The following is a 56590-nucleotide window of genomic DNA, read 5'->3' on the forward strand; positions in this document are numbered from 1 at the left end:
TAAAACCGGGATTAGCTGCGCTGATCCCTGGTTCCCGTACAGGGGGCCGGACAAGCATGGGAATCCCCAGATCGGCCTTCGCCGATCTGGCTTCCTTCACCCCTCGCCTGCTTTCAAAAGCAAGCTTTTGACGTAGTCTCGGGGCGAAGGAACCCGCGCATGCTGCGCGGGATTCCCTTTTGAGCAGAGAGGAAGGGATTCGAACCCTCGATGCACTTTTGGTGCATACACACTTTCCAGGCGTGCGCCTTCGACCACTCGGCCACCTCTCTAAATATCCCGAAAAACAGGGTGGCCAAGAAACGAAAAAAATAGGATTATAGAAAATTTTAGGGGAAGAATTTAGGACATTTCCCCCCGGAGGGAGGTTTCAAAAATAGTTTTGAACGACCTGGGGGAAACCCCGCTTCCCAAAAGATACATCAGTTTGGTAAGGGCCGCCTCGGTGGTAATGTCCCTGCCGTCAATCAGGCCCATTTCCACAAGGGCGGCACTGGTCTCGTACTGGCCCATAAGCACGCTGCCCCCCGGGCACTGGGTTACATTGACGATCGGCAGCCCACGTTCAGCGGCTTCCCTGAGGGCACTGATAAACCAGGGGTCCGTAGGGGCGTTTCCGGCCCCATACGTTTCCAGGACCAGGGCTTTGAGGTTGGGGCTTTGGAGGAGGTTACCGACCCAGTCCGGGTGCATGCCCGGGAAGAGCCGAAGCAGGCCGATACGGTTATCGAGTTGCGTATGCACCTGCATAGGGGTCCGCTTTCCATGCTTCCAAAGATATTCCTCATGGATGCGCAAATGCACCCCTGAGCTGGCCAGGACGGGGTAATTGGGGGAGCCAAAAGCCTCGAATTGTTCGGCACTCATTTTGGTCGTCCGGTTTCCCCGGTAGAGCTTGCTTTCAAAAAAGAGGCAAACCTCCTGCACCACGGGCCGTCCTCCTTCCTGCAAGGCAGCAATCTGAATGGACGTGATCAGGTTTTCCTTGGCATCGGTGCGCAGGTCGCCAATAGGCAATTGGGAGCCCGTAAAAATGACGGGCTTGGCCAGGTTTTCCAGCATGAAGCTCAGGGCGGAGGCGGAATAGCTCATGGTATCGCTCCCATGGAGCACGACGAAGCCGTCATATTCCCCGTAATGCGTCCCGATGAGGCCCGCCAGGACCCTCCAGTGGGAGAGGTTCATGTCAGACGAATCGATAGGCTTCTGGAACGATACCGAATGGATGGTACAACCCAGGTGGTAGAGTTCAGGGATCTTTTCGACCAGCTTCTCGAAGTCGAAGGCTTTCAGGTGTCCGGAAACATAGTCCCGCTCCATCCCAATCGTTCCCCCGGTGTAGATCAGCAGGATTTGTGGTGTCTTTTTTTTCAAGGTCTTGTCGTTTTAACATCCAACGGGGCCATGCCTAGCACCCAAAAACCTGCCTGGAATTCCCGGTGGTGATCCTGGCGATCTCCGCTTCGGGAAGCCCGTAGAGTTCCGCCACTTTATGCAGTACTTCCTTAAGGTAGGCACTTTCATTCCGCTTGCCGCGAAAAGGTACCGGGGCCAGGTACGGGGCATCCGTTTCCAGGACAATATGTTCGAGGGGGATCTGGTGGAGGAACCGGTCGATTTTTCCGTTCTTGTATGTGACCACCCCGCCGATGCCCAGTTTCATATTGAAGGAGATGGCCCTGTGCGCCTGCTCCAGGGTACCTGTAAAACAATGGAAAATCCCCCGCAGGCCGGGGTGGGATTCCGCTTCGAGCACCCCAAATATTTCGTCAAAGGCCTCCCGACAATGGATCACTATGGGCAGGTCGTGTGCCCCCGCCATCCGGATTTGCCGGGCAAAGGCGTCCTCCTGTTCCTGCAGGCGGGAGGTGTCCCAGTACAGGTCGATCCCAATTTCCCCGACGGCCACGTAGCCCCCTGCGGCCAACTCGGCCTCCACTACCGACAGTTCGGCCTCATACCCGTCCCCTACATGGGTGGGGTGCAGCCCGCACATCAGGAAGGCCTCCCCCGGGAACTCCTCCCTGAATCGTTTCATGGCGGGCAGATAGGTGGAATCGATGGCAGGAAGGAAAAAACGGCCTACCCCCGAATCCCGGGCCCGCTGCATCATTTCGTGGCGGTCTTCCGCGAAAGACTCAAGGTACAAATGGGCATGGGTGTCCGTTAACAGCATGGCGCAAAAATAGGATTATCTTTACCAAAAAACGGCAATGGCCTCCCTTAAAAAGTTCCTGAAGGAAAGCGGGTTTGTTTCGGTGAAAATGAAGCGGACCCCCACAGGCCATCTGGAGATCAGCGCAACCCTGAACGGTGTTAAAGGCCGTTTTATTCTGGATACCGGGGCCTCCAATACCTGTGTGAGCCTCGATCGGGCGGAAAAATTCGGCCTGGTCTCAGAGGCTTCAGAAGTAAAGGCAGCCGGGGCCGGGGCGGTGGATATGGAGGCGCGCGTTTCCGGGCATAACTCGCTTCAACTGGGGCGGTGGAAAAAATCGCGCCTGCAGGTGGTGCTCTTCGATATGAGCCATGTAAACCACGCCCTGACCTCCCAGGAATCGGGGGAAGTGGATGGCATTATTGGCGCAGACATCCTGAAAAAGGGAAAAGCCGTGATCGACTACCGGAAATACCGGCTCTACCTCAAATAAGAAACCCCCTCCCGGCTTGCCAGAAGGCGGGCCGGGAGGGGGCAAAAATGCCCCAGTCCAACCTCAGAGTTCCAGGGCCCTTTTCAGGTCCCCCCCCATCAGGTGCTCTACCGGGTTTTCGATCCCTTCCTTCACCGCGACCAGGAAGCCCACGGATTCCCTGCCGTCAATGATGCGGTGGTCGTAGGATAGGGCCACGTACATAATCGGCGCAATGGCTATGGTTCCGTCCTTCACCACCGGACGGTCCACAATGTTGTGCATCCCCAGGATCCCGCTTTGGGGCGGGTTGATGATGGGGGTCGACAGCATGGAGCCAAAAACCCCCCCATTGGAAATGGTAAAAGTGCCGCCTGTCATTTCGTCCACGGTAATCTGGCCGTCCCTGGCGCGGATAGCCAGGCGCTTTACCTCGGCTTCGATGCCGCGGAAACTCAGGCCCTCTGCATTGCGGATCACGGGGACCATCAGTCCTTTGGGACCGGAAACGGCTATGCTGATATCGCAGAAATCATAGGAAATCATCTCCTTCCCGTCGATCATGGAATTGACGGCCGGATACGCCTGCAGGGCGCGGATGACCGCCTTGGTGAAGAATGACATAAACCCGAGGCTTACCCCGTGCTTGTCCTTGAAGGCATCTTTGTACTGGGCGCGGATTTCGTAAACGGCCGACATGTCCACTTCATTGAACGTGGTGAGCATCGCAGTTTCGTTTTTGGCGGAAACCAGCCTTTCGGCCACCTTGCGGCGAAGCATGGAAAGCTTGGTTCGCGTCTCGCCCCTGGAGCCACCTCCCGGGGTACCCATAGAGTGGGTTGCATTGGCGGCATCTTCCCGGGTAATCCTGCCGCCCCTACCACTACCGCTGATTTCGGCAGGGGAAATCCCCTTTTCGTCGAGGATTTTCCGGGCAGCCGGGGAAGGGGTCCCGCTGGCGTACGTTTCCCTGGCCTGGGCGGGCTTTGTTTCCTTCGCTTCAGGCTCAGGCTCCGATGCCGGAGGCGGGGCCGCCTTGCTCCCCGATGCGGGTTCCTCCTTGCCGGCCTCTTCCGGTTTCGAGGCCCCGGTATCGATGAGGCAGACCACCTGGCCCACGGCAACGGCGTCGCCTTCTGCCGCTTTCAGGGTGATGACGCCACTGGCTTCCGCCGGCAGCTCCAGGGTAGCCTTGTCCGAATCTACTTCGGCAATGGCCTGGTCCTTCTCCACATAATCGCCGTCGCTAACCAGCCACTGGGCGATCTCAACCTCTGTTATGGATTCCCCGGGAGAGGGAACTTTCATTTCTAAAATCATGCAATGCAGTATTTAGTGGTTCATTCGATATGCTCAATAAAATCCTCTTTTACCGGGAGGTACGATTCCCTGGGTTCCCCATTGGCCAGCAAGCGGTGGAAATACAACCTGGCACCTGTGGCCTTATGGAAATCCCGGGTATTTTGTAGCTGCAGGTGCAAATGGGGCTCAGTACTGTTGCCGGAATTCCCGCACCGGGCCAAAACCTCGCCCCGGGAAACCCGCGCCCCCTTGCCGACCTTTAGGGAACCTTCTTGCAGGTGGGCCATCAGGATATATTCCCCTGAGGGGGTTTCCAGCACCAGGGTATTCCCGGTGAGGTGTATGGGGTTTGTTTCACCCGGGACATTGTCCGGGACCCCGTCAATGGCCAAAACGACCGTGGCATCACAAGGGGCGAGGATGGGCTCCCCAAAGGCAAAATAGCTTTCATTTTTCAGGGGGTCCCCGGTATGCGAAGCCCCGTTGGCCACCTTTATAAGGTCATAGGCGTACTGCTGGTTCTTGTTGGCCATATGGTAATTCCGGGCCTCGGTTTCCCCTCCCCAGAATACAAACCATTCCCCGTCGAAGGGAAGGCGCATGGGGGTGGTATTGCGTTCCAGCACCTGCGCGGCTTGCTCCTGCCTTTCCTGATGCGGGGTAAAATAGAGCCCGTTGATGCGATCCGTCCCATCGAGGGAAATCAAAATATCCAGGACACCACTGGCAAATGTGGTCTTATAGACATGGGCCGGGCCCTGCCGCCTGTAGAATTCCATGGTCAGGATATCGCCCATTGTCCCCCGGATCTGCTGCCCCAAAACAGCCCGCGTCTGTTCCAGGGGAAGGCTTTCCCTCATCACCTGGTCGTAGCGATCGAATACCGCCTGGTAGTCTTCATTATTGAATGCCGTCATGAATTCCACGGCCACAGCGCTGTACCGGGGTTCCTCTTCCTGTCCGATAACCGGATGGATGAACAGTAGCAGGAAAAGGATCACTAACGGTTTCATGGGACGTGTTATGACCGGATTCTAAGGTTCTGGTTGTCCTTTGTTTTATCAAAGACGTAGTCGATTACCTGCTGGTGCCGCATCCTCGACCTGACGGCGCTACCGGCTGCCGGGGAGGCGTAAAACCGCCGGGAGGCCACCCGGAATCGGCGGGCTTCGGGGTAATGCATCAGCAAATGGCTCCAGGCGCCCATGTTCCTGGGCTCCTCCTGTGCCCAAACCAGGTCGTCCGCCTTTTTGTACTTCCCGAGGATGGCGTCCATCTGGTCGGTGGGAAGGGGAAAAAGCTGTTCGACCCGTACCAGGGCCACATCCATACGCTGTTGCTCCTCGCGGGCCTGCAGCAGGTCATAGTAAAACTTGCCGGTACAGAATACCAGGGTACGGACCGAGGCAGGTTTTACCATGTCGTCATCAATGACTTCCCGGAAACTGCCGTCGGCGAGGTCCTCCACCGTGGAGACGCATTTCGGGTGGCGCAACAGGCTTTTCGGGGTGAACACCACCAGGGGCTTCCGGAAATTTACCAGCATCTGCCGCCGGAGCAAATGAAACAGGTTGGCCGGGGTGGTCACATCGGCCACGAACATATTGTCCGTGGCACAGAGTTGCAGGAACCGCTCCATCCTCGCCGAGGAGTGCTCTGCTCCCTGGCCCTCGTATCCGTGGGGGAGGAACAGCACCAGGCCGTTCTGCAGCTTCCATTTATCCTCGGCCGCCGAGAGGTACTGGTCGATCATGATCTGGGCCCCGTTGCAGAAATCCCCAAACTGGGCCTCCCAGATGGTCAGGGTATTCGGGCTGGCCATGGCATAGCCGTAATCAAACCCCATCACCCCGTATTCCGATAGCAGGGAGTTGTAGATCTGGAAGCGTCCCTGGGTTTCAGAAATATGGTTGAGCAGCATGACTTCCTCTTCGCTTTCCTCCACTTTCATCACGGCGTGGCGGTGGGAAAAGGTCCCCCGCTCCACATCCTGCCCCGACATGCGGACCCCGAAGCCGGCTTCCAGCAAAGTCCCGTAGGCCAGGAGCTCGCCCATGGCCCAGTCCAGGCTGTTGGTCTCAAAAAACATTTTGTTGCGGTCCGCCACAAGACGCTCCACCTTCCGAAGGAATTTCTTCCCTTTGGGCAGCTGGGTGATCACCCGGGCAATTTGCTCCAGTTTTTCACGGGGCACCCGGGTATCCACGCGGGCCATCATTTCCTTTTCCTGGGCATGCCGGAACCCGCTCCACTCATCTTCCATAAAAGGTTTTATGACGGTCTTTTCTTCCTTCCGGCTTACCTCCAGTTCTTCTTCAAGGCTCGATTTGTACTTCGCTTCCAGGGCATCCACATACTCCTGGTCGATGATCCCCTCCGCCATGAGTTTTTCGGCATAGATGTCGCGCGGGTTCTTATGGCTGGCGATAATCTTGTAGAGCTTGGGCTGGGTAAACCGCGGTTCATCCCCCTCGTTGTGCCCGTATTTTCTGTAGCCCAGAAGGTCAAGGAATACATCGCTCTGATAGCGCATCCGGTACTCCAGGGCAAAAAGGGCTGCGTGTACCACGGCCTCTGCATCGTCGGCATTTACGTGGAGGACCGGGCTCAGGGTCACCTTTCCCACGTCGGTGCAATAGGTGGACGTCCGGCCGTCGAGGTAATTCGTGGTAAAGCCGATCTGGTTATTGACCACCATGTGGATGGTCCCGCCGGTGCGATACCCGTCCAGGTTGGCCATCTGCACGACTTCATAGACCACCCCCTGGCCGGCAATTGCGGCATCCCCATGCACCAGGATGGGCAGCACCCTGGAGAAATCATCGGGGAAGTGCATGTCCTGTTTGGCCCGGGTAATTCCCTGTACCACCGGGTCCACCGCCTCCAGGTGGGAGGGGTTGGGGGCAATATTCATGTTGATCAACTTTCCGGAAGCCGTCTGGCGGTCAGAGGTCCAACCCAGGTGGTACTTTACGTCCCCGTCAAAGACTTCCTGCTCGTAGTCCTTCCCGTCGAATTCGCTGAAAATATCGCGGGCCGATTTCCCAAAGATGTTGGTCAGCACGTTGAGGCGGCCGCGGTGGGCCATCCCCATCACAAACTGGCGCACCCCCAGCTCCGCTGCGCGCTCCAGGAGGATTTCCAGGGCCGGGATCAGGGATTCGTTCCCTTCCAGGGAGAACCGCTTCTGCCCGACGTATTTAGTGTGGAGGAACGCCTCAAAAGAGACGGCCTCATTGAGTTTATGCAGGATGAGTTTCTTGCGCTCCGGGCTGAAATCGGGATGGTTATCGTTGACATTGAGCCACTGCTGGATCCATTCCACCCGTTCAGGGTTCCGGATATACATATATTCCACCCCTATGGCATCGCAATAAATATGCTGGAGGTGGTTCACGATTTTCCTTAAGGTGGAAGGACCGATCCCAAGGATCTGGCCAGCGCTGAAGACGGAATCCATGTCGGACGCGTCCAGGCCGAAATTTTCGATATCCAGGGTAGGCGAGTACTGCCGGCGCTCCCGCACCGGGTTGGTGCGCGTAAACAGGTGCCCGCGACTGCGATAGCCATCGATAAGCCGGATCACCTGGAATTCCTTCTGCATGGATTCCGGCATCGCCGCCGGGGCTCCCCCTAAAGGTTTAACCACCCCCTGCTCCACATCGATGTCCAACTCCCCCAGGGCGCTTTCCATCCCGAAATCAAAACCCTGAAAAAAGGCCCTCCAGCTCGGTTCCACACTATCGGGGTGCGCCAGGTACTGGTCGTATAGATCTGAAAAAAAAGCGGTGTGAGCCGCGTTTAAAAAGGAATACTTTTCCATTAAATGTCGTACTTTGGCACTACAAGTTAAACGGATCAAAAATACAACATTTAAGCTGTATTCCGGTGTATTGGATGGAAATCATGTAAATAGGCTTCATAACTTCAAAGTTACATGAAACGGGGCTCTGGTGAGTGGTCTTAGGTTGAACTTTAAGAATGAATCGAAATGAAAAATAAACTCTACTTGCTCGTTTTCCTTATAAGTGTTGGAGCTTTGCACGCCCAAACCGACGGTGATAAGAATCCTGTCCTAACGGAAAGGTTTTCGGCGAGAGCGGCTTTCTTTGTTCCCGACAGAACCGTAAGGGTGGGTGCAGAAGGCGAAATAACGCCTGAAAATTCCGAACAAATAGACTTTGGTCAAACCTTTGACCTGGGAGGAACCGAAAATACGCTCAACCTGGATTTTACCTGGAGGTTTTCAAAATCCGGGTTATGGTCGGTACGGGGGCAGTATTTCAGGGTCAATGCATCCAAAGAAGCCACTTTGGAACGGGAAATTGAATGGGAGGATGTCACCTATCAGGCGGGTGCTTCGGTCAAAGCAGGGTACGGGCTTTCCCTGTACAGGGTCTTCTTCGGGAGGGCGATAAGTACGGGCCCCAGGCATGAATTGGGAGGAGGCCTGGGCATTCACGGACTTAATACGAGTGCCTTTATAGAAGGTGAGGCCTTTATTGGTGATGCTTCAGCCGGATTCAGGAGGGAAAGCGTGAGCGTATTCCTTCCCCTCCCGAATATTGGGGTTTGGTACCTCTGGGCGCCCACCACGAAATGGTCGTTTTCAGCGACAATTGACTGGTTTGGCATAAAGGTAGGCGACTATTCCGGAGGGTTGTGGAACCTCAGTCCCGGGGTTAATTTCCAGGCTTTTAAGAACATAGGCTTTAGCGTGAACTATCATTATTTGAATTACTACGCCAATGTCACCCAGGAGAAATGGAATGGTAGTTTCGATATGACCTTCCAGGGTCCTTCATTTGGGGTAACGGCCAACTTCTAGGGCATGGGCAATTCTCTGTCGAAACCTGGAACCGGGATCACGTCTGATTTGAAGCTCAAATTTTTTCAGGTTCGGCTTAAATGGGTGTGGATCCTCCTTTTTGGCTGCTGTTGTTCGGCAGCCATGGCCCAATCCCCCAACTTCTGGTCCCATGTGCGCTACGGAGGGGGCTTAGGGCTTTCTTTTGGCAGAGAGTCTGTGCAAATTGGCGTGGCCCCGACCGCCATTTACCAGGCCAACGAATACGTGGCCTTCGGCCTTGGCCTGAATTATACCTATTCCAAGTTTTTCGACACCCGGCTAAACGCTTTCGGGGGCAGTGCGATCGGACTGGTAAACCCCATACCCGCCCTGCAGGTCTCTGGCGAATTTGAACAGCTCCGCGTGAACCAGGACTTCGGCTTTGCCAGTGAATCCTACTGGCTGCCCGCCCTGTACTTCGGCCTGGGGTATACCTCGGGGCCGGTCACTTTTGGTGTCCGCTTCGATGTCTTGCACGACCGCGACCGGAGCCTGTATGCGGATCCCTGGGTGCCCTTTGTGAGGGTATTTTTCTAATCCGGCGACGATCCGAAACGACTCCTCAGGGAGACCTTTTGCCATTCCCGCCGGAGCAGCATCCATGCCACCTCCGTGGCGGCTTCAACAGGATCTGTTGCAGACAGGGAACGGAATTCACGCTCCGGCACATCTGCCGCATACATCAGGTTCAGGTACTGGTCAAACCGCTCCATCTGCAGCAGGTATAAACTTTCGCGAAGTCCCTGCAGGAGTTCCCCGGGGGATACCGGTTCCCGTCCCTCGCCCACGGGCAGAAAAAAATGCAGGTTCGCCCGCTCATAGTCCTTTTTCAATTGGAGCAATAATGCCTGGTAGAGCCCTCGCTCCCGGACCTCCAGGAGCCACCCGGGGGTGTTGTCTGACGGAGTTTCCATAGGGGGTGGAGTGGTATTTACAGTGAATGCATCCCGTTTAAGCCAATGCCAGGTCGCTGCAAACGGCCCTTTTAAGGCGCTGCGCAAAGATGACCCGGGGGCCTTCTGCAGCTGGCTTATGCCTTTCTTTTTTGTATTTCCTGTTCCCAGGTCCATGCTGAACGCATGGCGTCGTCCAAAGAAGACTCCGCCTTCCAGCCCAGCGTTTCATTGGCTTTGGTAGTATCTGCCCAGGCCTGGATGACATCCCCGGCCCTACGGTCAACGACTTTGTAGTTCAGAGGAACCCCGCTGACCCGTTCAAAGCTCTCAATGACTTCCATAACCGAACTTCCTTTCCCGGTCCCCACGTTAAAGACCTCGTAATTCCCCTGGTTCTTCCCGGCCATCAGCCGTTGCAAGGCCACCACGTGTGCCCGGGCCAGGTCCACCACGTGGATGTAATCGCGGATGCAGGTACCATCAGGGGTGGGGTAATCGTTTCCAAAGACCGAGAGCTGTTCGCGCATCCCCATTGCGGTCTGGGTGATAAAGGGGACCAAATTCTGGGGGACCCCCAGGGGCAACTCCCCGATAGCAGCGGACGGATGCGCCCCAATCGGGTTAAAATACCGTAGGGAAATGGCCTGCAGGCCAGGGCGTACCCTGCAGGTATCGCGGATGATCTCCTCCCCTATCTGCTTGGTGTTTCCGTAAGGGGATTCGGCAGGTTTCACCGGGGCTTCTTCCGTGATAGGCATGGTATCGGCCTGCCCGTACACCGTGCAGGACGAACTGAAGATAAAATGGGCCTTGTCCTGTTTCTCCAGTTCCTGGAGCAGGTAAATCAGGGACGCCAGGTTGTTTTCATAATACAACAGGGGTTCCTCCACACTTTCCCCTACGGCCTTGGAGGCCGCAAAATGGATCACCCCGGCAAGATCTCCATACTTCCCAAAGAATTCCCGGACCTTCCCCTTCTCCCTGAGGTCGAATTTCTCGAAGTGGGGGCGTATGCCCGTGATCGCTTCAATGCCATGGAGCACAGTTTCAGAGGCATTCGAACAATTGTCTATGATCACTACTTCATAGCCCGCCTGTTGAAGGGCTACAGCCGTGTGGGATCCTATAAAACCCAGGCCTCCAGTTACCAGTATCTTCATGATGGTTTTTTACTTGTGTTCAGGGATATGGCATTCCGGGCGTTCCCCGGCCCTGTCCTATCAACGGTCCATGAACCCCAATATTGCCCCGGTGATGTAATCCAGTTGCTCCTCATCGAGTTCCGTATGCATCGGAAGGGAGATCACTTCTTTACAAAGCTGGTTGGTCACCCCGAAATCGGCCTCCCGGTAACGGGGGTCGGCATAGGCCTTCTGCAGGTGGAGCGGGATGGGATAGTAAATCCCGAAAGGGATCCCTGAGGCCGCAAGGTGGTCGGCCAGGGCATCGCGCCTTCCACCCCCAACCTTCAACGTGTACTGGTGGAACACATGGCAGTCACAGGTCGGGCAAATCCCCTCGCAGCCACGCATGGTTTTGGGGATCGTCAGTAGGGGGTGGCCCCCGAAGGCCCCGTTATAATACCGGGCTGCCTGCCTCCTTTTTTCGCAATAGCGGTCAAGGTGAGGCAACTTTGCCCTTAGGACCGCAGCCTGGAGGGAATCGAGACGGGAATTTACCCCCACCACATCGTGGTGGTAGCGCTCGTACATCCCGTGGTTGACGATGCCGCGAAGGGTATGGGCCAGCTCATCGTCATTCGTGAAAAGTGCCCCCCCGTCGCCGTAACACCCCAGGTTTTTGGAGGGAAAGAAGGAAGTTGCCCCCACATGTCCAAGGGTTCCGGCCTTCTGCACCCGGCCATCGGAAAACTGGTAGTTGGCCCCGATCGCCTGGGCGTTGTCTTCAATAACGTATAACCCATGCTCCTCAGCAATTCGGAGGATTTCCTCCATGGGGGCACACTGCCCGAATAAATGCACGGGCACTATAGCCCTGGTTTTTGGGGTTATGGCTTTTTTGATTGCCTCCGGGTCGATATTGAAGGTTTCCGGGTCCACATCCACCAGCACCGGGGTAAGCTGCAGCAGGGCAATGACTTCCACAGTGGCCGCAAAAGTGAAATCCGCGGTAATTACCTCGTCCCCGGGTTTCAGGCCCAGGCCCATCATGGCGATTTGCAGGGCATCAGTCCCGTTGGCACAGGGGATGACGTGCTTTACCCCGAGGTACTGTTCCAGGTCCTTCTGGAAGGCTGCCACCTCCGGGCCGTTAATAAAGGAAGCTGAATCGAGTATCCTTGAAAAAGACTCCTGGATCTGGGGTTTGATCTCCTGGTATTGTTGCACCAGGTCCACCATCTGAATTTTGCGCATCTGCGGGGATTTCTTCCCACAAACTTACAAAAATAGGGGATGGCCGACAATGGAATTACCCAAAGAAGCGTAATTTAGCGCCAAACCCGAGGCGCGTGTTTTTTCTCTACCATTTGGCGGTTCTCCTCAGTTGGTTTTCCCTTCACCTGGCAGCCCTGCTCAACCCGAAGATCCGCTCTTTCGTAAAGGGCAGGAAAGACCTGGTTCCCTACCTTAAAAGGGAACGGGACCCCCAAAAACCGCTTATTTGGATGCACACCGCTTCCCTTGGCGAGTTCGAACAGGGCGCCCCGGTGCTGGAAGCCCTGGGCCGGAGCTATCCGGGCCACCAATTGCTGGTGACTTTTTTTTCCCCTTCCGGGTATGAAGTAAAAAAAGGCCGCACCGGCAATACCCTTGTAGCCTATCTGCCCATGGATACCCCTGGCCAGGTAAAGGCTTTTCTTGACCTGGCCCAGCCGTCCATCGCCCTGTTCGTGAAATACGAGGTCTGGCCCGAACTCTTCAGGAAGCTCCGGCAGCAGGGTACCCCGACCTTCATGCTCTCGGCGATCTTCCGCCCGCACCAGGCCTACTTCAAGTGGTACGGGGGGCTGCTTCGCAAAGCCCTCGCGGGGGTGGAACACTTTTTCGTACAGGACGAAAGGTCTTCCCAAATGCTCGCCGACCTTGGGATAGAACGCGTAACCGTGAGCGGCGATACCCGGTTCGACCGGGTTGGGGAGCTCCTGGAAACCGTTGCCCCGCTTCCTTTCATGGAGGCCTTTACCAGGGGCCGTACCTGCCTGGTGGCAGGGAGTACCTGGCCAGAGGACCACGACCTGCTTCTGCCCTTTATAAACAAGAGTCCCGCAACCCGCTGCTTTGTAATCGCCCCGCACAAGACCGATGCAAAAACCATAGAGGCCATAGAGAAGGGCCTCGACAGGCCCTCCGTCCGGTATTCCCTCATGGAACCGGGGAGCCTGGAAAAGGCCTCCATCCTGATCGTAGACACGATCGGACTACTGACCCGGATATACCGTTATGCCGACCTCGCCTACGTGGGGGGCGGCCTGGCCACCGGGTTGCACAACACCCTGGAGCCTGCCGTCTACGGGATTCCCGTGCTTATCGGGCCCGCATATGAAGGATTTCGGGAAGCTTCTGAACTGGTGGCTGCTGGTGGGATTGCGGTAGTCCACACCCCGGGGGATTTCGACCAGCAATGCGGGGCACTGATGGAAGGCCCGGAAAAACGAACCCGCATGGGCGACATCAACCACCACTATGTACAGGCAAACAAAGGAGCCAGCCGGATGATCGTTAAGGGCCTGCAGCCGTACCTGGAAGGAAACGGCGGTTTTCTTTGAGTTTTTTTGACTAGATTTAGCGGTAGCTTCAGCCCCTTTGCCCCATGAACACAAAGATTCTCCGCATTTCGTTAATTGCTGCCCTGGCGGGTTTCCTTTTTGGTTTCGACACAGTGGTCATCAGCGGGGCAGAAAAGAAACTCCAGGCCCTCTGGGATACCTCCGATGCCTTCCACGGGACGGTTGTCATCGGGATGGCCCTTTTTGGAACGGTCATCGGGGCCATTTTCGGGGGTATCCCCACCAACCGCCTGGGCCGAAAGCAAACGCTGTTCTGGATCGGGGTCCTCTATACCCTTTCCGCCGTGGGGTCGGCCTTTGCCAATGACCCGGTAACATTCGGGGTCTTCCGCTTTTTGGGGGGGCTGGGGATCGGCGCCTCCACCGTGGCAGCGCCCACCTACATTTCCGAAATCGCCCCGGCGCGCCACCGCGGACGCCTTGTGGGGCTGTACCAGTTCAATATCGTTTTCGGGATCCTGGTTGCCTTTTTTTCGAACTACCTCCTCAACGGGATCAGCGAAAACGACTGGCGCTGGATGGTCGGGGTGGAGGCGTTCCCTGCCCTTGTTTATACGGTGTTTTCACTGGGAATCCCGAAAAGTCCCCGGTGGTTGCTGACTCGGGGCCGGGAAAGGGAAGCCGGGGAGGTCCTGGACCGTCTCGGGTCCGACCTGGGGGTGGCCCGCCTGCTCGAAGACATGGAGGTATCGCGCTCTACAGAGGGAAGGCAGGAGCATATCTTTATGAAAAAATACCGCTTTCCGCTGGTCCTCGCCTTCCTGATCGCCCTCTTCAACCAATTCTCAGGAATTAATGCCTTCCTGTATTTTGCCCCACGTATTTTCGAAGAAGCGGGGCTGGGAGAAAACACCGCCCTGCTCAGCAGTATCGGGATAGGGTTTACCAACCTCGTTTTCACCCTGCTCGGGATCTACCTCATCGACCGCCTGGGCAGGCGGCAATTAATGTACATGGGTTCTTTTGGCTACATCCTTTCCCTGGGGCTGGTAGCTGCGGCATTCCTGTTGGACTGGACCGGGATTATGGTTCCGGTCTTCCTATTCCTGTTCATCGCGGCCCATGCGATCGGGCAGGGGACGGTGATCTGGGTCTTTATCTCAGAGGTCTTTCCAAACCACCTCAGGGGGTCGGGGCAATCCTTCGGGACCTCCGTGCACTGGATACTCGCCTGGCTGATCCCCTCCTCTATCCCGGTACTTTTCAGTTGGGTGGGGCCAGGGCCCGTTTTTGCCTTCTTTGCCCTGATGATGGTCTTCCAGTTGCTGTTTGTCCACTATATGATGCCGGAAACCAAAGGGGTTTCTCTGGAGGAGTTGGGCCGAACCCTCGCCCGGGGAAGCAAATCTTAGGCTTTCCCCTGTTTGAAAACCACAACAACACATTGGTTGGTCAGCCAAACAGAAAAATATGCTTAACCCTTTTTCAATTTACCGATGGTGGCTTTTATCCCTACCTTGATCGAAATCCGGATCAATTTTCAATACTGTTGCCCTGGTTTTTAGTATCTTGTAGGGAAATCACTTGAAAATGGAAAAACAGCTAACCTTCGGAACCCGTCTGCTCAACGGATTCCTGAGTGTAATGGTCTTTGTCCTGATCCTGATCCTGGGAGCCGTCCTGGTTACCCTGGTCCTGGCCTTGTTTGGAGTGGTGTGAAACCTGAAGCAGGTCCTGTAATGGCAATTTCATAGTATCTTATAGCCCCGTTTGGGCGTGTAAGGAACGATACCAAGTCCTCCTGAAAAGGGGGACTTTGTCTTTTTCCGGGGTACGGAAACCCTTTTTTGCAGCGGCCCGGCTTCATTTGCCTTCTAATTGGCCTCCCCTGGGGCCCGCCAGTCATGCGCCGCCTTCCGCAGCCGGTCCATTACTGCAATCCCTATCCCTTCTTCCGGCACGGGTTCTGCTACTATGCCCGCCACATCGGCATCCTCGAAATAGTGCATAGCCCCAAAAATACGCGTGGCATAGCCTTTCAGGTCCCCATCAGGGGAAAGCGTCAGCACCTCCCGGAAATGGCCGGGGACCTCACCCCTGAAGCTGATATAGCCCATGCGGGATGGGTCTATTTGTCCCAGTAAGGCCGGGGTGAACAAATAAAACGGCTTTGAGGGGCTGTAGTGCGACGCCAGCATGCCAGGGGCTTCGGGGCTTCCCGTCACAGGGGCCCGGGATGACTCCGGGATGACCTGCATCAAGGCCTCCCGGGTGACTGCACCCGGCCGCAGGATCTGGAAGCCATCGGGCTTCAGGCTGATGATCGTAGATTCGATGCCCACCCGGGTTTTTCCGCCATCCAGGATGCAATCCACTTCCGGCAGGTGCTTTTTTACATGCGAGGCCTCTGTGGGACTGATCTTTCCGAATTTATTGGCGCTTGGGGCCGCAATGGGGCATCCGGCCCTGCGGATCAGTTCCAGGGCCATGGGGTGGTCGGGCATGCGTACGCCCACCGTGGGGAGACCGGAAGTGACGATGTCCGGCACTTTTTCCGATTTCGGGAGCACCAGGGTGAGGGGGCCTGGCCAGAATGCCTCCGCCAATTGGGCGATCCGGGGATCGCGGGATGGGGTAAGGTCATAAAGCTGGTCCATGTCGGCGATATGGACGATAAGCGGGTCGAAGGAAGGGCGCTGCTTGATCTCAAAGATCCGGGCCGCTGCCATTGGGTCCAGGGCATTGGCCCCAAGGCCATAGACTGTTTCCGTGGGCAGGGCCACAACCCCACCTCCCCGAATGACTTCCGCCGCCTGATCCAACCCGCACATGAGGTTTCTTTTGCGCAAAAATACGGCAATCCTCCCTAAAGAGGCATTCAAAAAACAGCAGCTTTTCCGGGGGCACCCCATGGCCGACCTGTGGGGAATCCCCCCGGGTCAATCCGGTGACCCCGGCGCGGACGACAGGTTACGGGACCATAGTGCAAAGAATACAAACCCTATGGCGGTAGCCGTCAGGTGAAAGAGGTTTCCGAAGAAAAACGTCCGCATCAGGGATTGGCCGGGGTTTGTCAGGAAGGGGACCAACCCCAGGGCCAGGGTGACCGCCACCCACATGAGCAGCAGCAGGGCCAGGCAGGTGCCCGCGGTCCTTTTCCATTCCGGGTGCGACTTCGCCCAGCGGATGGGCAGCAACAGGAACGGGCTGTAGGCATAGATAATCCCGGAAGCCCCGTTGATCCAGATACAACACACCTGTTGTGCCAGGGCGTAGCCGCCCCAGGCTGCCAGGCTGAGCAGCAGGAACCTGCCCGAACCCAGCAGGCGCTCAACCCGTCGGCCAGCGGTCAGCAGCAGGAATACATTGACGGCCAGGTGTCCGAGGATGGCCAGGGGCATACCCCTCGCCCCGTGCTGGAACGCCAGGGTAAAATCCTGAAACCAGTATTCGTGGGGGAGTTCCCCGGAAAACAGGTCAAAAACCCCGGGAAAGAATGCGCTGGGCACGCTCACCCCAAGGCAAAGCAGCAGGAAGATGTTGGTTACCGGGGTAGGCTTTTTCATCGGTCAGGGGGATTTCCGGGTCATCCTGAGTTCGAACAGGTCCTTTCGGCGGTCTTTCAGGTTCCTCACGCTGCCAAACTCATTGAGTTCCCTGAGCAGGTCAAGGTCCACGTCGGCAATAAGGATCATTTCGGTGTTCGGGGTGGCCTGGGCCTTTATCCCGTCGGTGGGAAAGGCAAAATCGCAGGGGGTGAACACTACCGACTGGGCGAACTGTATGTCCATATTGTGGACTTTGGGCAGGTTTCCCACACTGCCGGCAATGGCCACATAGCATTCATTTTCAATGGCGCGGGCGCGGGCACAGTTGCGGACCCGGGAATACCCGTTCTGCGTATCCGTAAGGAAGGGGACAAAAAGGATGTCCATGCCCTGGTCCGCCAGCAGGCGGCTCAGTTCGGGGAACTCTGCGTCGTAGCAGATCAGGATTCCTATTTTCCCGCAATCGGTATCAAAGGCCCTGAGCACCTCTCCGCCCTGCATCCCCCAAACCCTCTCCTCATCCGGGGTCACATGGAGTTTTTCATACCGCTCCACCGAACCGTCGCGCTTGCAGAGGTAGCCCACGTTGTAAAGGACCCCGCCGCGGAGCTCCGGCATGCTTCCGGTAATGATATTGATGTTGTAGGAAATGGAGAATTCAGAGAACTTCTCCACGATACTGTCCGTAAACCGGGCCAGTTCCCTGATCGCATCAGGCTCGCTCAAATGGTTGTAGGCCGCCATCAGGGGCGCGTTGAAAAACTCGGGGAAAAGTGCAAAATCGGACCGGTATCCGGAGACGGCGTCGATAAAATATTCGGCCTGTTCCAGCAGGTCCTCCAGCTGGTCATAAGGACGCATCTGCCACTGGATCAGGCCCAGGCGCACCACCGTTTTCTCTATCCTGGCCCTTCGGTCGGGTTTCTCGTAATAAATATTGTCCCATTCAAGCAGCACAGCGTACTCCCCTGAAGCCTCATCGCCTTCCTGGTAATTCCGCAGGATCCTGTGGGGGTGGAAATCATTGGAAATCTGGAAATTCAATACCGGGTCGTCGATTTCCTTAAGGCGCACCTTTTCGATGTATTCCTTGGGGCTGAGCTGATCGGCATACTTGTGGTAATTGGGGATACGCCCACCAAAGACAATCCCCTTGAGGTTCAATTTTTCGCAGAGCTCCTTCCGGTAATCGTACAGGCGCCGGCCCAGGCGTAGGCCCCTGAATTCGGGTTTTATAAAGACGTCGATCCCATAGAGCATGTCCCCGTCAGGGGTGTGGGTGCTGAAGGTATAGTTCCCGGTCACTTCCTGGTAGGTGTGCTCCCCTTCGAACTGGGTATACCTCACTATAATGGAAAGCGCACACCCGGCCAGCTGCCCGTTCACCTTCACCACCACCTGCCCCTGGGGGAATTTTTCCAACAGGGACGCGATATGGGATTCCTCCCAGTACATTTCCGGCATGGCATGGTAGGCCGATACCATGACCTCCTTCAGTTCTTTATAGTCCTTCAGGTCGAGGTATTGCAGTTCAATGGTTTTAATCTCGCTCAGTTCCATGATTTCGATAGTGCAGCTGAACCCTAAAGATAGGCAATCGGGGTGAGACTGGGGAGGCATTTCCCTTTGGGAATGGTCAAGGGAGGGGCCCTTTTCCCCCGGGGCCATACCAAAGAAAAAGCCCGCCATATCTGACGGGCTTTTTTACGTACAGGTGAAAGGACTCGAACCTTCACGCCTTGCGGCACTAGTACCTGAAACTAGCGTGTCTACCCCCCGATAGCTATCGGGGCCACCACACCTGAAATGATCAATTGGAAGCCCTTCAAGCCTGGAAACCGAGATATTTACCACCAAGCTCAAAACGAAGATAAGCATTGGGAAAAGGGCTTTTGGATGCCTTCTGGGCACAAAGAAAAAGCCCGCCATATTTGGACGGGCTTTTTTACGTACAGGTGAAAGGACTCGAACCTTCACGCCTTGCGGCACTAGTACCTGAAACTAGCGTGTCTACCAATTCCACCACACCTGCATCGGGAGTACAAAAGTACAAAACCGGCGGCAAATGTACTAAATATTTTATACTGACAGAGGGGCTGCCCAACAATTATTTGGGGGTAGGTATCCGGAAAAAATAGTATCTTAAGGATTAGAAGATGCCCCTCCGTTTGCGCTGGTGGCATCGCACACCACAACCCAACCAAAAACCACCTCATGAAGAACCTGAAGATCGAAATCAAATGGGCCCTGATTTTCACCGGGGTAACCCTGCTTTGGATGCTGTTGGAAAAAGCCGTCGGCCTGCACGACCGATACCTCGATTACCACCTGTATCTCACAAACCTCTTTGCCATCCCGGCCATTGTGATGATGGTCCTGGCCCTGAAAGACAAAAAGAAAAATTTCTATGGGGGCCAAATGGATTATAAACAGGGATTCCTCTCGGGGGTCATGGTTTCCGTGTTCATAGCCCTGCTCAGCCCCCTGGCGCAGTGGATTACCTCCTACGTCATTACCCCGGAATACTTTCCCAACGTGATCAAACGTTCGGTGGAATTAGGCTACTTCAAAACCCTGGCCGAGGCCGAAGCCAATTTCAACTATAAAAACTATGCCGTGCAGGGAGCTATTGCCGCGTTGGTGATGGGCGTGGTGACCACCGCGATTGCCATGGTTTTTATCCGGTCGAAAAAATAACTTCAGGACTACTTCCGGTCCGAATTAATACCTATCGGAGGCCGATTGATTGGGCCTCCCGGATGCAGACGCCTGAATCCTAATTATCTTGGAGCCCCCTATCGCGGCACGACAGCGTATCGCCCAGGTGGCGAAAAATGGCATCAGGATTTCCTACCTTAGCCGACCAGGAACCCATTCAGCCCCGGCATGGCAAATACCCAAAAGCGAAAAAATCAGGCGAGGATTTTAAGGACCTTCCGGAAAATCCACAGAACCACAGGGGCGCTCCTGTTTATCTTTTTTTTCTTCATTTCGGTGACCGGGCTGCTACTTGGGTGGAAGAAAAACAGCGGCGGGTTGATCTATTCAAAGTCCTATGAGGGAACCTCGACAGACCTCAGGGACTGGCTGCCCATGGACAGCCTGCATACCATAGCGTGCAGGGTCTTCCGCGACTCCATCTCGACCGACTATTCCCTTGAACTGGACCGGATAGACATCAGGAAAAACAAGGGTATGGTAAAGTTCGTGTTTGTGGACCACTACTGGGGTATACAGCTCGATGGGGCCACCGGCGAACTCCTGCATATCGAGCGGAGAAATGCCGATTTCATTGAAAATGTCCACGATGGTTCCATCCTGGATTATTATTTTGGCACCACCGGCGGACCGATAAAACTCGCTTATACGGGGATTATGGGGCTCTCCCTGCTCACCTTTACGGTAACCGGTTTCTGGCTATGGTTTGGCCCCAAACAGATGAGAAAGGCCAAAAAACGAAGTGTGGGAGAAGGACAGGAACGGTACGGGAGTTTTTGAGGATAGCTGCCCTGATGCCGCTTCGCCAAACCTTTTGTGAAATGTAAACCAGATAGTACCCCTTGCAAAAAACGTTATTGCTTATCGCAACGCTGCTTTTGGTTTCCTGCGCAAAGTTGCGCAGGGTACCCAATGAACAATACTATGCCTTCCGCTATTCCTTCAAACAGGATTTCGCCAGGGATACGCTCTCCTTCAGCCTGAAAAATCCGTTGCGGTGTCCGGTCAACATACAATTGACAGAGAACCCCGATACACCCGGGTTGAAGGCTTTATTTGGCATCAAAACCCTCCGGGAACTCCAGGATACCGTAATCAAAATTCCCTATCCTGAGCTTGACCTGACCAAAAATCCGAAAATTTCTTACATCGTCCGGTATGGGGACCTCAACCGGCAGATTGAAAAAAACAAACTTGCCCTTCCCTTTCCCAAGGGGCGCGAATACAAAGTCATCCAGGGGTATAACGGCAAACTAACCCACAATACCATTTACAGCCGATTTGCCCTGGACTTTAAGTTAAGTATTGGAGACACCATCACCAGTGCCGATGACGGCTATGTGGTTGGGATCATTGAAGACTATAAAGAATATGGTACCGGTAAAAAATGGCTGGAAAGCGACAAAAGCAATTACATTACCCTTTATCACCCGCAAAGCGGATTGTTTACCCAATATGTTCACCTTACCTATAAAGGGGCTCTAGTAAAAATGGGGGATTTTGTGGAAAAGGGGCAACCTGTGGGAATCAGCGGAATGACGGGTTATACCACAACACCACACCTCCACTTCAATGCGAAGGTCCCCACACATGAGCACGGGTTGGCCTCCACGGAAATTGAATTCGAAAACGGGATACGGGGGAAAGACCTGAAGAAAGGGGACCGGGTGAAATAAAAAACCCCAAACCCCATGGAACAAAAAACCTCCGGAGCCCCGGAGGTTTTTATCTTCTGTACAGGCGGGGAGACTCCCCTCCACCCCTGCCGGGGCCGTCGGGGTAAACTTCTCGTCTCCCCCAACTCATGGAAACAAAAAACCTCCGGAATCCCGGAGGTTCTTATCTTTTGTACAGGCGGGGAGACTCGAACTCCCACACCTTGCGGCACCAGATCCTAAGTCTGGCGTGTCTACCAATTCCACCACGCCTGCAAAATCCCTTAAGCAGCGTGTCTACCCCCCGATAGCTATCGGGGCCACCACGCCTGCAAAAGGTTTGCAAATATAGGGTAATTTTCAAATATCAGGCAGCATTCCTGCAATACCAACCGATCGGGCTATTTGCCCTTATTTGGTGGTCATGATCTCCACACCCTTCCAGTTGTCTTCAATTTCCTGGGTAATGAGGTGGGCCGACCGGTTTAAAAACAATTTCGCGGTGTAGTCGTCGGGGTTCTTCTTGAAAATTTGCTGGAAGGTCACCGCAGCCATGGCAAATTCCTTCTTGAAGTAAAGCTCCATGGCATGGTCAAAGGTGGCCAGGTTTTCGAGCTTGTGTTGCTGCAGCTCCAGTTGGTCCCCGTTGATGCATTCGAACAGGTCGATGGGTTTCTGTTTGCCTTTCAGCTGCACCTGCCCCAGGTAGCGAAAATCAAAATCTTCAGGGTGGGTGAGGCTGTCCATGCATTCCTGGGTCAGCAGGATGGAGGTACCGAAATGCTTCGACAACCCTTCGATACGGGCCGCGGTGTTTACGGTGTCGGAGATGATCGCCGCATCGAGGCGCTGGTCATCGCCCGTGATACCCATAATGAGTTTCCCGCTTTGCATCCCCACGCCAATGCTCACAGGGGGGCGTTTCTTCAGGCTCCTTTCCCGGTTATAGTCCCTCAGCGCCTGGTGCATGTCCACCGAGGCCTTCAGGGCCCCCTGGGATCCGCCGGTAAAGAGCGCCATAAACCCGTCGCCCAGGTATTGCATGATAAACCCCCCGTTTTGTCGCACGATAGGGCCCATACGGTTGTTGAACCCGTTTACGAATAAGAAGTTGTCGCGGGGATCCATCCCCTCCGAGATGGTGGTAAAGCCCCGGATGTCGACAAAAACCACCGTAACTTCCCTTTCGACCAGGTCGCCCAGAAAAACTTCCGTAATCGTTGCTTTCCCAAGGGACTTGATGAACTCCGAGGGCACGAATTTCTGGCTGGCATCGTGCACCTTGCGGATAGCATCCTCCCGTTCCTGAACTTCCCGGAGCCCTTTCTGGTAGAGGTGGGCACTCTCTATGGCCGTGGCCGATTGCAGGGAGATGGTGGTCAGCAGCTTCAGGTCGGCCGCCGTGTATTCGACCTCTTCCTCATGGCCGAGGATCACCATCCCCAGGGTACGGTGCTTGACCTTTAACGGGGCGTACATCACCGTTTTCAAATGTTTCAGGGCAGGGTTTTTGGCAATCCGCTCTGCAGGCACGATGGCCGAGGTACCCCTCTGGATCAATTCTTTCAGCACATCGCGCTGCCGGTCGATATAGGCCTGGCTCTGGGGGTTGTCGCCCAGCTGGGCCACCTGGTTGACCCGGTCCTGGTCGGGGTCGTACATCAGGAAAAGGCCGTGGGTCATCTGGATGATCTGGGAGGCTTCCTGCAAGGTCACCCGGGCGATGGATTCCGCATCGATTTTCTCCGAGATCAGTTCGCTCAGGTCGTAGATCATATTGATCTCGCGGTAGAGGCCCAGGACCTCCTTCCCGATCTTTTTCTTTTCCCATTCCTTTTGAAAAAGGAGTTTGAGGGCGTCCAGAAGGGCCAGGGCATTGTCGGACTGGTAATAAAACGTACCCAGCAATACCTGCTCATGTTCAAAAGGAATCGTTTTTTGAAGCCCTCCCCGGGTGCCCCACAGGAGCTTCTGTTCGGGATCTTCAAAACAAAATTCGACCTGTAGCCGCTCGCAAAGGGTTGTCAGCAGTTCCCTGGACGCCCCATCCCTTTGCAGGATGTGTTTCAGTGCCTTGGTTGAGGTGCTCAGGTTCATCGGCTGAAATCGTATTATGGGGTCAGGATCCCCGTGGCGATGGTCAGCATTTCATCTGGGTCGAACGGTTTGGTCATGTAGCGGTCGGCGCCCATATCGAGGCCCTTTTGCCGGTCCACTTCCTGCCCCTTGGCCGTCAGCAGGATGATGTAGACCTCCGAGAGCCCCAATTTCTTCTTTACCCGCTCGCAAACCTCCATCCCGTTCATTTTGGGCATCATCACATCGAGGAAGACCAGGTTGGGCCTTTCCTTTTGGATAATCTCCAGGGCCTGCTCGCCATTTTCGGCAAAGAGCATCTCCACCCCTTCGTCTTCGAGGTCTTCGAGGGTTTGTTCAATCAGCATGCGGATATGGGCTTCGTCGTCTACTATGAGCAATTTTTTATTCATGTTGGTATTGCGGTTTTAACGGTTGGGGGTTCTGGTTACTGATAAACAAAAAACATGACGTTTTCCATCCCGGCCTGGATCTTGAGTTCCTTCAGGGTGTTTTCATCGTGCCGGTCCAGGGCCTTTAACATGATGATATCGGGCTTTACTTCCGAGGCCATCTCAAATAAGGTGTCGGGGTTGGCTTCCATGACCTTGTACCCCCTGGCCTTGAGGACTTCTGAAAGCGATTTTACGGCGCTGGCATCTTCATCCACCACTAAAACCCTCTTTTTGGAAACCCCCTGCTCCAGGAGTTCATCGACCTCATGGAAGAGCTTCTCGGTGTCGATAGGCTTGGTCAGGTAGCGGTCGACGCCGATCCGGAAGCCGCGCTCCCTATCCTGAACAATGGATAGGATGATAATGGGAATATCCATGGTGGCCGGGTCGTTCTTCAACACGGCGGCCACATCAAACCCGTTGATTTCGGGCATCATCACGTCGAGAATGATCAGGTCGGGCTTGTGGATCCGCACCATGTCGAGGGCAGCCTTGCCGTTGGCGGCTTCCTTCACCTGGTAGCCGGCCTCAGACAACTCCTGCCGGAGCAGCGAGCGGATTGGGGTATCGTCGTCCACGACCAAAATGGTGGGGCGCTCCTTGGAGGTCCGGGAAGAGGTATGCTTGATTTGTTTCTTCAGGCTGCTCAGGATGCGCGTCAGCTGGATGGGTTTATCCCCGCTCTCGCCCATCACGGGGATGGAGAAGAAAAAGGTGCTGCCCACCCCGGGTTCGCTCTTCATCCAGATAATGCCGCCGTGGTGTTCGATAATCTCCCGGCAGATCGGCAGGCCGAGGCCGGTGCCCTGGGGCTTGTCGGTCAGGGTGTCGCCCGCCTGGCGGAAGCGTTCGAAGATTTTGTGCTTGTCCTCCTCGGCGATGCCCACCCCGGTATCCTGCACCTCCACGATCAGCTGGTTCTTATCCTGGTAGGCGTCGATGGTCACCGTGCCTTTATGGGTGAATTTCACTGCATTGGACAAGAGGTTGATCACCACCTGTATGAGTTTGTCCTCATCCCCGCTGACCAGGGGGAGGTCCGCGGTGATGTGCTTTTTCAGCGCGAGTTTCTTCTGTTCGAACAGGGAGGAGGTGGCCGATACCGCCCGGCTGATCACATCCTGCATAAACAGGGGCTTCATGTTCCACTCCATCCGGCCCGATTCAATCTTGGCCAGGTCGAGCACATCGTTGATCAGCGTGGTAAGGCGTTCGCCCTCGGAGACCACCACATCGAGGTTTTCACTGACCTGTTTCATGGTCCGCTTGATCTTCTGGTCGTCCACCGTAACGGCCGGGAAAATTTTATCCTCGAGCCGTTTGCGGATGATCTTGGCAAACCCCAGTACCGAAGTCAGCGGGGTGCGCAGCTCATGGCTCACGGTGGAGAGGAAGGCGCTTTTGGCCTCGTTGGCCTCTTCGGCCCGGGCCTTGGCTACTTTTGCTTCCTCGTAGAGTTCGGCATTGTGCAGGGCCACCCCCACGTTGATGGCGATGGTGCTGAGCAGTTTCTTGTCTTCTTCTTTAAACCGGCTCTCGTGCTGGGTGCTCTGTACGCTGAGTACGCCGATAATGGAATCTTCCACCGGAATGGGCACCCCAAGGTAGGAGATCGCCTGTTTGCCGGTTTGCTGGATCCCGTGTTTATTGTACTCCGCCATAATATCCACATCCCGGTTGATCAGCAGGGAATCCCCGGTCTGGATGATGCGCGAGGTCAGGCCTTCGCCCAATTGCATGGGGGGCATGTCATCGCCGTCCTGGTATGGGAAATTGATGATGCTGGTTTCCCGGTCGAGCAGGGCCAGGTAGGTTATGTCAGAATTAAAGACCTCCTTCATCTTGTTGCCCACCAGCTGGATCAATTCGTCCAGTTCAAGTTTATCGTTGAGGGCCTTGGTGACCGAATTCACGGTGGCCAGTTCATTGAGGCGCTGCTGCACTTCCCGGGTGCGGTCTTCCACCTTGGCCTCCAGGGCTTTCCGCTGGTTCACCAAAATCCGGGTCCGCGCCCTTACGATGAAATACAAAAGGGCAAGAGCGCCCAAAGCGAAGAGCCCATAGGCCCACCAGGTGCGGTACCAGGGGGGCGAGATCGAAAAAGGCACGGAAACCACTTCCGAGACCTCCCCGTAGATGTTTCTGGCCTTTACGCTAAAGGTATAAGGTCCCGGCGGAAGGTTGATGTATTCCCTGGCGGTTTGTGTGGTCCAGTCGGACCATTTGGAATCAAATCCGGTGAGCCGGGTGCTGTACTGAATTTCCTTCTGCCCGATAAACAAGGGGGCGGCATAGCCAAAATTGACGGAATTATTGTCAAATGAGAAACTCAGGTCTTCGGGAAGAGCAATATTTCCACTATAAACGAGGGAGTCTCCTGCTATGGAAATACTCCGTATATCGGTATGGAAATCCGGTATGGTAGGAGTCTCGAGATTTCCTTCATAGCGTATCGCCCCGTCAGGGCCGGAAAACCAAATAACCCGGGAGCCATCTTCACGGGGCTCCTCGGCATAAATTGTAAAAATCCGGTTATTCTGAATCCCCTTAAACGTTTCGGTATTGGTTACCTGGTATTCCCCGTTGACTTTTTCGGCAACCAGGATGCCTTTTCCTGTGCCAAAAAAGACCTTTCCATCGGATGTCTCCAAAGGCTGCGTTCCCGGGCGGTCCCAATCCAAATACTCATCAAAAAAGAATTTGCGCTCCTCAAATCGGTTTGCTTCAGGGTTATACCCATAGGTTTTTTCGACCTCGCCCGAAAAAATAAAGAGTTCATCATCAATGGTATTGAAGCCAATACCTGCATCGGGCAAGCCCTGCCCGGTCCCGTATTTGATATATTGGGAAGCCTCCAGGTCGAGTTTACCATCAATAAATTCAGGCACCAATTTTACCATCACCCCATCTTCCTGCCCGTCGTTTGTCCAAAAGACCCCCTCGCTGGTTTCAAATAACTCCCCTGATCCGGAAATAAGCTTCGAAGTTGAAGATTCTTCCACAAACTGATCGACTTTTTCGTCGAAGTAAAAACTCTTGATCCCCTGCTGGTGTTCCACAATGATCCGCCTTGGGTCCGTAGTCGATTGATTTATTAAACGCGCCCTGAAATCATAATTGACATCTGCCCGGACCATTTTAATATCATTACCAACAATCTCAAACATTCCCACACCATTTGTACAGGCATACAAGCGATTTCGGAATTCAAAGAAATTCCCTACCTGCCCATTGGTACCCGGAATTATTTTAACCTGTTTTGAGTCCTTTTCCAAATAGGCTACGCCATTATTCGTGCTGAAATACAGGGTTTCTTTGAATTTATAGGTCGCGAAAACCGTAGTGGTAAGCCCCATATTGGCATCAACAGCGGTAAAAGGCGAATTCAGGTTCACGCTGGATATCCCATTGAAAAGCGGCATCCAGAGTACCCCTCTCGAATCGACATACGCAAAAGTAGCGCTACCGTCCTGCAAGCCGTTCTCCGAGGTATATTTTTGGATGTAGTTCCCCTCCTTATCCATAAGGTAGGCCCCGTTTCCAAATGTATTGAATACATATCTGCCATCATCCAATGCTACGCCCGGCAAATACAATATCCCTTTGATGACCTCATCGAGTTCTGTCTTAAAAGGGGTAAAATCCTTCCCGTCATACAGGAAAAAGCCCTGGGTCCTGGTCCCAAGAAGAACTTTGTCATCGTAGGGCAACATGGCATAAATTCGCTCACCGGCAAAACGCTCACCCCCCGGAACCAGTTCAAAGGTGTCTTCATCCGTCAAATAGCAGAGGCCCCTGTTCCAGATCCTCAAATAATACACCCCGTGGACGATAGCGCCCACGTGGTAGCCCTGTTCAGAAGGGATCACCTTGATCGTTTCCCCGTCCCAGCAATACAATTTGAATTCAGTTCGGAAAATTACCCGCCCCTTGTAAACGTCAATTTCCCAGACATCCGCAAAATTGCGGTCTCCCTCGGGGATCTTATCGACTAATGAAACAAACTTCATTTCCCCGACGGCATTGGGCACCAGGTATCCAAATTCTCCATTTCCCCCAATATAGATGGTGCCCTTATCGTCTTTGGCCATACTCCGGCTGGAACCATTGGTATCGATATCGCGCCAGTTAACCCCATCGAACTGAAGAGGCCCGCCCTGATTGGCAAAATACATGACACCGTTGTCGTCTTCAAGTGCCCACCAGTTAATAGGTGCAGCATCGTATTCCTGGTACTTATAATTGGTGATGAGCGGCCGGCCCACCTGCTGCTGGGCGGGCAGGGACGAGAGGCAGAAAGCGCAAAGGAAGGGCAGCCAATACCGTTGGATTGGGGTACGGCAAATCGGGGTTTTTCTCATGTTCGGTTGGTTGAAGGTGCGGGCCAGTGAAGCCCTTAGGTTTGAAATGTACGAAAAAGCTTTGAAATACAAAGACTTATGGCCTCCATTTAAAATGTACTTTTTTCGTAAGTTTGGGTTCGACTAAAACCATCGAATGGATCGCCTAAAGCCCTACCTCTCCGAACATCAAGAGCGATTTATAAAGGAACTCCTAGAACTGCTGAAATACCCCTCCGTGAGCGCAGACCCCGCCTTCTCCCAGGATGTGCTCAACACTGCCGATGCAGTGGCCGACGCCCTCAGGCAGGCCGGCTGCGATGCGGTGGAAGTATGCGATACCCGGGGGTACCCCATCGTGTACGGGGAAAAGGTGGTGGACCCCTCCCTACCCACTATATTGGTGTACGGGCACTACGATGTACAACCCCCGGACCCCCTGGGGCTTTGGAAATCGCCCCCTTTTGAGCCGGTGATCCGGGAAACGGAGTTGCATCCGGAAGGGGCCATCTACGCCCGGGGGGCCAGCGACGACAAGGGCCAGATGTATATGCACATAAAGGCCCTGGAGTGCATGGTCCGAACCCACTCGCTTCCCTGCAATGTGAAGTTCATGATCGAAGGGGAAGAGGAAGTGGGCAGTTCCAGCCTGGAAGCCTTTTTGAAAGAAAACCGGGGGAAACTGGCCAACGACATCATCCTGATTTCCGATACCGGAATGATCGCCAAAGACGTGCCCTCCGTCACCACGGGCCTTCGGGGGCTGAGCTACGTGGAAGTAACGGTGACCGGCGCCAACCGCGACCTGCACTCCGGGTTGTACGGGGGCGCGGTGGCCAACCCGATCAATGTGCTGGCCAAGATGATCGCATCCCTGCACGATGCCGACAACCGGGTCACCATCCCCGGGTTCTATGACCGGGTGGTGGAACTCTCCGCCAAAGAAAGGGCCCTGATGGCCGAAGCGCCCTTTGACCTTGAGGCCTACAAAAAAGCCCTGGACATCGATGCCGTATACGGGGAAAAGGGCTATACCACCAACGAGCGGAATGCCATCCGACCCACCCTGGATGTGAACGGGATCTGGGGGGGCTACACGGGGGAGGGCGCCAAAACCGTGATCCCCGGCCAGGCCCATGCCAAGATTTCCATGCGCCTGGTCCCCAACCAGGACTGGCATGAAATCACCGAGCTTTTCACCCGCCACTTCAAAAGCCTTGCCCCGGCGGGGGTCCGCGTTGAGGTCCGCCCCCACCACGGCGGGCAGGCCTATGTGACGCCCATCGACCATATCGGCTACCTGGCAGCCAGCAAGGCGTACGAAACCACCTTTGGCACCCGTCCGGTGCCCCACCGGGGCGGGGGCAGCATCCCCATCGTGCCCCTTTTTGAAAGGGAGCTGGGAAGCAAGACCATCTTAATGGGCTTTGGCCTCGACAGCGATGCCATCCACTCCCCCAACGAGCATTTCGGGGTTTGGAACTACCTGAAGGGCATAGAAACCATCCCGTATTTTTACCATTATTACACAGAACTGGCGAAAGGATAGGCTTGGGCGCCAGGCAATGCCCTGGTGTTTTCCGGAATTTTGGATTTAACGAAAGGTGGCGTAACAAAACCACCCGGGTTGCGTTCTAATAGGTACATCAAAAAACGAACGCTGTATGATACGCCAATTCTTTGTGCTCTGCTCCGGTGCGGACAGGGCCCTGCTGCATTCCTGTGGCGAAGGGGAACAAAACAAGTATGCCGGCATCGGGGCCACGGTTTTCTTCACCGCCCTGATGGCATTTATCGCCTCCGCCTATGCCCTTTACACCGTCTTTGATTCCGTGTACCTCGCCATCCCGTTTGGCCTGGTGTGGGGATTGCTGATCTTTAACCTCGACCGCTTTATCGTTTCCACGATCCGAAAGCGGGACCGGTTCGGAAAGGAGCTCCTGCAGGCCAGCCCGAGGATCTTACTGGCAGTGATCATCGCCGTGGTCATTTCGAAACCCCTGGAGCTGAAGATTTTTGAAAAAGAGATCAACCAGGTCCTGCTGGAGGAGAAAAACCGGATGACCCTCGACAACCAGCAACAGATCGCCCTGCAGTATACCCCGGCCATCGAACAGAAAAAAGCCGAAATAGCCGGGCTCAGGGAGGAAATCCGCCGTAAGGAAGCCGCCACGGATACCCTTTACGAAACCTACATTGCCGAAGCGGAGGGCCGGAAGGGTACCTTGCTGCTGGGCAAAGGGCCGGTCTATGCCGAAAAGCGCGAAAAGCACGATGCCTCCCTGGCCGAACTCCAGGCCCTGCGCGAGGAGAATACCCGGCGCATTTCGCAGATTGAGGCGGAGATCGAAGCCCTGGAAACCGGGTATGCCGGGGCTGTGGAAACCTCACAGCCCGTCATCGACGGGTTTGACGGGCTGATGGCCCGTATCGATGCCCTTGGGAAACTCCCGTGGTTCCCCTCCTTTTTTATTTTCCTGTTATTCATGGCTATTGAAACAGCCCCCATCCTGGTCAAGCTCATGACCCCGAAAGGGCCCTACGACTTCAAGCTGGAGGATGAAGAAACCGCGGTGGCCTCCTGGGTGGCCCAAAAGGTGCACCAGCGGGAGCAACTCCTGGAAACCGACCGCCTCCTGAATAAAAAAGTCTATGGGGAAATTGCTGAGGAACAGGCGGTGTATGCGCACAAAAAGGAAAAGGCCGAAGCCCTGATGCGGCTGCAGGCCGACCGGTTTTACGACCTGCAGGTGAAACAGTTATAGGGAGATATTCCTTTTGCGAAGCAGACCAGGGGCCGGACCGGGGAAGGGTTTGGGGTCGCGGGCAATTGAGGAAGGAGTGTTGGGATATTCAGAGGGAGGTCCTAATAGGGGGCCCACCCTCCCACCCGGTTTCAAGATACCCGTTTCCCATGCAAAAGCCTGGCAGGTTTTCCCCCTGGGGCACCCCCCAGGTGCAAATAGCGCTTGCGCAGAGGCGCCTATTCCTCCACCACCCCCATTTTGCGCAATAAAAAAGAAGCATTCATGTTGGTAGAAACCCCGGATTGCAGGCGGTAATCGAAATATAGCTCCCCGTGCCGGACCTCGGCATCAAAATAATAGTTGTGGACCCCCGGAAGGCGGTTGGCCACTTCGCAGAGGCTTAGGTCGTGGGTGGCGATCAGGCCGGTGGCCCCCAACGCGGTGAGCCGCTCCAGGAACTTGCGCGACCCCTCCGCCTTGTCACGGCTGTTGGTCCCTTTCAGGATTTCATCCAAAACCACGAAACAGGGTTCCTTATGAATCCGGTCCACGATCATTTTAAGCCGCTTAAGTTCTGCAAAGAAATAGGATTCCTGCCGCGACAGGGAATCGGATGTGCGCATGCTGCTTAGCAGGGGGGCCGGATTGTACGTATAGTTTCGGGCCGCCACGGGCAGGCCTGTATTGGCCATGACCAGGCTGAGGCCAACAGCGCGGAGGAAGGTGCTCTTCCCGGCCATGTTTGCCCCGGTGATCACAAAGAAATGCCCGTTTTCAATGCGCAGGTCATTGCGCACTGCCACTTCCCGCAGCAGCGGGTGGACCAGCCCTTCGGCCCTAAGCCTCATGGTACCCGGATGGATTTCCGGATAGGCAAACCCGGGGTGGTTATAAGCGAAATTGGCCAGGCACACCTGGGCATCAAAAGCAGCCAGGGCTGTAAACCAGGCGCGTACCTCCCTGCCGTTTTCCCGGATCCAGGTTTCCACGGCCGCCGCCTGCCGGAGTTCCCACAGGAAAAACCCATTCCCCGCCAGGGCCACCAGCAGGTTGTTTCGCTGGTCGAGGGCGCTGATCAGCCGGCTGAATGCCTTCATGCGCGAGGAGACCGGTGTTCCCTCCGAAAGGAGGGCTCCTTTGGCTGCGAGCAGGTTTGCGGAATGGAAGGTGTGGCCTTCCACCAGCGCTACCAGGCGCTGGTACTGCGAAAAGGTCTCCTGTACCTTTCCCGTGTCCGACGCCAGGCGTGCCAGCCGTTTTGAGAAAGGCAGGGTAATCAGCAATCCAGCGAAAAACACCCCTGCCAGAAAACCCGGGGGCAACAGGCCCAGGATTACCAGCAGGGCAGTCCCCAGTGACCCGAGGCTGAAAACTGCCGGGAAGTATCGGGCCCATTCCGGGAGTTGGGGTTTGTATTGTTCAAGCCACGGGTACAGTTCCCCAGGCGTTACAGGGGCCTGCAGCAACCGGGCCGTACAGAGGAATTCCTGCCGCCAGTCGATTTGGGGGGAAAGCTCCTGAAGGACTTCCTGCCTGCCGGCGATACCATCGGTTTGGTTCGCGCAAAGCAAGCGCGCCAGCATTTCGGCCCCGGGGGCCATTCCCGTACGGTTCAGGTACTGGAAAAAGGACCCCTGGCCGAAAAGGTCGAGGTCTTCGCTGAAAGGATGTGCCGGGTCGCGGTATTTCGCCCCGTCCGGAAGGTCGCCAAACTGCCCGGAGAGGACCTGCAGTTCCGTCTGGTTGATGCGCAACAGTTCCTGAAGCCTGCGGGACTGGTATTTAAGGTCCTGGTGGCGGGCGACTTGAAACGCAAATAGGGCCAGCAAGGCCAGGCCAGGGACCCCATACCAGGCCGATTGCCCGAGGGCCAGGTAGGCCATGGCGGCCGCCCCGCCAAAAAGGGCCAGCCGGGATACCCCCGATGCGAAAAGCTGCTTTTGGTTCCTACCGGCCTGTCGGTCCAGCTCCCGGATCCGCTGCTCATAAGTGATTTTCAGTTCCTTCATGGAAGTTCCCCCAGGGCTTGCCGGGTCCTTTTGGGCAGGGAAGCCACGATGAGCTCGTAAGAATGGTCGGTCAGCTCGCGGATCAGGCCTTCGGGGAGCTGGTCGAGCAGGATGGTATTCCAGAGGGCCTTGTTCATGTGGTATCCCGGAAGGATGGTCCCTTCGTGGGTTTCACGGAGTTCAAGGGACCGTTCCGGGTCGCATTTCAGGTTGGCCTGGGGGGGGATGCGTTCCAGGGGGGCTATGGCAAACATTTTTCCCATCACCTTAAAGACCAGGGTGTCCTGGTCAAATGGGAAGCCTTCGGTCGCCCCCTTCTTAGCCAGGCAGTATTCGCGGAATGATTCAATGTTCATGGTTAAGGTGCTTTAAGGATCCAGCCCGAGGGCATCGTAGACCACGACCTTTTTCCAAAGATGGCCTGCCCCGGCGATGAAATCAAGGTGGGCCTGCTCTGCCTGGTAGGCGGCCTGGGCCCCGGCTGATTCAAAGGTAACGATCATGGAATAGGTGAAGGAATCGTCCACCACGTCCCTGGTCGCCTTTGGGGGCCGGCCTATAAACCTGGTTTTGGCATTGCGGGAGTTGCTGAGGAAATTCCTGAGGGCCGTTTCAAACGCCTGCAATTGTTCGGGGTTGTCGGGGTGGTGCAACCAAAAATACACCACATGTACAAAAGCCGGGTCAAAGGCGTGGGGCAGTTCCTCCTGGGCAAACAGGCCTTTTGGACAGAGCAAAGTACCCAACAAAAACAAAATAATTGGAATGGCTTTCATGTCATTTGGGGTTTACGGATTGGTATCAGGGGCATTCCCCCCGGGTTCTTTGCCCTGGAGCTTTACCAGGGGCCCATCGATCTTCAGGGCCTGGTAATCGAGTTTCCAGCCCAGGGTCTCCACGAGCTTTTCCATAAGCATTACCGCCTCCAGGGCCTCGTGTCGGGCGGTTTCCATAAGCCCGCTCTCCGGGATCTTTTCCCTGATGTGGGCCCTGGCTTCCTTGTTCAGGCTGGTCATGTCTTCCGGGGTGAAGGCATTAAAGAGGTCGTTGCGGATGTCGTAAAACTCGAGTTCGGGCTCAATGGAAAGGATTTCGGGAGGCGGGAAGTTCCGCAGCAAAATTGTTTTCCTTTCGATATCGGCCAGCACGTCAAGCTTTTTGAAATCGTATCCGAGGTGGGCCTTGGCGCGAATCACGACGAGGGCCTTCTTCTTGCTGCTGAACAGGTTCATAAAATGGCCCTTGCGGTTCTCAAACCGGTAGATTTCGGCAAAATCCCCCTCCACGGAGATCAGCTTGCACACCGACCGGACCTTCTCCAGTAGCACAGTAGACTGGTGCACGGTGAGGTCCTTTACTTTTTTGCGGTTCAGGAAGGTATAGCCCCAGTACATCAACAGGGCACCCAACAACAATCCCAAAAATAATTCTGCCATAAGGCCTTGGTTTACGGTTTCCGGAAAGCCCCTCAGGGGCTTTTTTTTTATTATTCTTTTATACCCGCCGCCCCATCCACGGGGCGTACCGGGAACAGGAGGGGCCTGCTGGGGCTGGCATCATTCTCAAAAGGGGCTACCTGCAGGTTCAGCAGGTAGGTGCCATCTGTGACATGGTCGGGGACATACACCAGTTCGGTGATGGTAGCCGCTGCCCTGGGCTGGCCGGGCAGGCCCCAGAACGCCTTGTGGGCCGCAAGGGCCCCTCCGTCTGCTTCCCGGTCCACGGAAGGCAGGTCGAGCAGGAGATGCTCCACGCCCATCCGGGCAAACCAGGCGGCAGCCGACGCTTCCAGGTAAGGGGGGTTGGTGCCCGTGTACCTGGCGTGCTTTTTCGATTCCGGATTCGGCAGGGTCCTGAGGATAACCGCCTTGGGCACCGGCCCTGAGAAATATCCTTCTACCTGTGCCAGGGTGACCATCCGGTCGGTTCCCCTTGATTCCGGCACGAAAGAAGCGAGGACAGCCAGCATCCAGGGTTTAGGGGGTGTCGTGTTCACAGAAAAGGGGTCGCGGGTTATGTGCCCGTGGCACTCCGTATGCGTCCCGTGGGCATGGGGGTTAAAGGCGATGTCATTGAAATTCACGGAAGCCCCGGCAGCCACGCTGCCGACAAAATCCCCCTGCCGATACGGCCTGATTTCAGCAGCCCCGAGCCCCCAGGCCCGGGGACCGCTTCCGCTTACGGGAACGGACAGGTCCACATACCTTTCCAGGTTGGCCTCCCAATGCAATCCCTGGTGTTCGAATCGTACCGTCATTTGCCCTTCAGAATGCTTTTCATTTCAAATTAATCATAAATAAATCACTGGCAATCCCGTCGGCCAGAAATTTCCCCTTCCGCCCGGTGTACAGGACCCCATCGTCCAAAAAAAGCAACTGCGATTCCAGGAAGGGCCGGGCCTGTTGCATGAGGTAGGCTTCATAATGGGGCCCGAAGTCTTCCCTCACCCGGGCCAGGGACACCCCCCAGCGGCTCCTTAGGCCGGTCATGACCGCTTCATTGTACCGGTCGCGGGGGGTGAGCTCCTCAATTTCCCTTGGCAGCACCCCTTCCTCCAGGGCCCTGTTATACTTCAGGTTATGGGCGGGGTTCCACCAACGCCGCCTCCCGTCAAAGGAGTGGGCGGCAGGCCCGATGCCCAGGTAGGGTTTGCCCTGCCAGTAGGCCGAATTGTTCCGGGAATAATAGCCGGGGAAGCCAAAATTTGAGGTTTCGTAATGGTCGTAGCCGGCCTGTTCGAGGGTGTCGGCGAGATATTCAAACTGCGCCCGGGCCTCCTCCTCGTCCACCGGGGGGGAAATCCCCTTCTCAATAAAGGTGTGCAGGGCGGTACTCGGTTCAACCGTCATCGCATAGGCCGAAATATGGGGCGGCCGGAACCCCAGGGCCGTGGACAGGTTCAGGGCCCATTTTTCCATGTTGCTGCCTGGTATGCCATAGATCAGGTCTACCGAAAAGTTATCGAAAAGGCCGGAAACGGCCTCGAGGCATTCCAGGGCCTGCCGGGGGGTATGGGCGCGGTTCATCGCCCGCAATTCCCCTTCGTCAAAAGACTGCACCCCAATGCTGAGCCGGTTTACCGGGCTTTGGGCCAGGGCCTTTATCTTTTCCGGGGTCAGGTCGTCGGGGTTTGCCTCCAGGGTGATTTCCGCATGGGCCCCAAGGCCAAACAACTCGTCGGCCAACCCGATAAAATGCGCGATCTCGCCAACGGACAACAGGGATGGGGTGCCTCCTCCAAAATACAGGGTTTCCACCGGGAATCCCCACCCCACCTCCTGAAAGAGGCGCATTTCCTCCTCCATGGCCTTCAACACCCCTGCTTTGTGCTTCAGGGAGGTGGAAAAGTGGAAGTTGCAGTAATGGCAGGCCTGTTTGCAAAAGGGGATATGGAGGTAAATACCGCTCATGGGCTTCAGGGGGCCGGGCGCCACCGGCTCGGTTCAACGGGGAGGCAGGCCGGCGCCTTCCCGGTGCGCTGGGGCAAAATTACGGAATTTTACCCCGCGGTTTGGCCGGGGCCGGCCCGATGCTGATCCCTTACTTCCGTGCCGTGTTGTCATGGGCTCCACAGGCCCCCCCCGGCACAGGGTTGCAGGTTTGGTAAGAAGTTTTTGGGTAGGGGTTGCATCAGCCCTCGAAACTGAAAGGGGGTTGCAGGGGTAGGGTGTATCTTGTTCTACGGGTGGGTGGGGGCCCTTGCCCCAACTCATCTAACCCTCAGGAACCTTACTTCCCCTCCCCGGCCCATACCCTTTGCTGAATTTCCGATAACTCCGGGGGTTCATAACCGGGGGCTATTTCTTAAGTCGGGTTTCGTTTTGCTTCACAAAGGCCTCCCACCCCGTGTAGGCCTTGCCCACCTGGGGGTTGCCCAGGTTGTAGAAATGGCAGACCGCAGCCGCCAGGCCGTCGGTACTGTCGAGGTTCTTGGGAAGGGATTTCAGGCCAAGGGTAGTCTGCAACATCCGGGCCACCTGCTCCTTGCTTGCATTACCGTTTCCGGTAATGGACATCTTGATCTTCTTGGGCAGGTACTCCGTGATGGGCACCTGCCTGGAAAGTCCTGCCGCCATGGCCACCCCCTGGGCGCGGCCCAGTTTGAGCATGGACTGGACGTTTTTGCCGAAGAACGGGGCCTCGATGGCAATTTCATCGGGGTGGTAGGTGTCTATAAGTTCGATGGTCCGGTCGAAAATCAACTTCAGCTTGGTAAAGGGGTCGCTGTACTTGCTTAGCAGGAGCTCATTCATCTGCATGAATTCCATTTGCCGCCGGTAAACCCTTATTAGGCCAAACCCCATAATGGTGGTCCCGGGGTCAATCCCCAGGATAATCATTTCGGACGGGACGGATTTATTCATGGGTGCTGATTACCAATGGGATCCGGAACCGGGTGGCCACCGGGATCCCCCTTTTAAGGGCGGGTTGCAATCGGGGCAGGCTGCGTAAACTCCCCGACACGATTCGTTCGAATTCCGGGTTTTCCCGGCTGAGCGCTTCATTTTCCTCCATCGAAAGCACGGAAACCCCGCCCTTGTTATCTACCAGGAAATCCACATACAGGGTGTCAGCGAGCGGCCCCTCTGCCCGGAACTCAAAATCCTGCAAGGCCATGGAAAGGTGCATGACCAAGGTATTCTGGAAGCATTGCCGCTGCTCCGCCCTGGGGGCCGTCTCGTCGCAGGCCTCAAAAAGAGGGAACTGGTCCACTTCATTCCAGTTGATACTCCGGATTTCCTCCTCCACCAGCTGGCGGGTCCTGGTCTCGCGGGAGGCAAACCAATCGCAGGAAACCAGGAGCAGCCCCAGCAGTAACCCTGTTATTCCAGCCCTTCGCTTCATACCTTGCGCAACTCGGCCGGAAATTACGATTTTTTTGACAGATGGGCGGGCCTTCACGTCCTTTCCGGGGGGCTGGTACATGAAGCCCCGGCCACGCGGCTTCGCCCTGCCGACCGGGGATATATCCCCTATAGAAATAGCCCTGGGTATGGCTGCTTTTTTTATTTTTGGATTCCAAACCCCTTAGCCCTGATGTAACGGGTGCCGCCCGTCGGCGACTGAGGGACCAAAAACACCTCCTATGGATCTTTTCCTCCTTATCATGGGCCTCTTCTGCATGCTGATCGGCCTTTTGGGGAGTTTCCTTCCCGTGTTGCCCGGCCCGCCGGTTAGCTGGCTGGGCCTGTTACTGCTGATCCTTACCCGGGCGGTGCCCAACGACTGGTGGCTGATCGCCATTACGGGGGTGGTGGCCCTGGCTGTGGTGGCCCTGGACTACTGGATCCCGGTAGCCGGCACCCGGAAATTCGGCGGTAGCCGGGCCGGGATGGTCGGGACAACCATCGGGCTGCTGGTGGCCATCGTATTCCCGGTCCTTGGGCTTGCCGGGATAGTGATCTGGCCCTTCATCGGCGCCATCGTGGGGGAGCTGATCAACAAAACCAGCCACCAACAGGCCCTGAAGGCCGCCTTCGGGTCCTTTGTGGGCTTTCTTACCGGCACCTTCCTGAAGTTTGTGGTAAGCGTAATTTACCTGGGGATATTCCTTTTCCGGGCCTGGGACTTCCGTTCCGGTTTATTCCCTTTCCTGGAGTAAATGGGGTGGCTCAGAGCCATTCCGTCTTCAGGGCCACTTCCCCCCGGGGCACCACATCTGCCGGGGCGTCAAAATACCCGAGGTAGAAGAACCCCAGGCAGCGCTCCCCCCCGGCCAGGTCGAAAAATTCCCCCATATACCGGATCAGTCCCGGCGAACTCCAGTAGGCCCCCAGGCCCAGTTCAGTCGCACAAAGCCACATGTTCTGCACGGCCATGGCCGTGGCAGCGACCTCCTCCCATTCGGGCAGGCGCTCCTCCGGGTCCCGCTGCATGCATATCGCAATTATGGCCCCGGCTTTGGACGGGTTTTCCAGGAATTTTCTGGCCTGGATCTGTTTGGGGCTGGCGGTGGTTTCCAGGTATTTTTTCTGGAGGAACTCCCCCAGCCGGATCAGGGAATCCCCCTGCAGGACCTTGAACCTCCAGGGTTCGGTGCGCTTGTGCGTCGGGGCGTGGTTGGCCGCTTCGAGCAGCCGTTCGAGGGTTTCCCGGGCAATGGGCTGCCCATTGTACTGATTCGGGTATACGGACCTCCTTTTTTTGATCAGGGCTTCTATCATGGAAGTGTTTTTTCCAAAAATACAACTAGTCTTTGGCCTGATGCAAACGCAATCGATCCATACAGTGCTCCAGGGCCCGGTTGTGCGTCCCTTTTTTCCAAATCCCGTACAACACGGCCCGCTGGGGGATGTCCTTTAACTCCAGGAACCGGATCTTCAGGTCAAAGCCGTACTGGAGGGAGGTAGGGACAATGGAAACCCCCATCCCATTGGCCACCAGCTTGAAGATGGTATGGGCATGGACCGATTTATGCGTCACTTCGGGCTGGAAGCCTGCATCCTCGCAAATGCTCCAGACGGTTTGGTAGTACTCCGGGCTGTAGGCCGGGGGGAACAGGATAAAGGGCTGGCCGGCAAACTGGGCGATAGTACGAAAGGAATCCGGGCCTATGGGGTGATCTTCGGGGACCACCAGGGAAAAGGTTTCCCGCACCACCGGGATCGCTTCCAATTCGGGGGGCAGCTCCCGGAGCCGCACAAACCCAAGGTCGAGCCGTTCCTCCAGCAAGGCCCTTACCTGGGAACGGTTCGAGAGTTCTTCGAGGCTGGTGTGGATATCGGGAAAGGATTCCCGGAGGTCCAGCAGGAGTCTGGGGATCACTTCCTGCATGGCCGAGCCGAGGAACCCGATACGGATCTCCCCGGTTTGCCCCTGCCCGATCCGCCGGCTTTGCTCCAACAGGTATTCAAGGCGGTTGAGGGAAGGCAGCAGTTGCTCCCTGAGGTACTTCCCGGCTTCGGTCAGGCGCACCTCCCGCCGGTTGCGGATGAAAAGGGCCGTCCCCAGGTGGAATTCCAGCTGTTGGATCTGCCGGCTGAGGCCCGGTTGGGAAATGTGCAGCTGCTCCGCGGCCTTATGGAAATTGAGCACTTCGCAGAGGGCCATGAAATAGCGAAGGTGGCGGAGTTCAATTTGATTACTCATAATTATCACACAAGGTACTATTTGTATCAATAATTATCAATGAAGCGTTGTACTTTTAGGGGACAAACGTCCGGCCATGCCCCAAAACACCCCGCCCTTTGCTTATGGAAAAGACCCTCTGACCGCAGGAAAAGCCCTGGCCCTTGCACGTGGGGAGGCCGGCGGGGTCCTTTCGGAACCGGTGCTGCGCAAGGTGAGGGCCAGCCAGCAGGCCGTGGAAGCCATTGTGGCCGCAGGCGACCCGGTGTATGGGGTCAACACGGGGTTTGGCCCCCTTTGTACGACCCGGATCTCCGCGGCAGACACCCGCCAACTCCAGCTTAACATCCTGAAAAGCCACAGCGTGGGGGTGGGCCAACCCGTCAGGCAGGAGATCGCCAGGCTTATGCTCGTCCTGAAACTCCACGCCCTCGCTCAAGGGTATTCCGGGGTCCGTGAGCAGACCCTGAAACGCATCCTCTGGCACCTGGAGGAAGGGATCATCCCCGTAGTCCCCTCCCAGGGTTCGGTCGGCGCCTCGGGCGACCTTGCCCCCCTGGCCCACCTGTTCCTTCCCCTGATCGGCCTGGGGGAAGTCCAGTGCGGGGAAACGACCTGTCCGGCCGGGGAAGTCCTTACGGCACGGGGGATGGAGCCCCTTGCCCTGGGCCCCAAGGAAGGCCTGGCCCTGATCAACGGGACCCAGTTTATCGCCGCCCACGCCGTGGTGGTCGTTGAAAAAATGCACAGCTGCCTCTCCCAGGCCGACATTATAGGGGCCATGATGATCGAGGGCCTGCAGGGGTCGGTAAAACCCTTTCATAAAAAACTGCACCAGCTGCGCCCATTCCAGGGGGTGCAGCATGTGGCCGGGCGCATCCGCAGCCTGTTGAAAGGCTCCGAGATCCTGGAAGACCATATCGACTGCGACCGGGTGCAGGACCCCTACTCCCTGAGGTGCATCCCTCAGGTGCACGGGGCCTCCCGCAACGCCTGGTTGCACCTGAAAGAGCTCGTGGAAACCGAACTCAATGCCGTTACCGACAACCCCGTGATCATCGATGAAGCGCTCACCATCAGCGGTGGCAATTTCCATGGCCAGCCCCTGGCGATGGCCCTTGATTATGCCTGCCTGGCTGCCTCCGAGCTCGGGAACATCTCCGACCGGCGTATTTACCTCGCCCTGGAAGGGAACAGCACCGGCCTGCCTGCCCTGCTGATGGAAAACACCGGCCTGAATTCGGGCTATATGATGCTCCAGTACACCTCTGCCGCCCTGGCCAGCGAGAACAAGGGGCTTTGCTTCCCGGCCAGCGCCGACAGCATCCCCACCTCCATGGGGCAGGAAGACCACGTGAGCATGGGTTCCATCAGCGGGCGCAAAGCCCTGAGGGTCCTGGAAAACGTTGAAAAAATCCTGGCGATCGAGTTGCTTACCGCGGCCCAGGCCTTTGAATTCCGAAAGCCGTTGAAATCGGGCTGGTTCCTGGAACAGGCCCACGCCCTGGTGCGCCGTCGGGTCGCCTTTGCCCGGGAAGACCGGGTCTTTGCCACCGACATTGAAAAAGGGCTGGAAATCATCCGCAGCCGGGAACTCATCGGCCTGCTCGATTCCTTTTCCGAAACGAAGAAGCTATCTTTAAAAACCCCCCTGGACCCCTTGTTTGAAACCTATTGATGCCTATGGCTGCCCCTCAACCCCCTTCCCGGAAACCCCGCCTGCTGATCGGCCCCTTCACCCAGCTGCTCCCCATGTCGGGGATGCCCCTCAAAGGCCCCCTGCCTGACAGCGGACTCCCTGTGATCGAGGGCGCCGGCCTGCTCCTGGAGGGGGAGCGGATTGTAAAAACAGGGGCTTTTGAAGCCCTGGCCCGGGAAGCCCGGGCCCATGGGACCGCCATAGTGGAACTCCCGGGACCGTCCATAGGGCTCCCGGGATTTGTCGATTCCCATACCCACAGCTGTTTTGCCGGGAGCCGGGCAAAAGATTATGCCCTGCGCAACAGCGGTCGTACCTATCTGGAAATCGCGGCGGCAGGAGGGGGCATCTGGGACAGCGTTCAGCAAACCCGCAGCGCCAGTCCTGAAACCCTTGAGAAACTCCTGCTGGAGCGGGCCGGACGATTCCTGGTTTCCGGGGTGACCACCCTGGAGGTCAAGAGCGGTTATGGCCTTAGCGTATCCGAAGAACTGAAAATGCTCCGAGTGGTCCGGGCCGCCCACGCCAAAACTGCCGCAGACCTGGTAGCCACCTGCCTGGCAGCCCATACCCTGCCCGCAGATTTCGATGGTCCTGCAGAGGAGTATTTACGGATTCTGGTGCGGGAACTCCTGCCCATACTCAAAAAAGAAGGCCTCGCTTCCCGCCTGGACGCCTTTGTGGAACAAAGTGCATTTTCGCCTGAGGATATTTTACCCTACTTCAGGGCTGGTAAAGCCATGGGTTTCGGGCTCACCGTCCACGCCGACCAGTTCACCACGGGGGGCAGCCAGGTCGCCATTGCCTGCGGGGCGCTGAGCGCCGACCACCTCGAAGCCAGCGGGCCGAAGGAAATCGACGCCCTGTCCAAAAGCGAGGTCATAGCGACAGCCCTGCCCGGGGCCACCCTGGGCCTGGGGTGCGGTTTTGCCCCCGCCCGGGCCCTGCTCGATGCCGGGGCCTGCCTGGCCATTGCCAGCGACTACAACCCGGGGTCTGCCCCCATGGGCGACCTGCTTACCCAGGCAGCCCTGCTGGGCGCCTTTGAAAAACTCTCCCATGCCGAAGTGCTGGCCGGTATTACCTTCCGGGCTGCCGCGGCCCTGGGGCTCGGCGACCGCGGGACCCTGGCAGGGGGGCAAAGGGCCGACCTGGTGGTCTTCCCGGCCCCGCATTATAACGAAATCCTCTACCGCCAGGGGCAACTCCGGCCATCCATGGTTTGGAAAAACGGACAGTGCGTCCTGGATAACCCACCCGACTGAAATGACTACAACTCCAGACCTGAAGGCATTCCAAAAGGCGATCCGTCAAGGAATCCCCGCCACCCTTCCCCCAACCCGAAAACGGGACGGGCACCTTCCGCACGCCCCGGTGCGGAAAGACCTCCTTTCCCCTGAAGAGAAAAAGCTGGCCCTGCGGAATGCCCTCCGGTATTTCCCCCCAGGGTGGCACGCGGAACTGGCAGGGGAATTCCTGGAGGAACTGCATGCCTATGGCCGTATCTACATGTACCGCTTCAGGCCCGAATATCCCATGCATGCCCGGCCCCTATCGGCCTATCCCGCCCGCAGCCGCACGGCAGCGGCCATTATGCTGATGATCCAGAACAACCTGGACCCACAGGTGGCCCAGCACCCCGAAGAGCTGATTACCTACGGGGGCAACGGGGCCGTGTTCCAGAACTGGGCCCAGTACCTGCTGACCATGCAGTACCTGTCGGAAATGACCGATACCCAAACCCTGCACATGTACTCGGGCCATCCCATGGGGTTGTTCCCTTCTTCCGAAGACGCCCCCAGGGTCGTGGTCACCAACGGGATGATGGTGCCCAACTACTCCAAACCCGACGACTGGGAACGCTTTAACGCCCTGGGCGTGACCCAGTACGGCCAGATGACGGCAGGGTCGTATATGTATATCGGACCCCAGGGGATTGTCCACGGGACCACCATCACCGTTTTGAATGCCTTCAGGAGGGTCCTGCCCCGGGAAAGCGATTTCCGGGGGCGTGTTTTCCTGACCTCCGGCCTGGGCGGCATGAGCGGGGCCCAGCCCAAGGCCGGCAACATTGCGGGCTGCATCACCGTTTGCGCCGAGGTGAACCCCGCAGCGGCTGAAAAAAGGCACCGGCAAGGCTGGGTGGATGAGCTGCACCCCAACCTCGACGGCCTTGTGGCCCGCACCCGTAAGGCCATTGCCGAACGGGAATCGGTATCCCTGGCGTATGTCGGCAATGTGGTCCATGTTTGGGAACGCTTTGCGGAGGAAAGCATCCCCGTGGTCCTGGGAAGCGACCAGACCTCCCTGCACAACCCCTGGGCAGGCGGGTATTACCCGGCCGACCTGGGCTTTGAAGAAGCCAATACCCTTATGGCCCGGGACCCTGAAGCCTTCCGGGACCGGGTACAGGCTTCCCTGCGCCGCCATGCGGCAGCCATCAACCGGCATACTGCCCGGGGCACGTACTTCTTCGATTACGGGAATGCCTTCCTGCTGGAAGCCTCCAGGGCAGGGGCGGAAGTGATGGCCCCCAACGGGATCGATTTCCGGTACCCCTCCTACGTGCAGGACATCCTTGGGCCGCTGTGTTTCGACTACGGCTTCGGCCCGTTTCGCTGGGTCTGCACCTCCGGCGACCCCGAAGACCTCCGGCGGACCGACCAGATTGCCCTCCGGGTGATGAAGAAACAATTGGAAGGGGCCCCGGAGGAAATCCGGCAGCAATTGCACGATAACATCCACTGGATTTCTGAAGCGGAACAAAACCGCCTGGTGGTGGGTTCCCAGGCCCGCATCCTTTACGCCGATGCCGAAGGAAGGGTGGCCATTGCCCGTGCCTTTAACGAAGCCCTTGCCGAAGGCTCCCTCTCCGCCCCGGTCGTGCTGGGCCGGGACCACCACGATGTGAGCGGTACCGACAGCCCCTTCCGGGAGACCAGCAATATTTTTGACGGCAGCCGCTTTACGGCTGACATGGCAGTCCACAACGTCCTCGGCGACAGCTTTCGGGGGGCCAGCTGGGTCTCCCTCCACAACGGGGGCGGGGTCGGATGGGGCGAAGTCATCAACGGGGGTTTCGGCCTGCTGCTCGACGGCACGCCAGAGGCCGAAAGGCGGCTGACCAACATGCTTTTTTTCGACGTGAATAACGGCATTGCCCGTCGCAGCTGGGCCAGGAACCCCGGGGCCATGAGTGCCCTGAAACGGGAACTGGCCCGCACCCCCGGGTTAAAAGTCAGCCTCCCCAACCTTGTGGAAGACGCCCTCCTCGATAACCTGTTCAAACCATCCCTATGACCCCACCTTATTGCAGTCCCGACCGCGTGCACTGGCAGGGCAGGAAGTCAGCCGGCAAGGAATACCTACACGAAAATATCAGGCTTGTGGACCTCCTTTCCGGTTCCCTGCCCGACCACGACCACAAGGCGCCCGTCTTTCTGGGCTATGCATGCGATGAAGGGGTGGCCCGCAACCATGGAAGGCCGGGGGCCGCGGAGGGGCCAAACGCCATCCGCAGGGCCCTGGGACGGATGCCCCTGCTCCGCAGCGCCCCCCGTACGCTCTGGGATGCCGGGGATGTGGTTTGCCCTGATGGGGACCTTGAAGCTACCCAGGAGTTCTTTTCCACCCAGGTGAACCGGTTGGTGCGGGAGGGCTGCTTCCCCCTGGCCGTGGGGGGCGGGCACGATATCGCCTATGCGCATTTCCTTGGCGTGCAGCAGGCACTTGGCCCTGGTGTGCGCCTGGGCATCCTGAATTTCGATGCCCATTTTGACCTGAGGGAACCGGAACCCAGGGGCCACAGCGGCAGCCCCTTCCTGCAGGTTGCCAGCCACTGCCGGGAAAAAAACCTCCCCTTTTCCTATGCCTGCGTCGGGGTGCGCCCCGATGCCAACCCCGGGGAACTCTGGGACCGGGCAGCCGCGCTGGGGGTAAGGGTGGTCGGACGAAACGACCTGCAGCCCGGCCGCCTTGAAGGGGCCTTAAGCGCCATAAGGGACTTCCTGGAACCCCTCGACGCACTCTACCTGACCATTGACCTGGACGGTTTTTCCTCTGCCTTTGCCCCGGGCGTAAGTGCGGCCTCCCCCATGGGGTACTCGCCGGAGGCCTTCCTCCCCTGTTTTGACCTAATCCTGGAAAGCGGGAAAGTGCGGAGTATGGATGTGGCCGAACTGAACCCAACCCATGACCGCGACGGGCAGACCGCCATCCTGGCAGCCAGCCTCATCCACAGGGTCCTGCACCAGGCAGGCCTATTCTAGCCACGACTGGTAATACGTGCCGTTGTCGAGTTTCAGGGCGGCCTGGGTAACCTGAAGGGGCTTGAAAGTGTCCACCATCACCGCGAGTTCCTCCGTCCCTTTTTTGCCAATGCTCGCCTCATACGTGCCCGGGTGCGGGCCGTGCGGGATCCCGGCCGGGTGGAGGGAAATATACCCCTTGTCGATCCCCTTGCGGCTCATAAAGTCCCCATCGACATAGTACAGGACCTCGTCGGAATCTATGTTGGAATGGTTATACGGGGCCGGGATGGCCTCGGGGTGGTAATCGTATAGCCTGGGAACGAAGGAGCACACCACAAAGGCGCTCGTTTCAAAGGTTTGGTGCACGGGGGGCGGTTGGTGTACCCGGCCCGTGATGGGCTCAAAATCATGGATGGAGAACCCGTACGGGTAATTGTATCCGTCCCAGCCGACCACGTCGAAGGGGTGGGTGGCATAGACCAGGTGGTGCAGCTGGCCCTGCTTTTTCACTTTCATCAGGAACTCCCCTTTTTCATCGTGGGTCTGCAGGTTTTGGGGGAGCTTGAAGTCCCGCTCGCAGAAAGGGGAATGCTCCAGGTGCTGCCCGAACCAGTTCCGGTACCGTTTGGGGGTGTACACCGGGTGGTACGATTCAACAATAAACAGGCGGTTCTCAGGCCCGTCAAAATGGATTTGGTAGATCATCCCGCGCGGGATCAGCAGGTAATCCCCGTATTCAAACGGGAGTTCCCCCAGCATGGTCTTCAGGACCCCGGAGCCTTCATGGATGAAAATCAGCTCGTCGGCATCGGCGTTTTTATAAAAATACCCGGTTTGCGATTCCCGTGGGGCGGCCAGGGTGATGTTCACGTCGCCATTGAATAAAATCACGGCCCGGCTTTCGAGGTAATCCTTTACAGGGGCCAGATCGAGGCCCTTGAGCAGGCGCGAATGGATGTTGTGGGCCACGGCGGCCCGGGGGGCGATGTCGAGGGTCTTCCCGATCTCCTTTACCTGGGTGGGCCGGTGCACGTGGTACATCAGGGAAGACATCCCGTCAAACCCTATGGTGCCGAAAAGTTGTTCATAATACAGGCTGCCGTCTTGCTTGCGGAAGGTGGTATGTCGTTTATGGGGGATGCTCCCCAGTTTGTGGTATAAGGGCATGGTTCGATATGGCTTGATTCCGTGCTTTAAAAATACGACAAATTGGGGGGATGGGGAAATGGCCTACCCGCAAGGACCTTGCATCAGGAAGCCCTATCTTGATCCAGGGGGGCGAGGGGCGCAGCCCCGGGGGAAATGCGATCCGGGAGTCCGTGCCTGCTGCCCATTAATTGGCCATTCCACCTATCAGCCCCTCCCTTTCGCCGTCGGCAACAAAAAAAGCCTCCCTCACGGAAAGCCTTTCATTTGGCGCGGCTTGCGGCCGCAGACCTGAATTCCCTTTCGGGAATCACAACACAACATCCCAAAGGTAAAAAAAGGATTTCAATAATGCCGTTGCCCGGGGCGCCTTTTTTTCAAGTTAGGCCCCCTATTAAGCCCCGGGGCTCTATAGTTTTATACTTCCCTTAACAGCAAACCCCCTGGGAAATGGCTACCTTGAAAATAAAAAATGAAGATTTCTGCTATGGCCTGGGTAGTGTTCACTACCTTTTTCCTGATCGCACTTACCATTGGTGCCGCTATGGACCTGGCCTTCCACTGGATTTTCTACGCCACCGTCCTGGGGCAGGGCATGGTCGTGATGATGGTCTACCAGGTACTGACCGACACCTACCAGACCTCCAGGACTTTTGAAGATTTCTACGAAGACCGCCCTATAACCAGGCAATAGTACGGGAATACCCTCCTTAGGCCGGGGGCAATACAAGCATGGGGACCCGGGTGTGGAAGGCAATCTTTTTGACCACCGGTTCGCGGACCCATTCTTCCACCAGGTGGTGGTCGTTGCGGATCATAATCAGCAGGTCTACTTTTTCGTGCCCGAGGTATTCTTCGATCACTGCCGTTTTGCTTCCCTGTGGCCACCTCCAGTGCATTTTGGGTTCAAGCCGTTCCAGTTCCAGAAAGAGCTGGTGCTTGTGGAGTTCCTGAAAAGCATTGAGCCCATCGGGGCTACCAATGTGCATGACCTCCACCCGGGCCCTTAACTGCCGGGCAAAAAACAGGATAGTCTCTATTTGCTTTGCCGTATAAGGACTGAACAGGTCCGTGACCATGCCTATTTTGGCAGGCCTTTTCCATTTGGATTCCTGGGGCACCACCAGGACCGGGGTATCGGTAACGGCTTTGAGGATGCGTACCGTATTGCTTCCCAGGAATACCTCTTTGAGGCCGGAGGCCCCGGTAGTCCCGGACAGGACGAGATCAATCCCCTGTAGTTCCAGTTGTTCCCTGATCTCCTCGGTAAGGAGGTTGAAGGAAGAAACGGTCCGGAATTCATGGCCGGAGTTTGGGTATCGGCTTGCCAGGTCAGCAACCAGGTTCTTCAGGCCCTCTTCGGAAGCCGACTGCATGGGGTCCTCCTCCAGGCTGCCGCTATGGGTCAGGGCCAGTACCCTGCTATGGATGAAGTCAGGGGTATAGGTATTCAGGAAATGGAAGGCACACGATTCCCCCCTGAACAGCGAAAATGCGTAATCGACCGCATTTTGTGCCGCTGGTGAAAAATCGGTTGGAATCAGAATATCTCGCATGCCCCTTTTCGGATCAACTGGGGTAAAGGTAGGGCACCAAGGGGGGTGAAAGTATGATAATGATCAGCTTTTCAAAAAAAAATATGAGTTTTATCGTGCTGATTTATAAATGTTTACATCTAAAAACCATCGACCAAATCCTGTAATTTCCGTTCTTCAAGGATAGCCATTCGCTTGCCGGTGGTACGGATCAATTTCTCTTTCCTGAATTCGGAAAGGATCCGGATACACGATTCGGTAGCCGTCCCCACCACGTTGGCGATATCCTCCCGGGAAAGGACCAGGGCCAGGTAGCCCTCCTTGTCCTCCCCGAAGTGGGTTTTCATGTACAGCAGGGCTTCGGCAATCCGTTGCTTCACCGATTTCTGCGACATGTTTACAATCACATCATCGGCTTCCTTCAGGTCATGCGCCATATGGCGGAGTACCTCGTAGGTGAAATCGGGGTTTTTATGCAGGGTGCTAACGATGATTTCCTTCGGGATAAAGCAGACTTCCATATCATTTATGGCGGTCGCGCTCAAATTGGAAGACTCCTCCGCAATAACCGACCGTTGCCCCAGCACCTCTCCCTTGGAGGCCAGCTTTACAATCTGGTCCTTGCCATTGGGGCTAAGTTTTGACAGTTTGGAGACCCCCCCGCGCACACAATAGACCCCGTTGAGCTTTTCCCCTTCATCGAAAATCATTTCGCCCTTTTTGACCTGCTTGGTGACCTTGGAGTCCGAAACTGCTTTCAGCTCTTCCTTGCTCATCGCCCTGAGGGAATTGAATTTCCGGACTATGCAGTTTTCACATCGGTTAGGGTGGTCCATAAGTACGTATGCGTTGCCAGGTTAAAGGTAGCCAATTTTTAAAATTTAAAAAAGGTGACAAGTGTCATATTTCATCTTTTAACGATCGGCCATCTTTGCCCGGCTGTTTGAGAAAATCCGTACCTTAAAACCCGCCAACTAAAACCCAATGGAAGACACTTCCTGCTTTCACTGCGGGGCCCCCTGCGATTTGGAGGAAATCCGTTATGACGGAAAACCCTTTTGCTGCAACGGATGCAAAACGGTCTATCAAATCTTCCAGGATAACGACCTCGACTACTATTACCAACTGGAAGGGGCACCGGGGAACTCCCCGGCTTCCGAAAAAGGGCGGTACGATTTCCTGGACGACCCCCTGATCGCAGAACGCCTGCTGGAATTCCAGGATGCCTCCCACCATATTGTAGTGCTTTCCATCCCGCAGATCCATTGCAGTTCCTGTATCTGGATCCTTGAAAACCTCCACCGCCTGAACCCGGGAGTGTACAGCAGCCAGGTGGATTTCCCCAAAAGGGAGGCGCGCATCCACTTCGACCCTGAAAAAATCAGCCTCAAGGACCTGGCAGGCCTGCTGAGCGCCATCGGATACGAGCCTTCCATTACCCTGGAAGACTATTCCGGCACCAAAAAGAAGGCCGACCGGAAACTGATTTACCAGCTGGGGGTGGCCGGGTTTGCCTTCGGCAACATCATGTTCCTGTCGTTCCCCGAATACTTCGAAACCGGGGAATTCTGGCTGGAACAGTATAAGGGATTGTTCCGGTGGATCATGTTCAGCTTTTCAGTTCCGGTAGTGGTGTATTCCGGCTCGGGATACCTGGTATCGGCCTACAAGGGGCTTCGCTCGGGCCTTCTCAATATCGACGTGCCCATCGCCCTGGGCATCCTCGTGCTCTTCCTGAGGAGTACCGCGGAGATCGTATTCGACCTGGGGCAGGGGTTTTTCGACAGCCTTTCCGGGCTGGTCTTCTTCCTGCTGCTCGGGAAATTCTTCCAACAGCGCACCTATTCCTACCTCTCTTTTGAAAGGGACTACAAATCGTACTTCCCCATTGCCGTCACCCGCCTCCTGGATGGCGGGAGGGAAGAAAATATCCCCGTCTACGAAGTGCAGAAAGGCGACCGGTTGCTCATCCGCAACGGCTCCCTGGTCCCTGCAGACTCCATCCTGCTCCGGGGGGCGGGGGAAATAGACTATAGCTTTGTAACCGGGGAGGCCCGTCCTGTGAGCAAGCAGAGCGGGGAACGCCTGTATGCCGGGGGCAAACAGCTTCAGGGGGCCATCGAGATCGAAGTCCTCAAGCCGGTCTCCCAAAGCTACCTCACCGAGTTGTGGAGCGACGCGGCCTTTTCCAAAAGTTCCAAAACCGGCTTCCGCACCCTCACCGACCGCATCGGGAAACGGTTCACCCTGGCCGTACTGGCCATCGCCTTCACCGCCGCAGCCTTCTGGCTTTGGAAAGATGCCTCCATGTCCCTTAACGTGCTCACCGCCGTACTGATCATTGCCTGCCCGTGCGCAATTGCCCTGGCTGCGCCATTTACCCTGGGGAACCTGCTGCGGATTTTTGGCAAAAGGGGGTTCTATGTAAAGGATACAGAAAGCCTGGAGCGCATGGCCCTGGTCGACACCGCTATTTTCGACAAAACCGGCACCCTGACCACCAGCCGGAAAAACAGCATTCGGTATACCGGGATCGAACTGACGGAACAGGAATCAGAAGTGTTGAAAAATACCCTTCGGGCTTCCGGTCATCCCCTGAGCCAGGCCCTGTACCGGCAGCTGGCCCCTTATAACATCGTCCCCCTGGATGACTTTGAAGAGCACCTGGGGCAGGGGCTGGAAGGCCGGGTGGCCGACCAGCAGATCAGGGTGGGGTCGAGCCGCTTTGTGCGGGGGGAGGACCCTTCCGCGGAGGAAGGCACGGAAGTACACATCAGCGCCAACAACGCCTACCGCGGCCGCTTCATCATCCAGAACAGTTACCGGGAGGGGGCTGGCAGGCTCCTGGAACGCATGGGGCACGACTATTCCCTGGCCGTCCTTTCCGGCGACAATGAATCGGAAAGGGCTTTCCTCGGGGAGTTGCTGCCCCCTTTAACCCCCATGTACTTTAACCAGAAACCCGTTCAAAAGCTGGAGTTTATCAGGGAATTGCAGCGACAGGGGCGCAACGTGCTTATGGTGGGGGACGGACTGAACGACGCCGGGGCCCTGGCCCAAAGCCAGGTGGGGATCGCGGTAAGTGAAGACGCCGGCCTTTTTACCCCGGCCTGTGACGCTATTCTGGACGGGCGGCGGTTTTCGGAGCTCGATGCCTTCCTGAAAATCACCCGGAAGGGAATGAAAATTATTTACCTGAGTTTTGCCCTTTCGCTTTTGTATAATCTCGCTGGTTTGTATTTTGCGGTAACCGGGGAGCTGGAACCGGTCATTGCCGCCATCCTGATGCCCCTCAGTTCCATCAGCATCGTGTCCTTCACCACGGCAGCCACCAACTGGATCGGAAGAACCCTCAAGAAATGAACAACCTGATAAATATCATATTTTCGAATAACGGGACAGGCCTAGTTTTACAGCCAAATTCCGCCTGGGTATGAGCGTGATTTACCTGTTGCTTGCTATCAGCATCCTGATAGCCCTGGTTTTTTTTGCCGCCTTTGTCTTCTCGGTAAGGAAGGGCCAGTACGACGATTCCTATACGCCCTCGGTGCGCATGCTCTTTGAGGATGAGCTCCTCCCCAGGGACCCCGAACCCGAAAATCCGGACCACCAACAGAATAATACCAACTAAACATCGATCTGTTTTATGGAGATTCAGCAATTTCATTATGACAACAAAATCGTACAGAAGTTCCTGTACGCCACCCTGCTCTGGGGGGTGGTAGGCATGCTGGTCGGCCTGCTGCTGGCCTTTATGTTCCTGTTCCCCAACCTTACGGACGGGATTTCCTGGCTGAGTTTTGGGCGCCTGCGCCCGCTGCACACCAATGCGGTGATTTTCGCCTTCGTGGGGAATGCCCTGTTTGCTGGGATATATTACTCTACCCAGCGGCTGCTGAAAGCCCGGATGTTCAGCGACTGGCTGAGCAATTTCAACTTCTGGGGCTGGCAGGCCATCATTGTCGCGGCAGCCATCTCCCTGCCCCTGGGATATTCCACCTCCAAGGAGTACGCCGAACTGGAATGGCCGATCGACATTGCCATTGCCGTGGTCTGGGTGGCCTTTGGGTGGAACTTTGTCGGCACTATGCTTAAACGACGCCAGCGGCACCTTTATGTCGCTATCTGGTTTTACCTTGCCACCATCGTCACGGTGGCGGTTCTCCATATTTTCAACAGCCTGGAATTGCCCGTGAGCGCGATGAAAAGCTACTCGGTGTACGCCGGGGTGCAGGATGCCCTGGTGCAATGGTGGTACGGGCATAATGCCGTGGCCTTCTTCCTGACCACCCCCTTCCTGGGGCTGATGTATTATTTCATCCCCAAAGCGGCCAACCGGCCGATCTATTCCTACCGGCTCTCCATCGTCCACTTCTGGTCGCTGATCTTTATCTATATCTGGGCGGGGCCACACCACCTGCTCTATTCTTCCCTGCCCGACTGGGCCCAGAACCTGGGGGTCACTTTTTCTGTGATGCTCATCGCCCCTTCCTGGGGGGGGATGATCAACGGGTTGCTCACCCTGAGGGGCGCCTGGGACAAGGTGCGCACCAGCCCGGTGCTTAAATTCATGGTGGTTGCCATCACCGGTTACGGGATGGCCACCTTCGAGGGGCCCATGCTGTCCCTGAAAAACATCAACGCCATCGCCCACTTCAGCGACTGGATCATCGCCCACGTCCACGTGGGGGCCCTTTCGTGGAACGGGTTCCTGACCTTCGGGATGATTTACTGGCTGGTGCCCCGCATGTTCAATACGCGGCTGCACTCCATCGGTATGGCAAACTTCCACTTCTGGATCGGGACGCTGGGGATTGTCCTCTATGCCCTGCCGATGTATGTAGCCGGGTTTACCCAGGCCCTGATGTGGAAGGAATTCAACCCCGACGGCACCCTGGTGTACGGGAACTTCCTGGAAACCGTAAACGAGATCCTGCCGATGTACTGGATGCGGGCCATTGGCGGCACCATGTACCTGATCGGGATGTTCGTGATGCTGTATAATGTGATCGCAACCATCCGCTCGGGAAGCAAGGTGACCGATGAGCTGGCAGAAGCCCCCGCCCTGAGCCGCATCAGCGGACGCCGGAAAGCCGGGGAAAAATACCACACCTGGCTGGAGCGCAAGCCCATACAGATGACCCTCCTGGCTACGATTGCCATCCTGATCGGAGGGGTGGTGCAGATCATCCCAACCCTGTTGGTGAAGTCGAACATCCCCACCATCACCAGTGTAAAACCGTATACCCCCCTGGAACTCGAGGGAAGGGACCTGTACATCCGAGAGGGGTGCGTGGGGTGCCACTCCCAGATGGTGCGCCCCTTCCGCAGTGAAGTGGAGCGGTATGGCGAATACGCAAAGGCCGGGGAATTCGTGTACGACCACCCCTTCCTGTGGGGCAGCAAACGGACCGGGCCCGACCTGCTGCGCGTAGGGGGCAAATATTCCGACAGCTGGCACCTGAACCATATGTACGACCCGCAAAGCACCTCTTCGGGCTCCATCATGCCCGCCTACCAGTGGCTGGTCAGGAACGCCCACGACCGCAGCGATATCCAGGCCAAAATGAAGGCCATGGTGACCCTCGGGGTCCCTTATACGGAAGAAGACATCGCAGCAGCGGAGGCTTCCATGGAAGCCCAGGCCGCCCAAATTGAGGAAAACCTGTATACCGACCCGGAATTCGCAAGGAGCTATGAGGAGGAAAAGGCCTACGCCCGCGAAAACGGCCTGGAGTTTGTAGAGATGCGCGACCGGGAAATCGTGGCCCTGATCGCCTACCTGCAACGGCTCGGGACCGACATCAAAATCGAACAAAACACGGAAGTAGCCTTAGAAAAGCCCTGAGCCATGATGAAAATCGTTAAAAGCCATTTGGAGACTATCGAAGGGGTGGCGACCTACCCCATGATCTCCCTGCTGATCTTTTTTGTGTTCTTTGGCCTGTTGCTCTGGTGGGTGCTCACCACCTCAAAGGAGCGGATCAAGGAGATGAAAGAGATGCCACTGGATGACCAACAACCTAAACCTTTTGACCAATGAGAAATTCAACCCCCTGGTGGATCCGGGTCCCGCTGCTTTTCTTCACCATCTTCGCCCTGATGGAATACTTTATCGATTCCGGGGACCAGCCCGCCTTTATCGCCTATCCGATGACGCAGTATTTCCTGCTGCTGGTGCTGCTGCTGCTGATCGCCATAGAATTGATCCTGAAATCCATTGAGAACGTCATGTTCCAAACCCTCTCCGAGGAAGCCAAGGCGCGTTACCTGGCCTCCAAAAGCAAGCGTTGGGAATGGACCTGGGGCAGGGAACTCTACCAGAAACTCCTGGGCTCGCGACCCATTGAGGAAGAAGGGGAGATCATCCTCGACCACGACTACGACGGCATCAAGGAGCTGGATAACCGCCTGCCCCCCTGGTGGATCTACCTGTTTTATATCACCATTGCCTTCGGAGCGGTGTACCTGGTGCGCTTCCATATCCTGAACGACTACGACCAGGCCGAGGAATACCAGCAGGAAATGGTTGCAGCCCGCATGGCCATAGAGGAATACAAGAAAACTGCGAAGGACCTTGTAGATGTCAATACCGTGGAACTGCTGACCGAGTCCTCGGACCTTAAAGCAGGGGAAGCCATCTTTTCCGGGAACTGCGCGGTGTGCCATATGATCGATGGGGGCGGCGGTATCGGCCCCAACCTCACCGATGATTACTGGGTCCTGGGGGGCGGGATCAGGAACATTTTCCAGACCATTTCCGAAGGGGGCCGGGCCGGCAAGGGCATGGTCGCCTGGAAAACCAACCTGAAACCCCTTGAAATGGCCCAGGTGGCCAGTTACATCATGACCCTCCACGGGACGACCCCGGCCAACCCGAAAGCCCCGGAAGGGGAAATCTGGATGGACCCGAATGCCCCGGTAGACGAGGTGGAGGTACAGGTCGATTCCACGGGTGTGGAAGTCCTGATGGAAACCGACACCCCGAACCCCCTGGAAGGGGAATAACCCAAACCAAAAGGCGGGACCTTTTTAAAGAAACCGCGACACATGGAAGAACCGCAAAATTTCAGGGACAGCATTGGCACCATTAGCGAAGAAGGAAAGCGGGCCTGGGTTTACCCCAAAAAACCCGGCGGGCGCTTTTACACCTACAGGAAGTGGGTAAGTTATGCGCTCCTGGCCTTCCTCTTGGCGGCGCCTTTCATCAAGGTGGGGGGAAACCAGTTCCTGATGTTCAATGTCCTGGAACGGCGGTTCAATATTTTCGGGTTTCCCTTCTGGCCGCAGGACTTCCACCTCTTTGTCATTTCGATGATCATCGGGGTCATCGGCATTGCCCTGTTCACGGTGGCCTTCGGACGGATTTTCTGCGGGTGGATGTGCCCCCAGACCATCTTCATGGAGATGGTGTTCCGACGGATCGAATTCTGGATTGACGGGGACCGGGGAGCACAGATGCGCCTGGCACGGCAACCCTGGAACGCGGAAAAAATCCGCAAACGGGTCCTGAAGTGGTCGGTGTTCTTTGTTATTTCCTTTGCCATTGCAAATGTCTTCCTGGCCTACCTGATCGGCAGCGACAGGCTCTTCCAGTACGTGACTGAAGGCCCGGCGGCCCACCTCAGCACCCTGGTGGCCCTGCTGATCTTTACCGGGGTCTTCTACTTTGTCTTCGCCTGGTTTCGCGAACAGGTCTGTATTATCGCCTGTCCCTATGGGCGGATGCAGGGGGTACTGCTCGATGACAAATCCATCGTGGTGGCCTACGATTACAAACGGGGCGAGGGGGAACAGGGACGCAAGAAATTCCGCAAGGGAGAAGACCGGGCAGCCCTCGGATACGGCGATTGCATCGACTGCCTGCAGTGCGTGCACGTATGCCCCACCGGGATAGACATCCGCAACGGAACCCAGCTGGAATGCGTGAACTGTACGGCATGCATCGATGAGTGCGATACCATCATGGAAAAAGTGGG

The 56590-nt window shown here is 56.4% G+C and carries 50 protein-coding genes and 3 tRNA genes (1 of these 53 cut by a window edge); 23 read left to right on the forward strand and 30 right to left on the reverse strand.

From position 1 onward, the window contains the following. Positions 1–184: 184 nt before the first annotated feature. From NG653_RS08615 to NG653_RS08625, 3 genes are all read right to left on the reverse strand, one after another. Positions 185–272 (reverse strand) — tRNA-Ser (locus tag NG653_RS08615). 70 nt (positions 273–342) lie between these two features. Then, complete coding sequence (locus NG653_RS08620; RefSeq protein WP_252741294.1) at positions 343–1374, reverse strand: asparaginase; 1032 nt, start codon at positions 1372–1374, stop codon at positions 343–345. A 34-nt stretch (positions 1375–1408) separates the two neighbouring features. Then, on the reverse strand, positions 1409–2176 hold the full coding sequence (locus NG653_RS08625; RefSeq protein WP_252741295.1) for a TatD family hydrolase: 768 nt from the start codon (positions 2174–2176) through the stop codon (positions 1409–1411). Between the two features lie 37 nt (positions 2177–2213). On the opposite strand from NG653_RS08625, the gene NG653_RS08630 reads away from it, so the two are divergent. Beyond that, positions 2214–2651 carry a retropepsin-like aspartic protease gene (locus tag NG653_RS08630; protein ID WP_252741296.1) on the forward strand — a complete coding sequence of 146 codons (438 nt, stop codon included), beginning with the start codon at positions 2214–2216 and terminating at the stop codon, positions 2649–2651. Positions 2652–2714: 63 nt separating this feature from the next. Here the strand turns inward: NG653_RS08630 and odhB are convergent, their stop codons facing one another. Genes odhB through NG653_RS08645 form a run of 3 tightly spaced genes read right to left on the reverse strand, consistent with a single transcriptional unit; the run spans position 2715 to position 7755 of the window. After that, entirely contained in the window at positions 2715–3950 is a 1236-nt protein-coding gene (gene odhB / locus NG653_RS08635; RefSeq protein ID WP_252741297.1) for a 2-oxoglutarate dehydrogenase complex dihydrolipoyllysine-residue succinyltransferase, read from the reverse strand. A 20-nt stretch (positions 3951–3970) separates the two neighbouring features. Beyond that, complete coding sequence (locus NG653_RS08640; protein WP_252741298.1) at positions 3971–4945, reverse strand: M23 family metallopeptidase; 975 nt, start codon at positions 4943–4945, stop codon at positions 3971–3973. An 8-nt stretch (positions 4946–4953) separates the two neighbouring features. After that, a complete protein-coding gene (locus NG653_RS08645) occupies positions 4954–7755 on the reverse strand; it encodes a 2-oxoglutarate dehydrogenase E1 component (RefSeq protein WP_252741299.1) in 2802 nt (933 codons plus the stop codon). A gap of 309 nt (positions 7756–8064) precedes the next feature. Between NG653_RS08645 and NG653_RS08650 the strand changes: the two genes are divergently transcribed. Beyond that, positions 8065–8760, forward strand: a complete 696-nt coding sequence (locus NG653_RS08650; protein WP_252741300.1) for a hypothetical protein — start codon at positions 8065–8067, stop codon at positions 8758–8760. Between the two features lie 48 nt (positions 8761–8808). After that, positions 8809–9318, forward strand: a complete 510-nt coding sequence (locus NG653_RS08655) for an alpha-ketoglutarate decarboxylase (RefSeq protein WP_252741301.1) — start codon at positions 8809–8811, stop codon at positions 9316–9318. On the opposite strand, the gene NG653_RS08660 is transcribed toward NG653_RS08655, so the two are convergent. The 3 genes from NG653_RS08660 to NG653_RS08670 all read right to left on the reverse strand — a co-directional run bounded on the left by NG653_RS08660 (position 9315) and on the right by NG653_RS08670 (position 12052). Next, positions 9315–9695 carry a hypothetical protein gene (locus NG653_RS08660; protein WP_252741302.1) on the reverse strand — a complete coding sequence of 127 codons (381 nt, stop codon included), beginning with the start codon at positions 9693–9695 and terminating at the stop codon, positions 9315–9317. The two genes, NG653_RS08655 and NG653_RS08660, sit on opposite strands and share 4 nt — an antisense overlap. Positions 9696–9811: 116 nt before the next feature. Beyond that, entirely contained in the window at positions 9812–10837 is a 1026-nt protein-coding gene (galE, locus tag NG653_RS08665; RefSeq protein WP_252741303.1) for a UDP-glucose 4-epimerase GalE, read from the reverse strand. Positions 10838–10897: 60 nt separating this feature from the next. Next, positions 10898–12052: a DegT/DnrJ/EryC1/StrS family aminotransferase gene (locus NG653_RS08670; RefSeq protein ID WP_252741304.1), complete on the reverse strand. Its 1155-nt coding sequence runs from the start codon at positions 12050–12052 to the stop codon at positions 10898–10900. Between the two features lie 95 nt (positions 12053–12147). On the opposite strand from NG653_RS08670, the gene NG653_RS08675 reads away from it, so the two are divergent. The 3 genes from NG653_RS08675 to NG653_RS14755 all read left to right on the forward strand — a co-directional run bounded on the left by NG653_RS08675 (position 12148) and on the right by NG653_RS14755 (position 15084). Next, entirely contained in the window at positions 12148–13404 is a 1257-nt protein-coding gene (locus NG653_RS08675; RefSeq protein ID WP_252741305.1) for a 3-deoxy-D-manno-octulosonic acid transferase, read from the forward strand. 44 nt (positions 13405–13448) lie between these two features. Next, on the forward strand, positions 13449–14777 hold the full coding sequence (locus NG653_RS08680; protein ID WP_252741306.1) for a sugar porter family MFS transporter: 1329 nt from the start codon (positions 13449–13451) through the stop codon (positions 14775–14777). 178 nt (positions 14778–14955) lie between these two features. Then, positions 14956–15084 carry a hypothetical protein gene (locus NG653_RS14755; RefSeq protein ID WP_256470451.1) on the forward strand — a complete coding sequence of 43 codons (129 nt, stop codon included), beginning with the start codon at positions 14956–14958 and terminating at the stop codon, positions 15082–15084. 155 nt (positions 15085–15239) lie between these two features. Here NG653_RS14755 and NG653_RS08685 read toward each other — a convergent pair whose 3' ends face one another. The 4 genes from NG653_RS08685 to NG653_RS08700 all read right to left on the reverse strand — a co-directional run bounded on the left by NG653_RS08685 (position 15240) and on the right by NG653_RS08700 (position 18945). Next, positions 15240–16196 (reverse strand): L-threonylcarbamoyladenylate synthase, encoded by a 957-nt coding sequence (locus NG653_RS08685; RefSeq protein WP_252741307.1) that lies wholly within the window; start codon positions 16194–16196, stop codon positions 15240–15242. A 108-nt stretch (positions 16197–16304) separates the two neighbouring features. Then, on the reverse strand, positions 16305–16931 hold the full coding sequence (locus NG653_RS08690; protein WP_252741308.1) for a rhomboid family intramembrane serine protease: 627 nt from the start codon (positions 16929–16931) through the stop codon (positions 16305–16307). A gap of 3 nt (positions 16932–16934) precedes the next feature. After that, entirely contained in the window at positions 16935–18473 is a 1539-nt protein-coding gene (locus tag NG653_RS08695) for a carbon-nitrogen hydrolase family protein (protein ID WP_252741309.1), read from the reverse strand. Positions 18474–18863: 390 nt separating this feature from the next. After that, positions 18864–18945, reverse strand: a tRNA-Leu gene (locus NG653_RS08700). Between the two features lie 182 nt (positions 18946–19127). Here NG653_RS08700 and NG653_RS08705 point away from each other — a divergent pair. The 3 genes from NG653_RS08705 to NG653_RS08715 all read left to right on the forward strand — a co-directional run bounded on the left by NG653_RS08705 (position 19128) and on the right by NG653_RS08715 (position 21307). Next, entirely contained in the window at positions 19128–19610 is a 483-nt protein-coding gene (locus NG653_RS08705; protein WP_252741310.1) for a DUF4199 domain-containing protein, read from the forward strand. Between the two features lie 189 nt (positions 19611–19799). Continuing rightward, positions 19800–20411, forward strand: coding sequence for a PepSY domain-containing protein (locus NG653_RS08710; protein WP_252741311.1), 612 nt, complete (start codon positions 19800–19802; stop codon positions 20409–20411). Positions 20412–20473: 62 nt separating this feature from the next. Further along, positions 20474–21307 carry a M23 family metallopeptidase gene (locus tag NG653_RS08715; protein WP_252741312.1) on the forward strand — a complete coding sequence of 278 codons (834 nt, stop codon included), beginning with the start codon at positions 20474–20476 and terminating at the stop codon, positions 21305–21307. A 173-nt stretch (positions 21308–21480) separates the two neighbouring features. Here NG653_RS08715 and NG653_RS08720 read toward each other — a convergent pair. The 4 genes from NG653_RS08720 to NG653_RS08735 all read right to left on the reverse strand — a co-directional run bounded on the left by NG653_RS08720 (position 21481) and on the right by NG653_RS08735 (position 28178). Continuing rightward, positions 21481–21562, reverse strand: a tRNA-Leu gene (locus tag NG653_RS08720). Between the two features lie 135 nt (positions 21563–21697). Continuing rightward, entirely contained in the window at positions 21698–23383 is a 1686-nt protein-coding gene (locus NG653_RS08725) for an adenylate/guanylate cyclase domain-containing protein (protein WP_252741313.1), read from the reverse strand. 14 nt (positions 23384–23397) lie between these two features. Then, positions 23398–23775, reverse strand: a complete 378-nt coding sequence (locus tag NG653_RS08730) for a response regulator transcription factor (protein ID WP_252741314.1) — start codon at positions 23773–23775, stop codon at positions 23398–23400. Between the two features lie 35 nt (positions 23776–23810). Further along, the gene (locus NG653_RS08735; protein WP_252741315.1) at positions 23811–28178 is read right to left on the reverse strand and encodes an ATP-binding protein; all 4368 of its coding nucleotides are present in this window, start codon (positions 28176–28178) and stop codon (positions 23811–23813) included. A gap of 136 nt (positions 28179–28314) precedes the next feature. Here NG653_RS08735 and NG653_RS08740 point away from each other — a divergent pair, with 136 nt between their 5' ends. Both NG653_RS08740 and NG653_RS08745 read left to right on the forward strand, forming a co-directional pair. After that, positions 28315–29706 carry a dipeptidase gene (locus NG653_RS08740; protein ID WP_252741316.1) on the forward strand — a complete coding sequence of 464 codons (1392 nt, stop codon included), beginning with the start codon at positions 28315–28317 and terminating at the stop codon, positions 29704–29706. Between the two features lie 115 nt (positions 29707–29821). Further along, complete coding sequence (locus NG653_RS08745; protein WP_252741317.1) at positions 29822–30922, forward strand: DUF4407 domain-containing protein; 1101 nt, start codon at positions 29822–29824, stop codon at positions 30920–30922. A 218-nt stretch (positions 30923–31140) separates the two neighbouring features. Here NG653_RS08745 and NG653_RS08750 read toward each other — a convergent pair whose 3' ends face one another. From NG653_RS08750 to NG653_RS08785, 8 genes are all read right to left on the reverse strand, one after another. Beyond that, on the reverse strand, positions 31141–32913 hold the full coding sequence (locus NG653_RS08750) for a MutS-related protein (RefSeq protein WP_252741318.1): 1773 nt from the start codon (positions 32911–32913) through the stop codon (positions 31141–31143). Further along, positions 32910–33269 carry an MmcQ/YjbR family DNA-binding protein gene (locus NG653_RS08755; protein WP_252741319.1) on the reverse strand — a complete coding sequence of 120 codons (360 nt, stop codon included), beginning with the start codon at positions 33267–33269 and terminating at the stop codon, positions 32910–32912. The genes NG653_RS08750 and NG653_RS08755 overlap by 4 nt, the downstream gene beginning before the upstream one ends. Before the next feature lie 12 nt (positions 33270–33281). After that, complete coding sequence (locus tag NG653_RS08760) at positions 33282–33689, reverse strand: Dabb family protein (RefSeq protein WP_252741320.1); 408 nt, start codon at positions 33687–33689, stop codon at positions 33282–33284. A gap of 12 nt (positions 33690–33701) precedes the next feature. Continuing rightward, on the reverse strand, positions 33702–34349 hold the full coding sequence (locus NG653_RS08765) for a DUF4230 domain-containing protein (RefSeq protein ID WP_252741321.1): 648 nt from the start codon (positions 34347–34349) through the stop codon (positions 33702–33704). 50 nt (positions 34350–34399) lie between these two features. After that, on the reverse strand, positions 34400–35170 hold the full coding sequence (locus NG653_RS08770; protein WP_252741322.1) for a cyclase family protein: 771 nt from the start codon (positions 35168–35170) through the stop codon (positions 34400–34402). A 19-nt stretch (positions 35171–35189) separates the two neighbouring features. Continuing rightward, a complete protein-coding gene (hemW, locus tag NG653_RS08775; RefSeq protein ID WP_252741323.1) occupies positions 35190–36323 on the reverse strand; it encodes a radical SAM family heme chaperone HemW in 1134 nt (377 codons plus the stop codon). Positions 36324–36710: 387 nt separating this feature from the next. Beyond that, positions 36711–37277 (reverse strand): crossover junction endodeoxyribonuclease RuvC, encoded by a 567-nt coding sequence (gene ruvC / locus NG653_RS08780; RefSeq protein ID WP_252741324.1) that lies wholly within the window; start codon positions 37275–37277, stop codon positions 36711–36713. Then, on the reverse strand, positions 37270–37758 hold the full coding sequence (locus NG653_RS08785) for a hypothetical protein (RefSeq protein ID WP_252741325.1): 489 nt from the start codon (positions 37756–37758) through the stop codon (positions 37270–37272). The genes ruvC and NG653_RS08785 overlap by 8 nt, the downstream gene beginning before the upstream one ends. Before the next feature lie 241 nt (positions 37759–37999). On the opposite strand from NG653_RS08785, the gene NG653_RS08790 reads away from it, so the two are divergent. Then, positions 38000–38515: a DUF456 domain-containing protein gene (locus NG653_RS08790; RefSeq protein ID WP_252741326.1), complete on the forward strand. Its 516-nt coding sequence runs from the start codon at positions 38000–38002 to the stop codon at positions 38513–38515. Positions 38516–38525: 10 nt separating this feature from the next. On the opposite strand, the gene NG653_RS08795 is transcribed toward NG653_RS08790, so the two are convergent. Continuing rightward, positions 38526–39077 (reverse strand): nitroreductase family protein, encoded by a 552-nt coding sequence (locus tag NG653_RS08795; protein ID WP_252741327.1) that lies wholly within the window; start codon positions 39075–39077, stop codon positions 38526–38528. Positions 39078–39102: 25 nt separating this feature from the next. Further along, the gene (locus NG653_RS08800) at positions 39103–40002 is read right to left on the reverse strand and encodes a LysR substrate-binding domain-containing protein (protein ID WP_252741328.1); all 900 of its coding nucleotides are present in this window, start codon (positions 40000–40002) and stop codon (positions 39103–39105) included. 76 nt (positions 40003–40078) lie between these two features. Between NG653_RS08800 and hutH the strand changes: the two genes are divergently transcribed. Genes hutH through hutG form a run of 4 tightly spaced genes read left to right on the forward strand, consistent with a single transcriptional unit; the run spans position 40079 to position 45948 of the window. Next, the gene (hutH, locus tag NG653_RS08805) at positions 40079–41659 is read left to right on the forward strand and encodes a histidine ammonia-lyase (RefSeq protein WP_252741329.1); all 1581 of its coding nucleotides are present in this window, start codon (positions 40079–40081) and stop codon (positions 41657–41659) included. A gap of 5 nt (positions 41660–41664) precedes the next feature. Beyond that, the gene (hutI, locus tag NG653_RS08810; protein WP_252741330.1) at positions 41665–42945 is read left to right on the forward strand and encodes an imidazolonepropionase; all 1281 of its coding nucleotides are present in this window, start codon (positions 41665–41667) and stop codon (positions 42943–42945) included. A gap of 1 nt (position 42946) precedes the next feature. Next, positions 42947–44980 (forward strand): urocanate hydratase, encoded by a 2034-nt coding sequence (hutU, locus tag NG653_RS08815; protein ID WP_252741331.1) that lies wholly within the window; start codon positions 42947–42949, stop codon positions 44978–44980. After that, positions 44977–45948, forward strand: a complete 972-nt coding sequence (gene hutG / locus NG653_RS08820; RefSeq protein WP_252741332.1) for a formimidoylglutamase — start codon at positions 44977–44979, stop codon at positions 45946–45948. Before hutU ends, hutG begins: the two co-directional genes overlap by 4 nt. Here hutG and NG653_RS08825 read toward each other — a convergent pair. Further along, on the reverse strand, positions 45940–47097 hold the full coding sequence (locus NG653_RS08825) for a homogentisate 1,2-dioxygenase (protein ID WP_252741333.1): 1158 nt from the start codon (positions 47095–47097) through the stop codon (positions 45940–45942). The two genes, hutG and NG653_RS08825, sit on opposite strands and share 9 nt — an antisense overlap. Before the next feature lie 451 nt (positions 47098–47548). Here NG653_RS08825 and NG653_RS08830 point away from each other — a divergent pair, with 451 nt between their 5' ends. After that, a complete protein-coding gene (locus tag NG653_RS08830; protein WP_252741334.1) occupies positions 47549–47770 on the forward strand; it encodes a hypothetical protein in 222 nt (73 codons plus the stop codon). Positions 47771–47786: 16 nt separating this feature from the next. Here NG653_RS08830 and NG653_RS08835 read toward each other — a convergent pair whose 3' ends face one another. After that, entirely contained in the window at positions 47787–48632 is an 846-nt protein-coding gene (locus NG653_RS08835; protein WP_252741335.1) for a universal stress protein, read from the reverse strand. A 119-nt stretch (positions 48633–48751) separates the two neighbouring features. Further along, a complete protein-coding gene (locus NG653_RS08840) occupies positions 48752–49387 on the reverse strand; it encodes a Crp/Fnr family transcriptional regulator (RefSeq protein WP_252741336.1) in 636 nt (211 codons plus the stop codon). A gap of 208 nt (positions 49388–49595) precedes the next feature. Between NG653_RS08840 and NG653_RS08845 the strand changes: the two genes are divergently transcribed. The 6 genes from NG653_RS08845 to ccoG all read left to right on the forward strand — a co-directional run. Beyond that, a complete protein-coding gene (locus NG653_RS08845) occupies positions 49596–51974 on the forward strand; it encodes a heavy metal translocating P-type ATPase (RefSeq protein ID WP_252741337.1) in 2379 nt (792 codons plus the stop codon). A gap of 70 nt (positions 51975–52044) precedes the next feature. After that, on the forward strand, positions 52045–52242 hold the full coding sequence (gene ccoS / locus NG653_RS08850; protein WP_252741338.1) for a cbb3-type cytochrome oxidase assembly protein CcoS: 198 nt from the start codon (positions 52045–52047) through the stop codon (positions 52240–52242). Positions 52243–52257: 15 nt separating this feature from the next. Further along, positions 52258–54459, forward strand: a complete 2202-nt coding sequence (gene ccoN, locus NG653_RS08855; RefSeq protein ID WP_252741339.1) for a cytochrome-c oxidase, cbb3-type subunit I — start codon at positions 52258–52260, stop codon at positions 54457–54459. A gap of 3 nt (positions 54460–54462) precedes the next feature. After that, the gene (locus tag NG653_RS08860) at positions 54463–54654 is read left to right on the forward strand and encodes a CcoQ/FixQ family Cbb3-type cytochrome c oxidase assembly chaperone (protein WP_252741340.1); all 192 of its coding nucleotides are present in this window, start codon (positions 54463–54465) and stop codon (positions 54652–54654) included. After that, positions 54651–55619 (forward strand): cbb3-type cytochrome c oxidase N-terminal domain-containing protein, encoded by a 969-nt coding sequence (locus NG653_RS08865; RefSeq protein ID WP_252741341.1) that lies wholly within the window; start codon positions 54651–54653, stop codon positions 55617–55619. Before NG653_RS08860 ends, NG653_RS08865 begins: the two co-directional genes overlap by 4 nt. Before the next feature lie 42 nt (positions 55620–55661). After that, positions 55662–56590, forward strand: partial view of a cytochrome c oxidase accessory protein CcoG gene (gene ccoG / locus NG653_RS08870; protein ID WP_252741342.1) — the 5' portion only. 487 nt of this gene lie beyond the right edge of the window; the window shows 929 of its 1416 coding nt (coding positions 1–929); the start codon lies at positions 55662–55664; the stop codon falls past the right edge of the window.

Source organism: Robiginitalea marina, assembly GCF_024006985.1.
Classification (GTDB): domain Bacteria; phylum Bacteroidota; class Bacteroidia; order Flavobacteriales; family Flavobacteriaceae; genus Robiginitalea; species Robiginitalea marina.

What these genes read in the sequence shown, in the direction of transcription:
- NG653_RS08625 (WP_252741295.1), bottom strand. Translation starts at nt 2,176, where the DNA reads ATGCTGTTAACGGACACCCATGCCCATTTGTACCTTGAGTCTTTCGCG.
- NG653_RS08630 (WP_252741296.1), top strand. Translation starts at nt 2,214, where the DNA reads ATGGCCTCCCTTAAAAAGTTCCTGAAGGAAAGCGGGTTTGTTTCGGTG.
- odhB (WP_252741297.1), bottom strand. Translation starts at nt 3,950, where the DNA reads ATGATTTTAGAAATGAAAGTTCCCTCTCCCGGGGAATCCATAACAGAG.
- NG653_RS08640 (WP_252741298.1), bottom strand. Translation starts at nt 4,945, where the DNA reads ATGAAACCGTTAGTGATCCTTTTCCTGCTACTGTTCATCCATCCGGTT.
- NG653_RS08645 (WP_252741299.1), bottom strand. Translation starts at nt 7,755, where the DNA reads ATGGAAAAGTATTCCTTTTTAAACGCGGCTCACACCGCTTTTTTTTCA.
- NG653_RS08660 (WP_252741302.1), bottom strand. Translation starts at nt 9,695, where the DNA reads ATGGAAACTCCGTCAGACAACACCCCCGGGTGGCTCCTGGAGGTCCGG.
- galE (WP_252741303.1), bottom strand. Translation starts at nt 10,837, where the DNA reads ATGAAGATACTGGTAACTGGAGGCCTGGGTTTTATAGGATCCCACACG.
- NG653_RS08670 (WP_252741304.1), bottom strand. Translation starts at nt 12,052, where the DNA reads ATGCGCAAAATTCAGATGGTGGACCTGGTGCAACAATACCAGGAGATC.
- NG653_RS08680 (WP_252741306.1), top strand. Translation starts at nt 13,449, where the DNA reads ATGAACACAAAGATTCTCCGCATTTCGTTAATTGCTGCCCTGGCGGGT.
- NG653_RS14755 (WP_256470451.1), top strand. Translation starts at nt 14,956, where the DNA reads ATGGAAAAACAGCTAACCTTCGGAACCCGTCTGCTCAACGGATTCCTG.
- NG653_RS08685 (WP_252741307.1), bottom strand. Translation starts at nt 16,196, where the DNA reads ATGTGCGGGTTGGATCAGGCGGCGGAAGTCATTCGGGGAGGTGGGGTT.
- NG653_RS08690 (WP_252741308.1), bottom strand. Translation starts at nt 16,931, where the DNA reads ATGAAAAAGCCTACCCCGGTAACCAACATCTTCCTGCTGCTTTGCCTT.
- NG653_RS08695 (WP_252741309.1), bottom strand. Translation starts at nt 18,473, where the DNA reads ATGGAACTGAGCGAGATTAAAACCATTGAACTGCAATACCTCGACCTG.
- NG653_RS08705 (WP_252741310.1), top strand. Translation starts at nt 19,128, where the DNA reads ATGAAGAACCTGAAGATCGAAATCAAATGGGCCCTGATTTTCACCGGG.
- NG653_RS08710 (WP_252741311.1), top strand. Translation starts at nt 19,800, where the DNA reads ATGGCAAATACCCAAAAGCGAAAAAATCAGGCGAGGATTTTAAGGACC.
- NG653_RS08725 (WP_252741313.1), bottom strand. Translation starts at nt 23,383, where the DNA reads ATGAACCTGAGCACCTCAACCAAGGCACTGAAACACATCCTGCAAAGG.
- NG653_RS08730 (WP_252741314.1), bottom strand. Translation starts at nt 23,775, where the DNA reads ATGAATAAAAAATTGCTCATAGTAGACGACGAAGCCCATATCCGCATG.
- NG653_RS08735 (WP_252741315.1), bottom strand. Translation starts at nt 28,178, where the DNA reads ATGAGAAAAACCCCGATTTGCCGTACCCCAATCCAACGGTATTGGCTG.
- NG653_RS08740 (WP_252741316.1), top strand. Translation starts at nt 28,315, where the DNA reads ATGGATCGCCTAAAGCCCTACCTCTCCGAACATCAAGAGCGATTTATA.
- NG653_RS08745 (WP_252741317.1), top strand. Translation starts at nt 29,822, where the DNA reads ATGATACGCCAATTCTTTGTGCTCTGCTCCGGTGCGGACAGGGCCCTG.
- NG653_RS08750 (WP_252741318.1), bottom strand. Translation starts at nt 32,913, where the DNA reads ATGAAGGAACTGAAAATCACTTATGAGCAGCGGATCCGGGAGCTGGAC.
- NG653_RS08755 (WP_252741319.1), bottom strand. Translation starts at nt 33,269, where the DNA reads ATGAACATTGAATCATTCCGCGAATACTGCCTGGCTAAGAAGGGGGCG.
- NG653_RS08760 (WP_252741320.1), bottom strand. Translation starts at nt 33,689, where the DNA reads ATGAAAGCCATTCCAATTATTTTGTTTTTGTTGGGTACTTTGCTCTGT.
- NG653_RS08765 (WP_252741321.1), bottom strand. Translation starts at nt 34,349, where the DNA reads ATGGCAGAATTATTTTTGGGATTGTTGTTGGGTGCCCTGTTGATGTAC.
- NG653_RS08770 (WP_252741322.1), bottom strand. Translation starts at nt 35,170, where the DNA reads ATGACGGTACGATTCGAACACCAGGGATTGCATTGGGAGGCCAACCTG.
- hemW (WP_252741323.1), bottom strand. Translation starts at nt 36,323, where the DNA reads ATGAGCGGTATTTACCTCCATATCCCCTTTTGCAAACAGGCCTGCCAT.
- ruvC (WP_252741324.1), bottom strand. Translation starts at nt 37,277, where the DNA reads ATGAATAAATCCGTCCCGTCCGAAATGATTATCCTGGGGATTGACCCC.
- NG653_RS08785 (WP_252741325.1), bottom strand. Translation starts at nt 37,758, where the DNA reads ATGAAGCGAAGGGCTGGAATAACAGGGTTACTGCTGGGGCTGCTCCTG.
- NG653_RS08790 (WP_252741326.1), top strand. Translation starts at nt 38,000, where the DNA reads ATGGATCTTTTCCTCCTTATCATGGGCCTCTTCTGCATGCTGATCGGC.
- NG653_RS08795 (WP_252741327.1), bottom strand. Translation starts at nt 39,077, where the DNA reads ATGATAGAAGCCCTGATCAAAAAAAGGAGGTCCGTATACCCGAATCAG.
- NG653_RS08800 (WP_252741328.1), bottom strand. Translation starts at nt 40,002, where the DNA reads ATGAGTAATCAAATTGAACTCCGCCACCTTCGCTATTTCATGGCCCTC.
- hutH (WP_252741329.1), top strand. Translation starts at nt 40,079, where the DNA reads ATGCCCCAAAACACCCCGCCCTTTGCTTATGGAAAAGACCCTCTGACC.
- hutI (WP_252741330.1), top strand. Translation starts at nt 41,665, where the DNA reads ATGGCTGCCCCTCAACCCCCTTCCCGGAAACCCCGCCTGCTGATCGGC.
- hutU (WP_252741331.1), top strand. Translation starts at nt 42,947, where the DNA reads ATGACTACAACTCCAGACCTGAAGGCATTCCAAAAGGCGATCCGTCAA.
- hutG (WP_252741332.1), top strand. Translation starts at nt 44,977, where the DNA reads ATGACCCCACCTTATTGCAGTCCCGACCGCGTGCACTGGCAGGGCAGG.
- NG653_RS08825 (WP_252741333.1), bottom strand. Translation starts at nt 47,097, where the DNA reads ATGCCCTTATACCACAAACTGGGGAGCATCCCCCATAAACGACATACC.
- NG653_RS08830 (WP_252741334.1), top strand. Translation starts at nt 47,549, where the DNA reads ATGAAGATTTCTGCTATGGCCTGGGTAGTGTTCACTACCTTTTTCCTG.
- NG653_RS08835 (WP_252741335.1), bottom strand. Translation starts at nt 48,632, where the DNA reads ATGCGAGATATTCTGATTCCAACCGATTTTTCACCAGCGGCACAAAAT.
- NG653_RS08840 (WP_252741336.1), bottom strand. Translation starts at nt 49,387, where the DNA reads ATGAGCAAGGAAGAGCTGAAAGCAGTTTCGGACTCCAAGGTCACCAAG.
- NG653_RS08845 (WP_252741337.1), top strand. Translation starts at nt 49,596, where the DNA reads ATGGAAGACACTTCCTGCTTTCACTGCGGGGCCCCCTGCGATTTGGAG.
- ccoS (WP_252741338.1), top strand. Translation starts at nt 52,045, where the DNA reads ATGAGCGTGATTTACCTGTTGCTTGCTATCAGCATCCTGATAGCCCTG.
- ccoN (WP_252741339.1), top strand. Translation starts at nt 52,258, where the DNA reads ATGGAGATTCAGCAATTTCATTATGACAACAAAATCGTACAGAAGTTC.
- NG653_RS08860 (WP_252741340.1), top strand. Translation starts at nt 54,463, where the DNA reads ATGATGAAAATCGTTAAAAGCCATTTGGAGACTATCGAAGGGGTGGCG.
- NG653_RS08865 (WP_252741341.1), top strand. Translation starts at nt 54,651, where the DNA reads ATGAGAAATTCAACCCCCTGGTGGATCCGGGTCCCGCTGCTTTTCTTC.